The organism is Pseudoalteromonas sp. Z9A6 (genome assembly GCF_011378805.1).
Taxonomy (GTDB): Bacteria; Pseudomonadota; Gammaproteobacteria; order Enterobacterales; family Alteromonadaceae; genus Pseudoalteromonas; species Pseudoalteromonas distincta.
Map to the genome: position 1 here is coordinate 57,672 of NZ_WTKZ01000006.1, position 57,671 is coordinate 115,342.

The window sequence follows — 57,671 nt, forward strand, 5'->3', positions numbered from 1 at the left end:
CTACTTAAACTAGCGGACCCACAAACCGGTGATATTATTGTTTTTGACTCACAAGCTGCCGATAACCGTTTAATTAAACGTGTAATTGGTGTGCCAGGAGACACCGTTGCGCTTGAAAATAATGAACTCATTATTAATGGTAAAAAACTTAATTATGCAGATCAGCAAAGCAACATAGACTCGCTTGATAAAATCGAAGATTTAAACGGGTTAGCGCATTCGATAAGAGTGGCAAATATTCCTTCACGTTTATCGGGCTTTGATGCAATTACAATTCCTGATGATTATTATTTAGCAATGGGCGATAACCGCGACAATAGCGCTGACTCGCGTGTAATAGGTTTAATTCCGCGTAATGAGTTATTAGGAAAAGCAGAGCGCGTTATAGTCTCACTTGATTACGATAACTATTACCTACCAAGAAAAGACCGCGTATTGAAAAAGCTCAATTAAATAAGATAATTGATTTTAGAGTTAAAATATAACTGCCTATTTAGGCAGTTTACTTATATATTTTTTTACAAGCTTGGTAAGAACACTACGCTCGTGTTCGGTATTTAATATACGACTAAACATTACTTTAGCCCATAAAAAACCGCTGACATATCAGCGGTTTTTTTATTGTATGAGTAATATTACATTACGCGCATACCAGGCTCTGAGCCGTCATCTGGGTTAAGAATATAAATTTCTTTTCCGCCAGGGCCTGCTGCTAATACCATGCCTTCAGACATACCAAAGCGCATTTTACGAGGCTTAAGGTTAGCAACCATAACGGTTAGCTTGCCTTCGATATCCTCAGGTGCGTAAGCTGATTTAATACCCGCAAACACTTGGCGAGTTTCGCCGCCTAAATCAAGTGTTAGCTTAAGTAGTTTATCTGCGCCTTCTACGTGCTCTGCTTTAGCAATCTTAGCTACTCGTAAGTCTACTTTTGCAAAATCATCGAACTCAATTTCGTCGCTAATCGGCTCTTTTGCAAGTGGGCTGTTAGGGTCAATTGTTACTTTTGATGCTAAGCTTTCTTTAGATTCTTCAACCATTTTGTTTACTTTATCCATTTCAACACGTTGCATTAACGGTTTAAATTTATTGATAGGGTGGCTTACGAGTGCATTTTGAACGCGGTCCCATGCAAGGTCGTCATTTAAAAACGCTTGTACGTTGTCTGCCATTCCTGGTAGCACGGGTTTTAAGTAAGTAATTAAAACGCGGAACAAGTTAAGACCAAGAGAACAGACCTCGTGTGCTTCTTTTTGCTTAGTTTCGTCTTTAATTAATACCCAAGGTGCTGCGCCATCAATAAATTGGTTTGCTTTGTCGGCAAGCGCCATTATTTCGCGAATTGCGCGGCTGTAATCGCGGTTCTCATAGTGTGTTGTAATGCTCGGTGCAGCCGCTTGAAACTCTGCTAACAGCTCTGGTTGCATAATAGTACTGCTTAGCTTGCCATCAAACTTTTTACTAATAAAGCCAGCACAACGGCTCGCTATGTTGACTACTTTACCTACTAGGTCTGAATTTACGCGCTGTGCAAAGTCTTCTAGGTTTAAATCCAGATCAACAATACCGCTGCTTAATTTTGCTGCGTAGTAGTAACGTAAGTATTCTGGGTTTAAGTTATCTAAATAAGTACGCGCTTTAATAAACGTACCCTTTGATTTAGACATTTTTTCGCCATTCACAGTTACAAAACCATGAGCGAATACGTTAGTTGGCTTTCTAAAATTAGCGCCTTCTAGCATTGCTGGCCAAAATAAGCTGTGGAAGTAGATAATGTCTTTACCAATAAAGTGATAAAGCTCTGCGTCTGAACCTTCAGCCCAAAACGCATCAAAGTCGAGGCCTTTTTCGTCACATAGGTTTTTAAAACTCGCCATGTAACCAATAGGTGCATCTAACCAAACGTAAAAATATTTGCCTGGTGCATTTGGGATTTCAAAACCAAAATAAGGTGCGTCACGGCTAATATCCCACTGTTGCAAGCCATCGGTAAACCATTCGTCTAGCTTGTTAGCCATTTCTTGTTGAATAGTTCCCGAGTGTAACCATTCCTTTAGCATGCCTTCAAATGCTGGCAGGTCAAAAAAGTAATGCTCAGAATCTTTAAGTACAGGCTCAGCACCTGACATTACAGAACGCGGATTAATAAGTTCGGTAGGGCTGTATGTAGCACCACACGAATCACAGCTATCGCCGTTTTGGTTTTCAGACTTACACGTTGGGCAAGTACCTGTTACAAAGCGGTCTGGTAAGAAAATACCTTTTTCAGGGTCGAATAATTGTGAAATAGTGTGCTTTTTAATATGACCGGCATCGTTTAGGCGGTTATAAATAAGTTCGCTTAATTCTTTGTTTTCTTGGCTGTGCGTGCTGTGGTAGTTATCAAATTTGATATTAAAGTCAGCAAAGTCGCGTTGGCGCTCTATGCTCACTTGTTTTACCATTTCTTCAGGCGTGATCCCTTGCTTTTGCGCATTAAGCATAATTGGCGTGCCGTGGGCATCGTCTGCGCAAACATAATAAGCTTCGTGGCCTTGTAGTTTTTGAAAACGTGACCAAATATCAGTTTGAATATATTCCAATAAATGACCTAGGTGAGTAGGGCCATTTGCATAAGGTAATGCGCTGGTAATCAGGATCTTTCGCTGCGTCATAATCATTCCGAATTGAGGATAAAACGCCGTTTTTATTATACAAACGGCAATTATCATTAATTTATCTACAAGCTATCTGCTTAGAGTGCGCACAGCTTATGGATTTTTATTAATTGACTGGTGTTAATGCCCTGAATGTTACATAATTCCGTGGCACTTTTCATCAAAGAAACGCTATTTAATTGCTATGTTTGGACTGTCGAAACTATTCTCTTCTAAATCGGTGCAAAAACAACCGATTATAACTGCCTTAGCGGCATATCGTAGTGCGGCTTTTGCCGTCGGTATTGACGAAAGCTTCATTGATACTATTACTCAAAATGACGATAAATCACTACACATTAAATTAACTCTGCCATTTGCTGGGCAATCAGAAATGCCTTTAGTTGAGCAACACGTAAGTGAAAGCTTAAATGTGCCTGTAACAATTAGCGCCAAGGTTATCATTAAAGAGGCGGCTAAGTTTAAAGCGATTAAACATATTGTACTTATTGCCTCAGGCAAAGGTGGGGTAGGTAAGTCGACTACTGCTGTTAACTTGGCAGGCGCGCTTAAAAATGAAGGCGCAAAGGTGGGTATTTTAGATGCTGACATTTATGGCCCATCTATCCCAATGCTTTTAGGATTAGTGGGCGCGGAGCCCGTCACTAAAGATAACAAACAGCTACAGCCTTTTGATGCCAATGGCATTAAAGCGCAATCAATTGGCTTTTTAGTTCCAAGCGATGATGCCACGGTATGGCGTGGGCCAATGGCGTCAGGCGCGCTGAGCCAGTTACTTAACGAAACCGATTGGGGCGAGCTTGACTACTTAATTGTTGATATGCCACCGGGCACCGGTGATATTCAGCTTACAATGAGCCAAAAAGTACCCGCTAGCGGCACTGTTATTGTCACTACACCGCAAGATTTAGCGCTAGCCGATGCGCAAAAAGGCATTGCTATGTTTAATAAAGTAAACGTACCGGTGCTTGGCTTAATAGAAAATATGAGCCACTACATTTGCACTCACTGTGGTGAAGCTAACCACGTTTTTGGTAAAGACGGTGCACAAAAACTGGCGCATAAGCACGGCGTGCCTGTACTTAGCCATATTCCACTTGCAATAGATATACGCGAGTATTCTGAGCAAGGTAAACTTATTGCAAGCGATAACGATGCCACAATAAGCAAAACATACAGCGCAGCAGCAAGGTTAATAGCCAGCACGCTTTATTATCAACAGCATCACAATGCAATTGAAATTGTGATTACGGAAGATTAATAAATAATGAGACTTTCAGACACACATATTAAAGAATACCTAAGCGATGGCCGCATTGTTATTGAGCCTGCGCCAACGAGCGAAATGATTTCAGGCGTGACTGCCGATTTACGCTTGGGAAATAAATTTAGAACGTTTAATGCGCATAACGCGGCATACGTCGATTTAAGTGGTCCAAAAGATCAGTTAAATAAGGCCATGGAATCGATCATGAGTGAAGAAATAGTGCTTGATGAAGGTGAAGCATTCTTTTTACACCCAGGTGAACTTGCACTAGCTATTACCCATGAAAAAGTAACTCTACCAGCAGATATAGTAGGTTGGTTAGATGGACGCTCATCGCTTGCGCGTTTGGGTTTAATGGTGCATGTAACCGCGCATCGAATAGACCCAGGCTGGAGCGGCAATATTGTTTTAGAGTTTTACAACTCAGGTAAATTACCACTGGCACTACGCCCACTGATGAAAATTGGTGCTATGAGCTTTGAAATGTTATCGGGCCCGTGTGAAAACCCATACAATATTCGTAAAGATGCAAAATATAAAGATCAAAGCAGCGCAGTAGCAAGTCGTATTAGTGACGATAAATAATCACCAAATATAGACATCACTCGTCTATTTTATGAAGCGCATAGCCCAGTAGTTCAAAATAGTGGTTAAGTGCTTCATTTGCTTTATTAATATGCTCACTATTTGGGTAGATTAAATTACTACTTTTTAAGCCTCCCACTAAAAAGCTATTTTTTATATATGTGTGGCCTTCAATACAGGCTTCAAAACACCGCGCTGCAAGCTCTTCTGGCATGCTCATATAATTCATATTGTGGGCTTTATCGTGTTCTATACACGTTTGTACAAAGTTATTTGCATCAATACCATCTTGATCTAAAAATACATGTTTATAAAAACTGTTCAAAGCATTATTAAGTGGATGCGATAAATTTGGCGTGTTTGAAAGCCATAATTTTGATGCAAAACCAAATTGTGGTTTTGCTGCAAATAAGTGCTCGCTTATATGATGGTCAAACGCATGGAACCATTCGTGAGCAAGTGCACCACCGCCTGCATTTTTTGCAAGAGCAAGTGTTTGAGAGGCTGCATTATAATGCGCTTGCACGCCTTTTTGACCACCATGGCCAAATGCAAAGTTAAGCTTGCCGCGCAGGCCAATTGCTTTAGGTGGTAAATGCAGTATTTGTGCAAGGTCGGCCAGTGCATCGTAAATTAAATTGGCGCTAATGTAGCGCTCTTCTTTAGTTACCCATTTACCAACGACCATTGACCTAAAGCCGAAGGTATCTCTTATATCGCTAAAGTCGACTTGGTCGTCAAAGCGATAGTCGGGTCCTTGGCGAGTAAAGCCACGTTTTAGTCTGTTAGGGTAGTTACGCATTGCAAGTTTCATATAGTAACGAATTTAATCTAAGTAACGTGCTTTTACGTGCTCAGGCATGTGTTGGGTTTGTTTTTGTATTAATTCATTTAGTGCATTATAAAGTGGTGCGGGATTTAGCTGCTCTATTAAAAACAAACTATGCGCTACAGCTTCAAGTGTGGATAGGCTGTCGGCCCGAGGGGCTTTACGAATAGCATAACGATTTTTAGGTAGCTGTTTAAAACTGACCGTTTTAAATTGATTTAGTAATGTGGTGAGCTGCAAAATTTTGTAGGCTTTTTTCCATGTACCATCAACCACGATTAAATGGGTGATGTTTTTTACATTTGGCTGCTCAGTGTTATCGTCTAAATTTACAGCGTGTTCGTTAGGGTAGAGTAAAACAGTTGAACTTACTGGCAGTGTTTTTAGTATGGAAAAGTCATCATTATTTTCGCCTTTGATTATTTGGCAATCAGTTAGGCATAAATTGAGTAGTTTAGCGGTATTTTTTGCTATTTTTTCTTCACTCGGGTGCTGTAGAATAATAACCGTAACTTTGTTGTTTATTTTTGTAATTGCGTTGCAAATACAGGTGTTTAGTGAAAAGTTACAATGATTACAAAGTGTGCGTGCCATTTAATAAACTTTTTGTTGCCAGTATGATCCTCGCAATTATACATTTATAAGGTAATTAAGTTGGTTTTTTTTACGCATCAATATAAAGTAGTACTATTAAACTGTAACTTACATGGATTGTTTTAAGGGCTTAAAATATGACAGAAATAAATATTGATACATCAGCATTAGAGAGTATGGAATCGTTATTGGGTGAGCAGTTTGCTGATACACTTGATTTTTGCTGCTCAGAGTTTGAACGTTTAGGCTCAGAAGTGTTAGCAACAATTGGTAAAGATAAAGAAGCAGCTATTCGCCACTCCCATAGCTTAAAATCGAATGCGGCACAGTTTGGAGCTTCAAGCCTTGCTGAAGTATCGCGTGTTATTGAACAAAATTTAAACCTAGATAACTTAGCTGAAGCTATCGACGCATCTAATAGCTTAATGGCTCAAGTAACAGGCTCTCAAGCTAAGCTAAATGAATGGTTAGCATCTCGTTAATTATTGAAGCTAAAACGTGAATTTATTTCAGTATTAAGCACCTAAATTGACTGGCATTTTACGCCTTTACTAGGTTAGTCTAAAGGCTCACTAGTCGAGGTAAAAATGTCTGATATTAAAAAGAGTCACAAATTAGAAGGTGTATGTTATGACATTCGTGGGCCAGTTTTAGCACAAGCTAAAAAAATGGAAGACGAAGGTCAAAAAGTATTAAAATTGAATATAGGTAATCCAGCTGCTTTTGGTTTTGATATGCCAGAAGATATGCACCGCGATATTATCCGCAACTTATATTCAGCCCAAGGTTACTGTGACTCTAAAGGCCTCTATTCAGCCCGCGTGGCTATTTATCAGCACTACCAACAACGTGGATTACATAATTTAGATGTAGATAGCATATATATTGGTAATGGCGTAAGCGAACTTATTCAGATGATCACCCAAGCGCTATTAAATAATGGCGATGAAGTGCTTATTCCAGCTCCAGATTATCCACTTTGGACTGCTTCTGTCACATTATCGGGTGGTAATCCGGTGCATTATTTATGTGATGAAGAGCAAGATTGGTTTCCGGATATTGCAGATATAAAAAGCAAAATAACGTCTAAAACTAAAGCTTTGGTATTAATTAATCCTAATAATCCGACAGGTGCGGTTTACAGTGACGATTTGTTAATGCAATTAATTGATATAGCGCGTGAACATAAACTGCTGTTATTGAGCGATGAGATTTACGAAAAGATTTTATACGATGGTATAACGCATACTTCAATCGGCTCACTGTGTGATGATGTACCAATCATTACTTTTAATGGTTTAGCAAAAACCTACCGTGCAGCGGGGCTAAGAATGGGGTGGATGGTTCTAAGCGGTCGTACCTCGGTAATGGATGATTTACGCAAAGGCCTTGAAATACTTTCATCTATGCGTTTGTGCGCCAATGTACCTGCGCAATATGCAATTCAACAAGCGTTGGGCGGCGTGCAATCAATTGATAATTTAATTAACCCAGGCGGGCGCTTATACGAGCAGCGCGATATAGCATGGCGCGGGTTAAACGCTATTGAAGGTATTAGTTGTAAAAAACCTAAAGGCGCGCTCTATGCGTTTGCCAAAGTAGATACAGCACTTTTTAAAGTTAAAGATGATGAAAAGATGATGTACGATTTGCTAAAAGCCGAAAAAATATTACTTGTACATGGCAGGGCGTTTAATTGGCCCGAGCCGGATCATTTTAGATTGGTATTTTTACCAAGCAAAGATGATTTATCTGATGCGATGTTAAAAATGAAGCGCTTTTTTAAAGACTATCGCCAAGTATAGTTATTAAAAAATAAAAAACGAGCCAAATTTGGCTCGTTTTTTACATTAGTCATGAATATATTGGCTAATACGCTTTATCTACACGCACCGTGTTGTCGTTCAAGTACACTAATCTTACGTTATCGCCTTTGCTAAAACGCATTGATTGGTCTTGATCTTGAACAACCATAAACTGGTCGCCGTTTTCAATTTGTATTAATAACTCTACAAAATGATTTTGCTGATAATGACTTTGCTGCTGCCTGTTATGCGCAACACTGCCGCCAATTACCGAGCCTAATATTGTTGCTACTGTGCGGCCGCTACCGCCACCAAACTGGTTGCCTACAACACCACCGAGTAATGCACCGCCGAAGGTTTCCCAGCCGTTGTTTTTGTCTTGAATGATTTCTTGTTCGGTAATATTGCGTACCGATTTTACGTCACCAAATAAAACTTGCTGCACAGGGACTGCTTTATTGCGCTCGTATTTAGCAAACGTAGGCGCACTTATTGTAAGTAAAGCGCACATAATTACAGTAATTGCTTTCATAATAATCTCCTATTGGTAGCCTTTATGGGCTTATTAGCCCGTAAAGGCTTAGTAACTACCAGCCAAAGGTTGATTTTTCTTTAGTTTTACGAATTTCAGTTTCGTCTGCCCATTCAACAAGGCCGCTTTCCATATCCATTAAACGCATCGTAAATTTATAGTATACGTCTGATTTATCGGCATTTGATTTAACTATGCTCGATAAATTTCCGTATAACATATATTGCGCGCCAATTTGTTTACCAAATGCAACGGCTGTTGCAGGGTTAACAAGGACATCTTCGTTTTGAAACGTTAATTGCTCACGTACTGACTCAACACGCGTCATATCTACAAAACGGAACTTACCACTGCGTAGCATTTGCGTTGAGATTGAATCGGTGATTGATTCAGTATCAATGTGCTCACTAGTTTTATTCTTAATACGCTCAACAAATACTACAGGGCGTTTATTAGCGGTCATTGTGCCAACAACGGGTGAGCTGAGTAATGAATCGGTCATTTGGCTCGCTACTTTTTGTAAGTCGGTAGAGCCAAAATTAATATCGGTTGTTTCTACTGCTTGTGCATCGCCATAACTTACCACGGCTTTATTAGCACAGCCACTTAATACTAAAGCGCTGAGGCCAACTAAAGCGTAAGTTGATACTGTTTTAAATTTGTTACTGATGATCATGGTTGTTTCCTTTAATCTTTAAATTCTTGTGATTCGGTAGACACTTCTCTTACTGCTAAAGAAAAGGTAACCGCATCAGAGCTCGGTGCTAAGCCCGGTAATTGTGTTTTTGCAAAACCAAATAAGGTGAGTGCTTGCCAAGGTGAATGGTTGCCTTTAATTACAAAGCCGTCTTTATCAAACCAATTAAACTGATACTGCAAATATTGTGATTTTTTATATTGGCTCGAAAGTGTCACTACTACATCGGTTAACTGGTTGGTTTGACGTGTTTTCACATCAGTAATGGCCAGCTTTTTACCAAGCTCTGGGTTATCTACACGTAATTGCTCATTAAACTGGTTTTTATTTTGTTCAACAGAAATACCCGATGTAACCGGTTGGCTGGAACATGCACTGAGCATTAAGGCTGCTAATAATGGCGCTATGTATTTCATGATGGCTCCTAAAGTTGAACTACGTGGTAATTAAAGTAGTTATTAATAGAGGTTAAGTAAATTAACGTTAACCCTTGCTTACTAATGGTAAAATTTATAGGTGCTTGTGTGCCTATATGCACAGAATGCTCACCTGTATTTAGGCTTTGCCTTGCGACACTTATTTGATTTGGAAGTGTAAGCCAGCTGCGTGTATCAGCTTGCTCAGACGCCAAATTATAAATATTAGCAAGTATGTTACCTACATCACCGGCACTGCGAGCAAGTTCTGCCCGCACTTTCTCTTTAGCTACTAATCTAAGTACTTGGCGAGCGACTTTTGCAGGTATTTGATCTTCTAGAGTTTTAGCTGCAAGTGCCTCAATGTGTACCAGTGGGCTAAGCGCCAAGCTTTGTGCATCTATATTTATATTGTTAAGGCGGCGCACATAGGCATTATCTTTATATACCGGCATCGCCAAGCTGTAAAAGCGTGCATCGCCACGTGATGAATAAATTGGCAAGCGCAGTTTAAATTCATCTTGTTTTGGTACTAATCCTTGTTCAAATAAAACAATTACTTCGCCTTGTGATGAAGAAATAGTGGGCGTATCGCCAAAGCGTTTTTTAAATTCATTTAGATCTTGGTCAAACCCTTGTTTTTTAGCAAGGCGCATTACATCTTGCTGTAAATAAATATTGTTAGGTTGTATAGCCAATGCTTTTTTATAATCGATATAGGCGTCGTCGTATTGTTTAGCACTTTGGTAAAGCAAAGCAGATAAGTAAAATGTGTAGGCATTTTGAAAGCCATTTTTTATGTTTCTGGTTACATTGCTCATGCTTGGGTAGTGTTGCTGAGCTTCTTTAACGGTTGAGTCTACTTCTGCTTCATTCTCGCTAAGCGCATCAACTTGTACTTTATTTGCTCGGCGAATTTCGACCAATGCGCCTTCAACATCATTTTTATACACGTAGTTAAGTGCTTTATAACTATGAAGCATGCTCATTTCGTAAGCGGGTGGCACATAAGTTATTGCTGAGTCGTTGGTAAATAAAGCGTTACTTTGTTCAAGGCCCGAACTAACTTGTATTTTGGCGGCTTCACGCTTTTTTTGCATTTGCGTATACACGTTCTCAAATTTACTTTGTGCATCATCTGGTGTATTTGCTAAGTCGTTTAAACGAGCTTGTTCAAGTTGGTTGAGTAAGTAGCTGTTGTGCAGGGTGCTATTATTAGCAATAAGGGATTGCGCTTCTTCGATGTTGTTTTTCTCGATCGCATTTCTTATTGGTGTCATTTGCGTGGCATAGTCATTAAATAGGTCATTAAAACCCATTGTGCTACACCCACTTAAAATAAAACAAAAGCTTAAAATTATACTGCGGCGCACTGAGCACTCCTCTTAATTTACCTGTATACATTAACATACTATTTTTAGCTAAATGTGTGAAATATTGTAAAAAATCGTAGAGTAAACTGCCTGCTAATAAAGAAATATAAAGTGACATTAGTGAACAAAGTGTGAATTTTTTTTGGTTTATTATCAACTCCACTGAAATAGTATTTTCGCTTTAGCGGTCTTGCTAAGAGTTATATCACTTAGAGGAATTAAAAAATGAAAAAGTTTACAGGTGCAGCAATGGCTGTAATGGTAGCAGGTTTAGTTGGTTGTAATGCAACAGAGGCAGAAACGGCAACATCAAGTGCAGTTGCTAATAATGGCGCAACAACTGATTTAGTTCATTGTTATGATGTGAATGTATGTGGTGGCCATAACGATTGTAAAACAGCTGAGAATGCATGTGCAGGTCAAGCGTCATGTAAAGGGACTGGTTTTGTAGCAATGCCTGCAAAATCATGTGCTAACGTTGGCGGTACAGTAAAAGATAAATGGGTTGGCAGTGTAGCTAAAGCAGATTTAGTACATTGTAACGATGTAAATGTGTGTGGCGGTCATAACGATTGTAAGACTGCTAATAATGCTTGTGCTGGACATGCATCATGTAAAGGCACCGGTTTTGTATCAATGCCTGCAAAAGCATGTGGTGATATTGGTGGTTCTGTAGGTAGCTAATACCAATTTATCGAACGCATAAAATAAGCTTGAACGATGTGTTTATTATTCAGGCTTATCAAGGAAGTTTATGATAAATCGTTTTTTAGGTTTTGGTTTAGGACTAAGAGCCCCGCATTTTGAGCAAATTATTGCAGAGAAACCAGCTGTAGATTGGTTTGAAATTATTTCAGAAAACTATTTTGTAGCCGGTGGAAAACCTTGGCATTATTTAAATAAAATAAGAGCAGATTATCCGATTGTTATGCATGGGGTATCAATGTCGATTGGTAGTATTGACCCTATTAATAAGGACTACTTAAATCAGTTAAAAAACACAATTGCGAGGGTTGAGCCGCAGTGGGTGTCTGATCATTTATGTTTTACCCAAGTGGGCGGTATTAATAGCCACGATTTACTACCAATGCCTTACACCTCAGAGGCTCTTGATCATTTAGCAAATAAAATTTCGCAAGTTCAGGACTACCTAGGGCGCGAAATGATTTTTGAAAATGTATCGAGCTATTTAACCTATAACGATTCACAAATGAGTGAATGGGAATTCTTAGCGCAATTACATAAGCAAACAGGCTGTAAGTTTTTAATGGATGTAAATAATGTTTATGTAAGTGCACGAAATCACGACTTTAATGCAATGGATTATTTATCAGCTATTCCGAGTACAGCTATTGCACAAATACACTTAGCAGGACATCAAGACTTTGGTACGCATATTATAGATACTCACGATGAAGATGTTCCCGATGCGGTATGGGACTTATATACTCAGTATGCAAAAACATTAAATCCGGTAAGTACCATGATTGAACGCGATGATAATATTGGCTCCCTTGATGATTTATTTACTGAGCTTGAGCATGCTAAAACGCTAGTGAAACCGTTTTGGGATATAAGATCATGAGTGATTTAGCAAAGCTGCAACAACAGTTTATGAATTTACTGCAAGGTGAAAGTTCGGATATTAGCGAGCAAATTGCGCAGCAAGGGCAGTTAAATACACAACAGCGACTTTCTATTTATCAAAGCGCTTATAAAATTCGCTTAAGAGCCGTGATTGAGCAAGATCACGAACAGTTGGGCATTTACTTAGGTGATGATTTATTTGAGATGATGGTTGATGGTTATTTAGCTTTATATCCTTCAACTCATACGTCACTACGAATTTTTGCAGAGAAACTACCAGATTATTTAGCCGCTAATACTCCTTTTAGTGATTACCTCATACTTGCAGATATAGCCAAATTTGAACGACTATTACTAAGTACTTTTGATGCAAGCGATAAAACATTACTTAATGTATCAGAGCTTGAAAGTATTGAACCTCAGCAATGGCCAACTTTACTATTAAAATTACATCCAAGTGTACAGTTAGTTGTGTTTAATACTATGGCGGTTGAAAGTTGGCAGGCAATAAAACAAAAGCAAACACCGCCAGAGCCAAGAGTCTCAGAACCTCGCTTTTGGGTTGTAGCACGTGATGCTCAAAGGCGTACACAATATTTAAGCGTTGATGCACAAGAATACCGCTTACTGAGTTTATTAAAACAAAACACACCCTTTGCACAGTTATGTCAATCCTGTTTAAATGAACTCCCGGGTGAGAAAATCGCTGGGTTTTTAATTACTAAAATTAATCAATGGCTTGAACGTGGTTGGTTAATTAGCGAGTGAGTTTAAACAATATAGTTATTTTTCGTTGCGAAGGAATTTTTTTGAAAGCCACCATATACACATTAATTGCTTTAATTGCGTTTGCCGCAAATTCTCTATTTTGCAGAATGGCCTTAGCAGAAGGTTATATAGATGCTTGGAACTTTACTGTTATTCGCTTACTTAGCGGGGCTGCATGTTTGGGCATTATAATGGCTATTTATACCCATAATTTAAAACGTAAAGGCACATTCAATCCCGCTATTTTAAGTGACAGAGGAAGCTGGCGAAGCAGTATTAGCCTGCTTGTTTACGCGCTTTGTTTTTCGATTGCCTACGTAGAGCTAGATACCGGTACCGGTGCACTAATTTTATTTTCTGCTGTGCAACTTACTATGATTGGCTGGGGTATTTATCAAAAAGAGCAATTAAGCGTACTCCAGTGGTGTGCATTTATAGTGGCGTTATCTGGTTTTGTATATTTAATGCTGCCATCTGCAGCGGTGCCTTCATTATTAGGTGCATCACTTATGGCACTCAGTGGTGTGGCATGGGGTATTTACAGTATTCGCGGTAAAGTGTGCGTATCGCCACTGCGTACTACTGGGTTTAACTTTATAAGGAGCTTAGTTGCTATCCCGGTTTTATTACTTGTGGGTATGAGTTATTTAAAAAATATGAGTATTGAAGGGGTGTTACTTGCGTGTGCCTCGGGGGCAATAGCGTCTGGAGTTGGTTATAGTGTTTGGTATGTAGCAATGCCACTGCTTAAAAGTACCCAAGCTGCGGTTGTGCAACTTTGTGTGCCGGTACTTGCTGCCATTGCTGGTGTTTTGTTTTTATCAGAGCAGGTAACAATGGAGTTTTTAGTAGCAAGTTCCTTAATATTAGGGGCCGTGCTGGTGTTTATTTTAAATAAAAAGAAGGCTTAATATAACCTAACCTTCTTTTAGGTGTGGGCTTACGTTTGTTACAAAGCGTTTATAAATAGCAGGTAAGTTATCAAGTATTGCCTGCTTACCCTGTAGTTCACTGTTTTTTATGCACTCAAAAAGTACTTGCTCGCTAAGTTTATTCACTAATAATTGTGATTGCTTAATATGGCTTATATGCCAAAGCTCAGGTGCTACGCCACCTAAATCATGCTGGTAAGGGCGATAAAAACCAAATTTAACTAAGTTAGTATCAAGCCAATTACTTAAAGGTGCAAACGGCCCACCTTGCAAGTATTCATCAGGTGTTAGCTGTAGCTTATAATCATCACTGACCGCAGCTTTATCAAACACATCTAAGTCAGTCCCTAAATGGTGCCTGCTTGCGCCAGGTAGTGCAGAGTAGAGCATTATTGCTATGCATTTATCTACATCATTTAATTTAGTTAAATCTACAACCTTTTGCTGTTTATTATAAACAGGTCGAATACCTAAAAACTTATTATTCCAAATAATTGACTGGCGTTCAAAGTCGCGAAAACTTGAGGCAATAGTAAGATCAAATCCTGCTTTTTGAGCTGCACTTTGCAGCGCTAAAAAGTCGCTAATAATAGCGCTGTGCAAGCGATGATTTTGTATGTCAGTTAAATGTGTATCACTTTGCCCTGTGATACACATTATCGATGTTAGTTTAGTTACATCCATTATGCTAAAAGTTGCTCTAGTATTTGCTCGTAAATGTCGGTAAGGGCTATTAAATCATCGGTACTTACGCATTCATCTACTTTATGAATAGTTTCGTTACGTGGGCCAAGTTCAATTACTTTAGCACCTGTTTGTGCAATAAAGCGACCATCAGATGTGCCGCCAGTAGTTTCTAGATTCGTAGTTAAACCGGTTATTGATTTAATCGCTTTTACTGTGGCATCAACAAGTGGGCCGTGCTCGGTAATAAAAGGCAAGCCATTTACTATCCAGCTTAATTCATAATTTAAGTTATGCTTTTGCAGTATGTTATTTACACGTTGTTGTAATTGCTCATGTGTTACTTGCGTGCTAAATCTAAAGTTAAACTGTACTTCAAGCTCACCCGGGATCACATTACCGGCACCTGTGCCGCCATTAATATTTGAAATCTGAAAGCTGGTAGCAGGGAAGTATTCATTTCCGTTATCCCACACCGTTTGGCTAAGCTCAGTAAGGGCAGAGGTTGCTAGGTGAATTGGGTTTTGTGCTAAATGCGGGTAGGCCACATGACCTTGTATACCCTTAACAGTTAAAAAAGCGGTAAGTGAACCTCTTCGGCCATTTTTAACCACATCACCGAGTACATCGCGTGATGATGGCTCGCCTACAAGGCACATATCAATTTTTTCACCGCGCGCCTCTAGCGTATCAATTACACGAGTAGTCCCATTTATAAACGGACCTTCTTCGTCGGAGGTAATTAAAAATGAAATCGAGCCTTTATGATCTGGATGTTTAGTAACAAAACGCTCGGTTGCAACAAGCATTGCAGCTAACGAGCCTTTCATATCGGCAGCGCCGCGCCCATGTAATAAACCGTCTTTTATTAATCCTGAAAACGGCGGGTGTTGCCAATTTTTCTCTGGGCCTGTTGGCACAACATCAGTGTGGCCTGCAAAACAAAAGTGCGGTGATTGTGTGCCTTTTCGAGCCCATGTATTTAATGTGTCGGTAAAAAATAATGACTCTATATTAAAACCAACCGCAGCAAGGCGATCGTTCATCATCTGTTGGCAGCCAGCATCCTCGGGCGTTACTGACTCACGTTGTATTAGTGCTTGGGCAAGTGCAATTACATCATCTTTCATGATTTAAATATCTCATCGTATTGAGCTGCTTTAAAACCTAAATGGTAACTGCCATTGTTAATAAGTACTGGGCGTTTGATCATGGCAGGTTGGTCAACTAACAATGGGATAGCACTTTCTTTAGTCAAACTCTGTTTTTGCTCATCAGTTAGTGCGCGATAAGTTGTGCCACGTTTATTAACAAGCTGTTCCCAATCGAGTTTATCTGCAAAATCACTTACCATTTGCTCATCTACGCCATCTTTGCGGTAATCATGAAACGTAAATTCGATGTTGTTGTCGGCTAAGTATTTTTTTGCTTTTTTTATCGTATCGCAATTGCTAATACCGTATAGAGTGATCATAAATTTAGTTCTTCTTAATAATAGTTAATAAGGTATCAACATCCGCATTTACATGCGAATGTGAGTAATGAAATGTGCCGAGATTATGGCCGTTAAGTAAGATTAAACTGGCCAGCATAGGCGTTTCTAGTTCACGTAAATCAAAATAAGCGAGGCGTTGGCCTTTACTTATTTCACTACCATTTAATTGTGCAATATGGGTATGTGTAATTGATTGTGAACCGGTAATAGTTAAGTTGATTAAAACTTTTAAACCATTTTTAGCCTGTAAAATAAACTCAGTACCTGCGTTTTTTACTTGTAATAACGTGCCATCAAACGGCGCTAAAATTTTGTGGCTACTGAGCTTTACAGTAATACCAGGTCCGAGAATACCAAACCTAAAAATAGGTTCGGGGTGTTCTTGAAGCGGTATTACTTTACCTGTAAATGGGCTTGTAATAAGGATGGCACTACGAGGCGTTTTATTGAGTGCTAGATATTCAATTGTTTGTGCTTTCATATGCTATTGCGCCACCACGTTGTAACCATCTTTTTTTAAGGCGTTAAGTGCTAGTGAGGCCGTTTGCTTTTTTACTAAAATATAATCGGTATCGTAGGTTGAGATTGAAAAAATAGAAATTTTAGCGCGTGCTAATACACTCGATATATTAGCCATTATTCCGGTTAGCGAAAAACCAAGTGGGCCAACCACCTCAAGTGCTTGCCAATCAGATTCGGTATCTAAACTCTCTATTTCAAAGCTACTAGGGCAAACAATAGATAGTTCATCCTGGGTTTTAGATATAAAAAATAAAGGAAGCTTGAGTAGCGCCGCAGGTATATCGGCGTCAACATCTAAACTGTGAATAGATAAAACCGTGCTGTGTAATTGTAATGTTTGTTTTGACATTAAACGCCTGCGATACAGCATTATTGATAGCTTTATAGTATAGATTATTGCCTTCAAGTTAAAGGTGTAAGCGTGACTAAAATGAGCATTTGGAAGAGGGTTTTAATAGAGATTAAAAACTTACCCACAATTTCTGTGGATAAGTATGGGGGTTGCAGGGTATAAATAGCCTAACTAGTTAATTATTAAATAAATAATAGCTAGGCTATAAAAAGCACACGTTGTGTTTAATGTGCTATTAGCGCTTCTGCTTGGGCTGCCTGAATTGCAGTTAAGGCGATTGTATACACAATATCATCGACCAATGCACCACGGCTCAAGTCGTTTACGGGTTTGCGCATACCTTGAAGCATAGGGCCGATACTTATTAAGTCGGCACTGCGTTGTACTGCTTTATATGTTGTATTACCTGTATTTAAATCTGGGAATATAAATACAGTCGCTTTACCAGCTACAGGGCTGTTAGGTGCTTTTTTAAGTGCTACATTTTCCATTATAGCGGCATCGTATTGTAGTGGGCCGTCGATAATTAAATCAGGACGTTTTTGTTTTGCTATTTTTGTGGCTTCACGTACCTTTTCAACATCGGCACCCGTACCTGATGTACCCGTGCTATAGCTTATCATTGCTACACGTGGCTCTATGCCAAATGCAGCTGCAGAGTCGGCAGATTGAATCGCTATATCAGCAAGTTGTTCAGCATTAGGGTCGGGGTTTATAGCACAGTCACCGTAAACTAACACTTGATCAGGTAGCAGCATAAAAAATACGGATGATACTAGTGATGATCCTGGCGCTGTTTTAATTAACTGCAGGGGCGGGCGAATTGTATTGGCAGTGGTATTAACCGCGCCCGATACTAAACCATCTACTTTACCTTGCTCAAGCATCATTGTGCCAAGTACGACGTTATCTTGTAGTTGCTCTTGTGCTACAACGGCAGTTAGGCCTTTGCTTTTACGAATTTCGACCATAGGCGCAATATAATCATTTATAATACTTTTTGGCTCGATGATACTTACATGTTCGTTTAGCTCAATACCTTGCTGCTGTGCAATACGCATTATTTCTTCGCGATCGCCAAGCAATATAGTTTTAGCAATGCCACGTTGACCACAAATAGCAGCCGCTTTAATTGTACGAGGTTCATTCCCTTCTGGTAATACTACGGTTTTATCTGCTTTACGTGCTTTATCGGTTAATAAATAACGAAATGCAGGTGGTGATAACTTACGCGTTTTGCCTACACTTTGAGCTAGAGTATCGAGCCAGCTTGAATTGATATGTTCTGCATTGTGATCTTTTACTTTTTCAATGCGTTGGTCATCATCATTTGGTACTTCCATATTAAAGTTATGCAGTAATAGTGATGTGCGCCATGTGTCGGCATCGGTTGCGAGTATTGGTAAACCGGTTTGCATGGCTTGTTCACACAAAGCCATAATGCGTGGCTCTGGCTCAAAGCCACCGGTGAGTAATATAGCGCCAAGTTTAGTGCCGTTCATAGCAGATAAACACGCAGCAACAAGTATGTCTGAGCGATCGCCTGGTGTTACTAATAAAGCACCTGGCGTAAAATAATTTAAAATATTTGAAACCGTACGAGCACAAAAAGTAATACGGCGCAGACGACGATGAAGCATATCTCCTTCGTTAATAATCGTGGCTTTTAAGTATGCGCTTAAGTCTTTTACGCGCGGGGCTACTAAGTCAAAATCCCACGGGATTGCACCAAGTAACATAAACGGATTTTTTTTAAAAATAGGTAAAGACGCTAAACGATTAAACTCGTTTTCAAGCTCTTCGGGTTTGTAAGCGTCGACTAAATCGGCGCGTGCACGGCCTTCTTCATCAAGTGGCGCATTTACTTTATTAAAAATACAGCCCAGTACGCGAGAATGATCAATGCCGCCATGGTTACCTGCTGCAATTTCAAGGCGGTCTTCTATTTGTGTAATGGTGTAATTACCAGGGGTAAGTACAAATACAATTTCAGCGCCGAGCGTTTGTGCAATTTCGCGGTTTACACGTCCAGCATAAGGTTGGCGACGAGTGGTTACCATACCTTCAATAATAGCGATTTCATCGTCGTTTATTTTACTTTCAAAGCGTTCAACAATTTCCTCTAGTAGATCATCACCTTTACCGTCGCCAATCATTTGCTCAGCATAATCAAGAGCAAAAGGGGTGGGTGGGTTAATAGGTGAACCTTGAGTGACTATTTGTGTTGATTTTTCAGGACCAGTTTCGCCTGAACGAGGCTGAGCGATGGGTTTGAAAAAGTTAACTTTAACTGTTTTTTGTTCAAGTGCACGCACTAAACCAACCGATACAGACGTTAAACCCACACCGGTAGATACAGGAATCAACATAATACGACGTGCCATAATTAAAGCTCCTTTACTATGCTTGCGGCATCGTTTGCTATTACCCACTCTTCGTTTGTAGGTATAACGATAACTTTAATTTTTGTTTTTTTAGTGCTAATAATCCCTTGTTGTCCAAATCGGGCTTTAAGGTTAGCTTCCTCATCGCAATCAATGTTTAAAAAGGCAAGTTGAGAGATTACTTTTTTACGAATAAGATCTGAATTTTCGCCAATACCGCCAGTAAAAATTACAGCGTCTAGGCGCTGTAATGGCACCATGTAGGCTGCAATTTGTTTGGCAAGCCGATAGCAAAACATATCGATTGCTAGAGTTGCTCTTTGATTCCCAGAAAGCGAAGCCTCTTCAATTGTACGGCAATCGTTAGAAAGCCCACTTATGCCCAGTAAACCGCTTTCTTGATTTAGTAAATCGTCAATTTGCTGAGCGCTATAATTTAGTTGTGTAGTTAAAAAGTTAAATAAACCGGGATCGATATCACCACTGCGCATACCCATAATTAAGCCTGCAAGGGGAGTTAAGCCCATACTTGTATCAACACTTTTACCGCTTTTTATTGCACATACAGAGCAGCCATTACCTAAATGAGCACTAATAAAATTACTTTCTTCAAGGGATTGATTTAATAGCTGAGCGGCTTGATCTGCAACATAGCAGTGGCTTGTACCATGAAAACCATAACGCCTTACGCCAAACTCGGTATATAACTTATAAGGAAGGGCATATAGATAAGCGACTTCATCCATAGTTTGATGAAACGCGGTGTCAAATACCGCGACTTGGGGTAATCCTTTAAAAGATTCTTTTGCAGATGAAATGCCTAATAAATTAGCATGCCCGTGCAGTGGAGCAAGTGTAGCAGCTTGTGTAATTCCCAAAATAACATCTTCGTCGATAAGTATTGATTGTATAAAATGTTCACCACCGTGAACAACACGGTGACCTACTGCTATTAAATGCTCATCTAATTTATGTGATTTAATTAATGCCACTAGGGTATTGATTGCTTCAGCGTGAGCTTCGTTAGCTTTCAAATTAATAGCGGTCTTAGTCCCATTATATTTATATTTTATTGAAGGGGCTTCGCTTCCTAAGCGCTCAGCCAAACCAGAGATAACCTCGTGACCATTATTTGGATCTATAATGGCGAACTTTAAGCTAGAGCTGCCGCTATTTAGCACTAAAACGTGTTGTGACTTAGGAGAGCTTGTAGGCATAAATTCAATTTCCATAAACAAGTTTAGTAAGTGAATACGTAATAGTTACACTTACGGTATTAAATAAGGCTAAAACAATTAAATGTTCAACTGCAAAGTGGTTAACTCAATGTTAAATATTTTACCTTATTTATGATGTTTAAGTTAGGATTGTTCGCCATTAAAAGGTAAATTTAAGCTGTTTTACTGAGAAAGTGTAACTCTTTCATTTTGTGTTACACTTTGAGTATAGCTCGTTTTTCCATTGTATTTAAAAGCAGTATCTGTGAGGAGTCATGATGCAAAAAAGTGTGATGTCACAACTACAAACAGGCCGTTTGTATGGTAAAAAATGGCCAATGCGTAAAGAGCTTGCGCCTTTGTTTTTAGAGTTTAGAGTGATTAGAGCGACTGAGCTTGCCATTACAGTAATGCCAATCTTGGCTATGCTAACGTTGTTTTTTCAGCTTAACTACTTAGGTCCTGATTTTTTACCGCAAGCCATTGCAAGTGTATTATTTTTTATATCGTTACCTTTACAAGGTTTATTTTGGTTAGGTAAACGAGCGCAAACGCCTTTAGATCCTGCGATGCAAAAATGGTACAACGAGCTGTACACTAAAATGGCAGCTAATGGATATCAAACGCAGTTAAGTGAAAACAAGCCCCGTTATATGGAGCTTGCCAATTTACTTAAAGATATGTTTGAAAAAATGGATAGAGCATTTACTAAAGAGCAGTTTTAGAGAGTTACATCATTATCTATTTTGGTAAACTGAGTAATATAAAATGATAAGGTGACATTGTGTTCACCTTTTTGTTCGAGTGCTGTCCAGTGCTCGGGTCTAAATTTCCATGCAAATGGCGTCATCATTATTAAGTTTTTAATATCAGTAAAGCTAAGCGCTACATGCTCTGTTAAAAGAGCCTGTTCTGATTTTTGAAATCCTTTTGGAGTGGCTATTTCAGTATGTTCGTTTACTTCTGAATATATATACGATTTTAGCTCTTTTAAATGACAAGGTCCTGGGCTTGCAACCACTAATGTTGTGTTTTGATTTGCTAGGCGTTCAAGCTCTTGCTCAAACAAAGGTGCAAATACACTTACAAGTACATCAGCAAATTGGCTTTTAAAGGGCGCTTGGCTGATTGATGCCACACTAAATTGGCAATTAGGGTAGCGCTTAGCTGCATATTTAACCGCTGATTTTGAAATGTCGACACCGTATACAACAGCATTTGTTTTATTTGCGATTGCTTGGGTATAAAACCCTTCACCGCATCCTAAATCAATAATAGTATTCGCACTTATATTACTAATTATATCGCTAAGATTTCGTTGTAAGAAGCCATAATAACCAAGCTCTAAAAATGCGCGTCTGGCTTGTACCATTTCAAGTGAATCACCCGGTTGTTTTGAATTTTTTTGCTGCACAGGCAGTAAATTAACATAGCCTTCTTTAGCAAAATCAAAGCTGTGGTTGTTAGCACAACGAAGTGTTGAATCAGTTTTCAAAAGTGCGAGATTACATAGCGGGCATTGATATTGTAGACTCATGAGTCTAGGTAGTCCTTATCGTAAAAAGTTTTTACCCAATGCGGGCGATAGGTGATCATAATTGTTATAGCCATGCCGTTGAGCATTGCTTCAGGAAACCAAATTATGGCACTTAAATAAACGTAGTTATCTGCAAGTTCTTGCCAATTGTATTGCCCTATAGCTAAGTAAAATAAAGCACCTAGGCTTATTTTTATACAGGCTATAAATCCTGCGGTTATAAACGCACAAACAAATATATAAACAAAAAAATGACGAGGTAAATATTGGTAACTAATTATAAAGCCAAGATAGCTCAATAAAATAGGAATAAACGCACCAATAAGCAGTTGTACTGGTAATAGCTCAAGTTCAATTTGACCAAAGGCAGCGAGTAGGGCTGTGGCAAGTAGGCTACTTAAAATAGTCAATCGCCAGCCTAAAATTAATGTAGCAGCCGTAACACCTAGTATGTGTAAATCAAGGCCAGTTAAAATGCCAGCCTTTATTCGCCAAAGCACTGCAAACACTAACGCACACGCAAGTACGCCAGTTTGACGGACTGGCGTATTAAGCAATGTTTTATATGTTTTTTTATCAAAGCTTAATAGAGCAATAATAATCACAAGAGCCCAAAGTAGCCCCTGCATTGTTAGGCTGAGCATAATAATTACTTAAATGTTGACCATATAGGGGCATGATCTGAAGGTTTTTCAATACCGCGAAGTTCGTAATCAATACCTGTATCTATGCAGCGTGCTGCAAGCTCATTGGTTGCAAGCACTACATCTATACGAAGTCCTCGATTATCTACAAACCCTTTAGAGCGATAGTCAAACCACGAGTATTGATCGTCTGTTTCGGGGTTTTGCTCTCTAAAGGTGTCTTTAAAACCCCAATTAAGTAATGTTGCAAGCCATTCACGCTCTACCGGTTGGAAAGAACATTTACCCGTTTTTAACCAACGTTTAGCATTTACTTCGCCAATACCAATATCTAAATCGGTAGGTGATATGTTGATATCACCCATAACGATGACGTCTTGATCGGGTGTGTGATTGGTTTCAAGGTGTGTCATTAAATCTTTATAAAATTGGCGTTTATAAGGGAATTTAGTTTCGTGATTAATATTATCACCTTGTGGGAAATAGCCATTCATGACAGTAAGGTCGCGACCGTTATCTTGTTCAACAGTGACGCTTATCATGCGTTTTTGCGATTCCTCTGTATCGGTAGCAAAGCCTTTTAAGACCGATTTAGGCTCTTTTTTGCATAACATAGCTACGCCATAATGGGCTTTTTGGCCATGAAAGTAGACGTGATATCCCATTTTTTGTACATCTTCTAGTGGGAATGCTTCGTCGTGAACTTTAATCTCTTGCAAGCCAATAACGTCTGGTTGATGTTTGTCGATAATTGCTTGTAATTGGTGAAGACGAGCACGCAGACCATTGATATTGAAAGAAATCACTTTCATAAAATTTACCTTAAAATTGGATCTATTTAATAGATTAAATTGTATCAGTAAATACGCGTACATAACATGACTGAATTGAGATAATAGCTGCGCAAATGTTGATCAAATGATGGGTAAAGTTTAAACATTGTGAATACAATATTAATTATTTAAATAAATAAAAAATTCAATTGAACTTAACTTTATTGAATATATAATGCGCAAAATTCACTTGTTTAGCTCGTTCAAATAGGATCTCTCATGAAAACTCAACTACTTTTAGCTACTGCTTTATTAGCATCTGCAACTGCTTCAGCACAAAGCAATACTTACTTCAGTCAAGATAATAAAATTGAGTCTAAGTTATGTGTACTAAGTGCAAACGAAGGCTTTAGCGTTGCTCGTAAAGAAGCTGCCCAGCACGGCGTTTACTTATCTCGTTTTTCTAAAAGTATTTTATGTAATGGTGAAGATATTCGCGATATAGCTAAAAAAACGACGCTAAGCACAGTATCTGCTGAAAAAATAGAAGTGTTTGCAAAAGACGCTCAACAAGAAACTCAATTATGTATGACGGCCCTAAAACAAGGTTTAGCACCTGTTCGTCAAAAAATAGGTAACTTAAACTCTCTTAAATGTAATGGTCAAAACGTTACTGAGTTTGTTAAACGCTACCAAAACGCAGCAATCTAATTATTAGCTTAACGATATAACTGAACTTGAGATACCTGGTCATTACCGGGTATTTTTTTGCAAAAATTACAAGGTTGTTTGCAAAGCTTGCAAGCTTAACTTACTGAAACTGTTTAATAAATATACAGGATGAGATTAAGTTGTTGATTATTATAAGTTAACTATTATTGGCATTGGATTTGTATTAGTTAAAGTGACATTTAATTAATTACGAAGGATACGTCTTATGAAAAAGTTAACATTAGCAGCCACTATTTTAGCATCATTAAGCCTAGCGGCTTGTTCATCTAATCAAGGTCTTGAAAGAATAGACAGTGACTTTGCAAGTTTAGATAATGACAGCGATGGCTACATCTCAAAAGTTGAAGCTGATGACGATAGCATTTGGGGCCATTTTTCAAATATTGATACCAATATGGATAACGAAATTAGCCGCAAAGAATTCAACACTTACATGAAGTTAAACAATGGTAAAGTAGCCACTGATTCTGAAGTAAGTGAGTCGGCATTTAAAGCTGAAATTGCTAAATTCGATAAAATTGAAAGCAGCTTTGCAAGTCTAGATAACGACAGCAATGGCTATATCTCGGTAGTTGAAGGTAACGATGATGATATTTCAAATCATTTTGGTTACATGGATAAAAACCAAGATAAGCGCATCAGTAAAAGCGAGTTTATGGGTTACATTAAAAAATATGGTAACGCAGTAGCTGAAGATGATGCATTAGAAGCTTTTAAAAGTAACTAATAGTTACCATTTTAGTAAGTAAGATTAAAGCCAGTGCTAGTCACTGGCTTTTTTGTGTTTTAAATTTAGTTATTTGATAGATATATTTTCCTAGTTTGGTGTTGTTCTGTCATAATAGATGGCTGTGTGTTTTTATTTGTTAAGAGTGTGTATGGCGGGTCGGCGAATTAGTGATGAACAACTAGTTGAGATCATTGAAGCAGCTATTTTTGTTGCAGATAAGCCTGTGAGTAAACGCCACCTTAAAGACACTGTATTAATAGATTTAGCTATTTCTATGGCGCGAATAAACGACGCAATAGATACAATACAAGAACATTTTCAAACTCGTGGTATTCGCTTAGTTGAAGTTGGTAGTGGGTATCGGTTTCAGGCATGCAGTAGTTTAAGCCCTTGGTTAAATAACTTGTGGCAAGAGCGCGCGCCTAAGTATTCACGTGCTTTACTGGAAACATTATCACTTATTGCATACAGGCAGCCCATTACACGCGGCGAAATTGAGCAAGTAAGAGGTGTTACTACGGGTTCGAATATTATTAAAACCTTACTCGAAAGAGAGTGGGTTAAAGTGGTAGGGCATAAAGAGGTTCCGGGAAAGCCGGCTTTATATGCAACTACTAAGCAATTTTTAGATTATTTTTCGTTAACTGGGCTTGAAAATTTACCTGCGTTGCCAACTGAGCAGCAAAGTAAAATTAACCAGTTATTGAGCGATCCTTCTGTGAGAGAACCATCCGAATGAGTATTATACAAGGTGAAAAGTTACAAAAAGTCTTAGCCCGTGCAGGCGTAGGCTCACGCCGTGAAATGGAAAAATACATTGACGCAAACCGCGTTAGCGTAAACGGTAAAGTGGCAAAGTTAGGTGACCGTGTTGAAGAAACCGATTTGATTCGTGTTGACGGACACACTGTAAAGATTGAAGAAAAAGCAGATAGAATCTGTCGTGTAATTATGTATAACAAACCAGAAGGTGAGTTAAGCACACGTAAAGATCCAGAAGGGCGTCGTACAGTATTTGATCGACTTCCTCGCATTGATGGTGAACGTTGGATTGCAGTGGGTCGTTTAGACGTTAATACATCGGGTTTGATGCTCTTTACTAATGATGGTGAATTAGCTAACCGTTTAATGCATCCAAGCTATGAAGTAGAGCGTGAATACTCTGCGCGTGTATTTGGTGAAGTAACCAATGAAACGGTTAAAAACTTACTACGTGGTGTTGAGCTTGAAGATGGTCCAGCCAAATTCACGACTGTAACCCCTATGGGTGGCGAAGGCGTTAACCGCTGGTTTAACGTAACGTTAAATGAAGGGCGTAACCGTGAAGTACGTCGTTTATGGCAGTCTCAAGATGCGGAAGTATCTCGTCTTATTCGTATTCGTTACGGTAAACTAGAGCTTGATAAGCGCGTGCCACAAGGTGGTTGGATGGAGTATGATTTAGAAACAGTAAACTACTTACGCAAAACCGTTAAATTAGGGCGCGAGACACAAACTAAGCTTTCTGTTATGCCTGAAAAACGCAAAGATAAACGCGCTAAAATCAACCAGATCCGCAAAGCAGTTAAAAAACACAATCAACGTGTTAAGCCTACTAAACGTAAATAATAAATTAGTTATTTATTGAACACAAAAAAGCCGCTAATTGCGGCTTTTTTAATGTGTGTTGTATAAATTTTTTAAACACTAAATTACTTTTTTACTTGTGCATCTAACGATTCGCCATTCACTTTACTAGAATCATCGCTCATCAAGTATAAGTAGGTTGGCATTAAATCTTCTGGTGTAGCAAGCGCGTCTCTATCTTCTCCTGGGTATGCAGCAGCACGCATAGAAGTGCGAGTAGCGCCTGGATTAATACAGTTTATACGAATATTCGTTTTGCCTACTTCACATGCCCATGTTTGCATCATGCCTTCTACAGCAAATTTTGAGATGGCGTATGGCCCCCAAAATTCACGGCCTTTTCGACCAACGCTTGATGATGTAAATACCACTGATGCATTGTCAGATTTACGAAGAACAGGAAAAAGCGCTTTAGTGATCATCGCTTGCGCGGTCACGTTTACTTTCATTATGTTTTCGAACGTAGATGAGCAAAAATGTTCAAGTGGACCAAGTGACCCTAAAATACCTGCATTATTAAGCAAGCCATCAAGGCGGCCAAATTGATATTCAATTGTTGCAGCAAGGTCACGATAGTTTTGTTTAGTTGCGCCTTTTAAATCCATGGGCACAATTGCAGGTTTAGGGTAACCCGCATTAACAATTTCATCGTAAACACATTCAAGTTTATTAGTTGTTTTTCCTAATAAGATAACTGTAGCGCCGTATTTTGCATACGTAATTGCTGCTACTCGGCCAATACCATCACCGGCGCCTGTTATTAAAATAATTTTATCTTTAAGTGCGTTTTCAGCCGCTTGATATGTGTGCATAAAAGTACCCATTCATCTATTTTTTTTTGATTTTAACATAGCGAAACGTGAAGTAATCGAATTTATTGTAAAATTAGGTGGCGAAAATAGAAACTTTACGTTAAGTTTAACTGGTCTAATGTCTCATTAATAACCTGATTACATTGTTTTAACTTAATACACTGATTAAACACACTATAAAAATAAAATATGTGCGGAGCCAACAATATGAAAAAAATGCTACTTTCACTCTCGGTTACAGCTGCTTTAGCAGGCTGTGGCGGTGGAGAAACGTTAACAGATGTCAAAAATGACACAGCACCCGTTATTCCAACAGCAACAGTTACATTTGACCCTGCTGCAGGTATCTTATCGGTACCTAATGATTTATTAATGAGTGGGACTCAAGACGGTACACTTAATATCCCTGGCGAATTAGATGACGATAATGCATCTATTTCTCGTGCAGCTTATGCAGACCCTCAGCTTGCTCTAGGTGCACTTGATGGTTGGTCTTCGCAGGTTCCTTATAAAATTGATTTAACATTCCCACCAAATGTAAGTTTAGATGAAGCGTCTGCGGGAAGCCCTGGAACGGTAAGGATTTTTGAAGTTGTAATGGGTGCAAGCTTAACTGACGCAGAATGTTCTGTTGTAGCGGCAGGCACTGCTTGTAAATTAGTGGGTGAACTTACTTTTGGCGTTGACTTTGTAACTCAAGCTTCAGGTGATGCCGTTGCCATTATTCCTTTAAAACCATTTACAGCCGGTAGCTCATACATCAATGTATTAACTACAGGGCTTAAAGATTCATTAGGGCGTTCTATTGAACCTTCTTCTACTTATGCCTCTGTGAGTGAAGAAGCGCCGTTAATTACAGAAGCCCAACTTGGTTTGCAAGGTGCTGTAAATAGCTACGAAAATGTAGTGGTAAGTTCAGGCGACATTTCAAAAGGCGATATTATTTTTTCTAGTGCAATGACTATTCAATCAGCAGGGCCAGTGCTTGGTACTATTAAACAATTGTTAGCTGGTAGTTTGATAAACCCTGCAACTATACCAAAAATAACTGTTACAGAGTCTGATGAGGTTGAAACGGTTAAAGATTTTTTAAAATTTCCTGATATAGCTACTTTTGCTCCATTTGATGCTGTTGAATATATTAAAGGCGAGATTACTTTACCAATGTATCTAGGCACACCAACAGGTAAAGATATAAGCGCTTTGAATGACACATACTGGAAAGCAATGTGTTCAAGCCCTGTTGCAGTATTAAATCAGTTAGCTGCGGATCAAAAGTTACGAGATGAGGGTAAAGAAGAAGATATTGATGCAACTATGTTTGATGAAGGTCCTTATGAAGACGTTTGCCAGCAAATAAATGCTCGTCTACATGACTATCCAAAAATAGATATTACTCGGCATTTAACTAAATATAACCCAGTTCCACTAGCTCAAAGCAGTGAGACTATACCTGTACAAATCACAAAGCCAATTTTAGCAGATATAAATGTTTATCGTTCAGCTTATGGTTTACCTGAGCTTGAAAGTATCCCAGAAGGTGGCTGGCCAGTTGTTATTATGCAACACGGTATTACAACACAAAAAGAAAGTATGCTTGCTTTAACGGCGCAGCTTTCTATTCAAGGCTTTGCAACGGTTGCTATTGATCATCCTCGCCACGGTGAGCGTGGTATAGATGTTGGTGATGATGGGACAGACGATTTTAATGCTACAACGGGCTCTGTCCTTAGCTACATGAACTTAAGTTCGTTACTAGTTGCACGTGATAGTCTACGTCAATCGGCTGCTGATTTATTAGGTTTGCGTTTAGGCTTAAACTTTATTAATGATGCAACTATTAACAGTAAAGATGTAACTTACGTTGGACACTCTTTGGGTTCAATTGTTGCTCCAGCATTTATTGCTCAAGCTAATACGCCAATGGCAGAAACGCTTGATCCGCTATTTAATGTAAATACGGTAGCGCTTGCAAGTGGCGGTGGCGGTATAGCAAGCTTCTTACTTGAATCCGCTGCGTTTGGTCCATTTATTCAAGGTTCAGTACTTTCACAAGCGGGTACAACAGAAGCTGATGAACTTAACGTTTACTTACAGGGCGCTGCGCTTTCTAACTGTGGTTCATTTGCATCGGAGGATATGGAAGCTTATTTAACATGTGGTTACAGAGAATATATTACATCACTTACTACTGCGGGTGAAACGACTAAACTTACTAACATTCAAGGTGTATTTACACAGTTTGCTTTTGCGGCTCAAACAGCATTAGATAGTGGCGACCCTACGAACTACGCAGCCACTGTGAAAGCATTAGGTACTCCTGTTTATACTAATGTTGTTGTGGGTGATGGTGTTGATAACAAGCCTGACCAAGTGATACCACCAATGGCAGCTAATAATCCTATTTCTGGCACAATTCCATTAGCTAACTTGATGGGTCTTGAAACAGTAAGTACTTCGCAAGCATTGAGTGAAATACCAGCAAGCTACTTAGTTAAATTTACTAAAGGGCATCATGGTTCTATATTAACGCCAGCTCAAGATGATGCACAAGCTGCAACTGTTGAAGGTAGTGCGGCCGCTAATACAGAAATGCAGTTGCAAGTAGCTACTTACTTAGCTGCTCGTGGTCGAATGTTATTAGTTTCCAACCCTGAGGTTGTGACTGATTAATAGCCAATAAAATAATTAACCTTTAAAAGCCACTGAAAAGTGGCTTTTTTTTGCTTTAAAGCATGCTAAATTAGCTGAAATTTATAAATGGAGAAACCAGTTGGAATTTTTATACGAATACGGTTTGTTTTTTGCTAAAACAATTACTTTTGTTATTGCTATAGCAGTTATTCTAATGCTAATAGTTGGCGCTGCAGTTAAGCCTAAAGCCAAAAAAGGCGAAATACAAATTGACGACATATCAGAGCAATTAGTTGAGCTTAAAGAAAGCTTTTTACAAAATACGCTGGGTAAAAAAGAGCTTAAAGCGCACCAAAAACAGCTTAAATCGCAAAGTAAAAAAGCAGATAAAGATGAGCCTAAACCTCGTTTATATGTAATTGACTTTGTAGGCAGTATGGACGCTCACGAAGTAGAAAGCTTACGAGAAGAAATAACGGCCATTATCTCTATTGCCAATCCAAGTAAAGACAAAGTACTTATTCGTTTAGAAAGTGGTGGTGGTGTTGTGCATGGCTACGGACTTGCTGCATCTCAGTTACAGCGTATTAAAAGTGCAGGTATTCCTCTGAGTGTTGCAATTGATAAAGTAGCAGCGAGCGGTGGTTACATGATGGCGTGTGTAGCCGATGAGATACTTGCAGCCCCTTTTGCCATAGTTGGATCTATTGGTGTGATAGCTCAAATACCAAACTTTAATAAAATATTAAAGAAAAATGATGTGGAATTTGAGCAAATAACTGCAGGTGAGTTTAAACGTACGCTTACTTTATTTGGTGAAAACACAGATAAGGCCCGTGAAAAATTTCGTGAAGAAATTGAACAAACACATGATTTATTTAAAACGTTTGTAAGCACTCAACGTCCAAGCTTAGATATAAACTTAGTTGCGACAGGCGAGCATTGGTTTGCAACTCAAGCGATTGATAAAGGTTTGGTAGATGTCATAAAGACAAGTGATGATGCATTGCTGGAGCAGCAACATGAGCGCCAAATTTATAAGATTAAATACAAAATTAAAAAGGGATTAAGCGATAAGCTAGCTCTTGGCCTGAGTAGTGGTGTAAATAAAGTGGGAATAAACTTACTCTCTAAATTTAAATCCCTAAATCCTTAGATTAGAATTTTTTTTACGATTCAGTTTAATTCTTTCTACTCAAAAAAAACCTTGATGTATTGCATCAAGGTTTTTTATAGCTGTATAAATGTAGCTTAAGAGTCAATAGACTTATGATAATCTTCTAAGTCTTTAGCTGCATTAGGGTCGTTAAAGATGCTCTCATCAAGTTCCCCTTCAGATTTAGCAACAACACAGGTAACCATACAATCGCCGGTTACATTAACTGCTGTACGTGTCATATCAAGTAATCTATCTACACCGATAATAATTGCAATCCCTTCTACAGGTAAGCCAACTTGGTTAAGTACCATGGCCAGCATTATTAAACCAACACCAGGTACGCCTGCTGTACCTACAGAGGCAAGTGTTGCTGTTAATATAACCATTAAATAATCAGATATTGTCAAATCGACACTAAACACTTGTGCAATGAACACGGTAGCCACACCTTGCATGATGGCAGTGCCATCCATGTTAATGGTAGCACCCAGTGGGATAGTAAATGAGGCAACCGAGTTATTAGCACCTAGTTTTTTAGTAGCAGTTTCAAGTGTAATAGGCATAGTTGCGCTTGAGCTCGAGGTACTAAATGCAAATAAGCATGTGTGCTTCATTTTTGCTAAGAAAATAAGCGGGTTTAAGCCCGTTAATACTTTTAAAAGCAATGTGTAGTTTACAAAAGCATGTAATAACAGTGCAAGCACTACAACGCCAAAGTATTTGGCTAGGCTAACAATTAAGTTAAGCTCAATTGTTGTAAACAGTTTTGCCATTAAAAAGAACACGCCATAAGGGGCAATATTCATTAACAGCGTAACTAGTTTTAAAATCACAGTGTTTAAATCTTCAAATACGGTAGCAACACGCTTTCCTGCTTTACCACTTAATGCCATTGCTACACCAAATAATAGTGCAAACACAATAACTTGAAGCATATTACCTTTGGCCATCGCTTCAAAAGGGTTTGTAGGAAACATATCTATAATTACACGCGCTAGGGTAGGCGCTTCTTTCGCGTCGTAAGCTGCATTAGATGGCAAGCTTATACCTTCACCAGGGCTAAATAATAAGGCAAGTGTAATAGCCACCGTTATAGCAATAGCCGTAGTTAATAAGTATAAAACAATAGATTTACCACCTAGGCGGCCTAGTTTTTTAGGGTCACTTAAGCTACAGGTACCACAAACGAGCGATACAAAAACAAGAGGCACAACTAACATTTTTAAGCTGGCAATAAATATTTGGCCACCAACATGGAAAATACCATCAACAAAAAAGGCTTTAATTGGCAAAGAGAATAACCCAAGTGGTATTAGATAATCGTCTTCACCAGCTAATATAGCCTGAAATATAAAACCTACTGCAACCCCAAGCGCCATACCAATCATGATGCGAGTGGTTAAACTCATTGAACGGATTTTTGACATATTTCCTGATCTACATTTTATAAATTTGCCATAGACTACCAGCAAGGAAATATTTACTACAGAAAAAGTTAGTATTTATTTAAAAATATTTTGCACAAAAAAGTAATAAAAAACTGTGATTTTAGACTAAGTTATAGGTTAATATTAAGTGTAAATTAATTTTGATTATAATAACAACGCTAGGGAGAGGTTCATGCCTTTAATGCGACTGCTCGGCATTTCATTGCTAAGTTTTTTACTCACAGCCTGTGGTGGCGGTGGGTCACTTGAAAAAGACGGTTCTATAAGTGATGGTGATTCCACTACAGAGGCTGCTACATATTCGGTTTCATTAAAGGGATACTCTCAAACAGACGAAACAGAGTCAAATGCTGTTACGGCAGATTCTCCCTTAAACTTAAGAGCAATACTCACTGATAACGACGGTGATGTTGTTGATAGTCAGCGAATTACGTTTACTTTAACCGATACCGTAGGGGCTTTAAGCCAGACATCTGCACTAACAAATACAGATGGGGAAGCCGAAGTTGAACTAATGGCTGGTACTGTCGAAGGTGCTGGAGAAGTAACTGCCACATATACAGTTGATGGCACGACCTATACAGATAGTTTTTCGTTTAGCTCAACAGGTGATGCTGGACTAAATCCAAATAATGAATACGTGATCCAATTACAAGGCTTCTCTCAAGGGGATGGATCTGAAACCAATTCAGTTTCAGGGGATACTCCAATCGATTTAATCGCCACTCTTACTAATAACGGTAATCAAGTATCTGGTGAGGTAATAACATTTTCTCTATCGGGTAATGTGGGTTCTTTAAATGCAAGTTCAGCACTTACACAAACTAATGGACAAGCGAAAGTAGAATTAACATCAGGAACAATTGAAGGCGCTGGTCAAGTTGTAGCAAGTTTCAACATTGATAGTGTTACTTACACCTCAAGTTTCTCGTTTCAATCCGACGGTAAAGAAGGTAACCAACCTGCTTATAGTTTAACTTTGCAAGGGTATTCAAATGGAACGGATCTTCAATCAAATACAGTTACTTCATTAGCGCCACTTGAACTAAGAGCAACGTTACTTAATGACGGTACTCCAGTTAGCTCACAAAGTGTTAATTTTTCGTTAGCTAGTAATATCGGTGTTTTAAACCCTAGTTCTGGAAGTGTTTTAACCAATAGCAATGGTATAGCTGCTATTGAGCTCCTAGCTGGAAATATTGAAGGTGCTTCAGAATTATCTGTAACTTACATAAATAATGGTGTTACGTACTCATCGGAAGCCTTTGACTTTGAATCTATCATTGTTGAAAAAGCGGAAATTACAGTTAGCTTATTAGCAAGTGATGATTCGACAACTCGCAATGTGGATTTTTTAAACCCTGCTGTTGCCCAGGCGCAACTCTTATTAAACGGTGAACCAGGTGCGTTTAAGTTAGTCGCATTTAATTTATCAGGCTTAGGGACTATTAATCCTTCTAATGGTACTGCACTGACCAATGAGAAGGGGATTGCGAAGGTTGATTTATTAGCAGGGACAGAAGCTGGGGCTGGCTCAATAACGGCCGAATATATTGATAGCGATAACACGAGTTACACAGCTGAAGCTTTTACATATACAACTGCCGGGGACTCTCCAGCCCAAGGTGATGCAGATAATTTCACAATTGATCTGAGCTTAAGGTCGTCAACAACACGAAACCAAATAAGCGAAATTAGTGCCAACGATAATGGCCTAGTAGAAGCTCTAGTCCTAGATTCAAATGGTGCCCCAGTAATTGGAAAAGTGGTTTCTTTTAGCTCTACTTTAGGTAACCTATTACCTAGTTCAGGTACTGCGCTAACAAATATTAACGGTATTGCTACTCTAAATCTAACACCAGGTACAATTGAAGGAGCCGGTAATGTTACAGCACAGTACGAAGCTATTACAGAAACGGTAGGGTTTTATACTCGTGGTGATGCTATCGACCCTAATCAAAGCACTGCGGATATCAATTTTAAAATTTTGCAAAACTGTCCGGTTGGTTTTAAAACAACTAGAGATGCAAGTTTATGTGAAGAGATAACAAGTATCTCAGGTGATTCTTCAGCTATTTTATTTATTGAAGTGACTAATGAAAATTCAACAACACCACTTACTCAAACTTTAGTAACCGCTACTACCACTATTGGTGCAATTTCACCTACTACAGGTACTGCAATTACAGATTCTAATGGTATTGCACTACTCGATATTGTTCCTGGACTGGATGTAGGGGCAGGTGAAATCACCGTGTCTGTACTTGATAGTAACTTGACTAAGGCGTTTCAGATTGCTGCGGTAGATATTGAAATTTCTATTTCGAGTTCTATTGCTGATGATGAGCTATTAGCGGCAGGGGCTACGGCTCTAGTTTCTATTGAAATTACTAAAGATGGTGAGTTATATACAACGCCATTAACGGTTGAATTTACATCGGGCTGTGTAAGTTCGGAGCAGGCATCAATTGATGAAACTGTGACAAGTATTGGTGGATTTGCACGTTCAACTTATCGCCCTTTAACTTGTGTGGGTGGTGATATTATTACTGCAACGGTTATTACTGGTGGAGATACGGTTTCTGCAAATACTACAATTAATGTATCACCTGCAAATATTGGTTTTTTACAGTTTATAGATGTTACAGAGCCTGTAATTGCATTAAAAGGTACAGGTGGTGCTGACCGTACTGAAATTTCAGAAGTGACTTTCAAACTTGTGGATTCAAACGGGAACGATTTAGCGTCAAGAACGGTTAACTTTGAACTTTCAACTGCTGTAGGTGGCATTACATTAGGCACAGCAAGCGCTATTACTAATGCCCGTGGCGAAGTGAAAACATCAGTACTATCTGGTTCGATTGCAACACCTGTACGTGTTATTGCATCAAGTGAGGAAGAGGTTGGAGGCAATACAGTCATTGTTACGGCTCCCTCAGATATTCTTGTTGTTAGTACGGGTATTGCCGATCAAAATAGTTTTTCGCTATCGCGTTCTATTTTCAATCCCCATGCATTAAATGTTGATGGTAATACAGTAGCGGTTAACGCACGTTTAGCCGATCACTTTAATAATCCTGTTCCAGATGGTACGGCCGTTACTTTTATTACAGAAGGTGGAGTTATTGAGCCAAGTTGTACTACAACGAATGGAGCATGTAGCGTTACTTGGACAAGTAGCAACCCGCGTCCTTTTACTGATTCAATGTACGAAAATACAATTGCTCAAAAATGTGATGGTGGATTACCGTGCCCATTAGGTATTTTAAATAATGATCTTACAATAGATTTACCACTTGGTGGACGAGCAACCGTTCATGCATATGCTATTGGTGAAGAGACTTTTTCAGACTTAAATGGTAATGGTTACTTTGATAGCGAAGACTTCTTTGATGATTTATTTGATATCCCAGAAGCTTTTATTGATAACAATGAAGATGGTACTTTTGGCGGCAAAGATTGTAGTGATGGAACAGACCCATGTTCTCGTGACAATTCAACAGGTGATGAGTTTGAAGAGTTCGTAGATTTTGATGGTAATGGCTCTTGGACTACCCAAAACGGTTTATACAATGGTTTACTATGTCGTGAAGAAGACGAAACCGCAGGGCTATGTAGCCGTCAATTGGTTAATGTATTTCAAAACCAAGAGATTGTTATGTCGGGTGATGCGGCATTCTTTAGATTAGTAACCTATGCTGATGATTGCTCGGCTATTGCAGGCGTAACAGCATCTGAGGTGCATATAAACAGTGATCCAGCGAGCCCATTAGTACGTCGCTCACAAGCTGATCCAACAAGCCAACAGATGTGTCAAGTCAGTGAAATAGATTTAACCCAGAGTCCAACAGGGACTAGTAGTGTCAGTCTGATTATGTATATTGCAGATATGTATAATAATCCTATGCCTGCAGGTACTGAGGTAACTATTAGTACTGATAACGGTGAAATTACTGGCGAAACTAGTTATGTATTTCCTAATACTACGAGCTTTGTTCCAGTAGGTGTTTCTTTTGGTATTAAACGGGAACCTTTGACAGGTGGTAACGATAGTCCATCGGGTAGCTTAAACATTTCAGTTGAAGCTCCTTCAGGTTTAGTTTCGCCATTTTCAGTTTCAGTAATCGACGATTTATAATCGTTTAAAATAAAAAATGCCAACCTTTAGGTTGGCATTTTTGTTTCTGTTCTATATATTCCACATCAATTAATCTAAAAACACCTGTTTGTTTAATTTAACGACAAAAATTGTTCGTTTATTCAGTAAATACTGAAAAGTTTGTATTAAAAGCTTGTAACAACTAGTGTTTGTAGATATACCTATAAATATTCGCGCCGCTTATGTCGGCAAAACACATTTTTAATATTTGGTTAGAAATAGGCAACTATGGGCAAATCGCTAGTAATTGTAGAGTCACCTGCTAAGGCTAAAACAATTAATAAATATTTAGGTAATGACTTCATCGTAAAGTCCAGTATTGGGCATGTACGTGATTTACCTACTTCAGGTTCGAGCAAAGCTAAAGTGCCGGCAACTAAAACGCCAGCAGAAGTTCGCAAAATGGAACCTGAAGAGAAAGCAGCGTATAAAAAGCAACGAGATTATACTAACCTGGTCGCGCGTATGGGTATTGATCCTGAGCAAGGTTGGGAGCCGCATTATGAAATCCTGCCAGGTAAAGAGAAGGTTGTTCAAGAATTACAAAAGCTGGCTGAAAATGCAGATCAAATATACCTCGCAACGGATTTGGATAGAGAAGGGGAAGCAATTGCTTGGCACCTTCAAGAAATCATTGGCGGCGAACCTGAAAAGTATAAGCGCGTAGTTTTTAACGAGATTACCAAAAACGCAATACAGCAAGCTTTCGAAACACCTGGCGAGCTTAATACTGACATGGTTTACGCTCAGCAAACACGACGCTTTTTAGACCGTGTTGTAGGCTTTATGGTTTCTCCTTTGTTGTGGGCAAAAGTTGCACGTGGTCTATCTGCAGGACGAGTTCAGTCTGTTGCGGTACGCTTATTAGTTGAGCGTGAACGTGAAATTAAGGCATTTATCCCTGAAGAGTTTTGGGATATTCACGCTGATGTTAAGAATACTGAGTCTGAGTTACGCTTAGAAGTAACCAAACAAGCAGGAAAGGCATTTAAGCCTGTAAATGAAGCTCAGGCTAGCGCAGCTGTTAAAAGCCTTGAGAGTGCAGAATACAAAGTAATTAGCGTTGAAGAAAAACCAAGTAAAAGTCGCCCAAGTGCGCCATTAATTACTTCAACCATGCAACAAGCGGCAAGTACACGCCTAGGTTATGGCGTTAAAAAGACTATGATGCTCGCTCAGCGTTTGTATGAAGGCGGTTATATTACTTATATGCGTACCGATTCAACCAATCTTTCAAAAGATGCGGTTGAAATGTGTCGTGAGTATGTAACGAACGAGTTTGGTGCTAAATATTTACCAAAAGATCCAATTAACTATAGCTCTAAAGGCAATGCACAAGAAGCGCATGAGGCAATTCGTCCTTCAAGCGTTACTGTGTTGTCTGGTCATATCGAAGGCGTAGATGCCGATGCTAAAAAGCTGTATGAGCTAATTTGGCGTCAGTTTGTAGCGTGTCAAATGGTACCTGCTGAATACGACTTAACAACACTGACTGTTGCAGCTAACGATTTCCAGCTCAAAGCAAAAGGCCGCGTGCTTCGCTTTGATGGTTGGACAAAAGTACAACCTGCGGTGCGTAAAAAGAACGAAGAAGATCAATCACTGCCAGCTGTTAAAGAAGGTGAAATACTTACTTTAATAGAACTTGATCCTAAGCAGCATTTTACTAAGCCGCCAGCTCGCTTTAGTGAAGCTAGTTTAGTAAAAGAGCTTGAAAAGCGTGGTATTGGTCGTCCATCTACTTATGCGTCGATTATATCAACAATTCAAGATCGTGGTTATGTACGTGTAGAAAATCGCCGTTTCTTTGCTGAAAAAATGGGTGAAATTGTTACTGACCGCTTAGTTGAAAACTTCACTGATTTAATGAACTTTGATTTTACAGCTAAAATGGAAGGTCGTTTAGATGACATTGCTGAAGGCAAGCGTGTATGGACTCAAGTTTTAGATAAGTTTTATGCTGATTTTTCAACGCAACTAACTGTCGCTAAAGACGAGCCAGAGAATGGCGGCATGCGTCTTAATGAGATGGTTGAAACCGATATAGAATGTCCTACATGTAGCCGCAAAATGGGCATACGTACGGCTTCAACCGGTGTTTTCTTAGGGTGTACTGGTTACAGCCTTCCACCAAAAGAGCGTTGTACTACAACAATGAACTTAGTGTCGGGCGATGAAGCGGTTGCTGCTGATGTCGAAGACGTAGAAACCGAAAAATTAATGCAGATGAAGCGTTGTCCTATTTGTGAAACTGCAATGGACTCATACCTAATTGACGAAACCCGTAAACTACATGTGTGTGGTAATAACCCAGCATGTAAAGGGCATATAGTTGAAGAAGGTACCTTTAAAATTAAAGGCTACGACGGACCAATTATCGAATGTGATAAGTGCGGTTCTGACATGGAGCTTAAATCGGGTCGCTTTGGTAAGTACTTTGGTTGTAATAACGACGAGTGTAAGAACACACGTAAGTTACTTAAAAATGGCGAGGCTGCTCCACCAAAAGAAGATCCTGTTCACATTACTGAATTAGAGTGTGAAAAGTCAGATGCTTATTTTGTTTTACGTGATGGCGCTGCGGGTATATTTTTAGCCGCAAATACTTTTCCTAAGTCACGTGAAACACGTGCACCTAAGGTTGAAGAACTAAAACGCTTTAGAGACCGCATTTCGCCTAAGTTTTATTATTTAGCAGATGCACCAGCTAAAGATCCTGATGGTAATCTTGCTGTTGTACGCTATAGCCGTAAAAATAAATCTCAGTATGTTATGACTGAAGTTGACGGTAAAGCTACCGGCTGGACTGCTCATTATGAGGCAGGTAAATGGACAGAAGAAGCGAAGAAAAAAGCAGCGCCTAAAAAGAAAGCAGCTGCAAAAAAGGCACCAGCTAAAGCTAAGCCTAAAGCTAAGCCTAAAGCGAAAGCTAAAAAAGAAGATGAATAAGCTCGTTATTGCTTATTCATAGCTTTTGTAGATTTAAAAAGTCATAAAAAAACCGGAATGCACAGCTTGTGTCTATTCCGGTTTTTTTGTGCCTAGTTGAGTGCTTTCGCAACGGCTTTATTAGCAGTACATTCACCTAAGCGTGTTACCAATTTGATTAAAAACATGGTCATTTTAGCGTATTAAATAACTCAGTTACTGCGTTAAAAACTATTCATATATGACTGCATAGATGCAGACAGTAGGCATTGCAGGGAGCAGCTGCCGAGAACAAATATATGTCATGCTTTTTCGCTTAGCTATTGAGCTTTATTCTTAGCGCTATAATTGATCACTAATTAAATGTAATTGGTATAATTAAATCTTAACAGAAGATACTTTTTTATAGCCTTCAGATTCAAGCTCATCATTTACGCATTTTAATACGTAGGCATTTAGCTCTTCATTGCTTACGTCATCATCTTTAGCCCAGTTAACACACATTTCTGTGTATTCTTTTATCATTTCGGCTGAAGCTGTTGGCGCATCGTCTGCAACCGCGTAAGTCGCAGATACTGCAAATAGTGGTGCTACGATTAATGCTAGCAATGCTTTTTTCATTCGTTTATTCCTAAAAAAATGGTGTGATGACTGATTTATCCAGTTTAAAGTTAGGTATAAATCAGTAGTGCCCAATCCAGAACAACTCTGTTGGTATGTTGATTTTTAATCGAAATTGAAATAAAAGATAACGAAATTTTTTTATCGTGAGGATGAGTAATTTACTTGTCGGTTTTTAAACTTTAGTAAGTACAGCATTATCAGCTGGAGTAATATATTTAGTAGCTAAGAAAACTTGATTCTGCGCTTTATATTAATAACCTTTAGATTGTTTTAGGAAAAGTGATTTTTTAGGTTCAAAAATGAAATGGATAAGCGCCATTGTATATTTCTGCTATGAGGATATTTTAAATTTGTAATATCAGCCGTATTATTTGCTTTAACTGAATGTCTAAATGTTGAAACTAAAAGTCACTAGAATGCGTTAAATACAAAAAAGCCCAAGTGAATAGCTTGGGCTTTTTCGTGTGTAACGCGCTTACGTATACACTAAACGTAACTTTTGAGTCATTAACACTGAGCGTAAAAACATGCGTAAGGCTCAAGTATTGTGGTGCCTCGGTCTAACTTTGCGCTGTGGTGGCTAAGCTCGGTGTATTCTTTAACGATTGATGTTGGCATATCAATACTTGTTTGCTTAGCGCTGAGATTGAACATACAAAGCATTTTTTGCGTTCCAAGCGTTCTATAAAAAGCAAGCACAGGCTCAGGCGTTTCAATAAACTCAATATCACCCTCAAGTAAAACAGTTTGCTTTTTTCGCCACGCCATAAATTCACGGTAGGCGTTTAAAATTGAGTTGTTATCATCTGTTTGTATAGCTACTGATTGCTGCTTATGTGCATTATCAACGGGTAGCCAAGGTTTTACTTCACTAAAACCTGCATGAGATGAATCAGCTAGATCCCAAGGCATTGGTGTTCTACAGCCATCACGCCCTTTAAAATTAGGCCAAAATGTAATGCCGTATGGGTCTTGTAAATCTTCAAATGCCACACTTGCTTCACCCAGACCTAGCTCTTCACCTTGATACATACACACGCTGCCGCGAAGAGAAGCTAATAGGGCGGTTAGCATTTTACATTGTTGAGGGTTTACTTCGCCATTTTCGCTCCAGCGGCTCGCTACGCGCTCTACATCATGATTACTAAATGCCCAGCATGGCCAGCCTTCAGTCATACGTTGTTCTAGAGTTTGAACCGTAGTTCTAATATATTCACTTGAGTAATCATTTGTTAATAGCTCAAAGCTATAACCCATGTGCAGTTTGTCGCCACCTTGGGTGTACTGCGCCATTGTAGCTAATGAATCTTCTGATGAGATTTCGCCAAGCGATACAGTACCTGGGTATTTATTAAGTAATGTGCGAATATCTTGCATAAACTCAATATTTTCAGGCTGAGTATTATTGTAGTAATGGTACTGAAATGCATACGGATTATCTTCACTAAAACCACGACCCTGGCGCTTATCTTTTGGTTTAGCCGGATTATCACGTAATTGCGCGTCGTGATAGCAAAAATTAATTGCATCAAGCCTAAACCCATCAACGCCTTTTTTAAGCCAAAACTCAACATTATTAAGCACAGCTTTTCGAACATCTGGGTTATGAAAGTTAAGATCCGGTTGTTCGGTTAAAAAATTATGTAGGTAGTATTGCCCGCGACGAGGCTCCCACTGCCAAGCACCACCACCAAAAATAGACAGCCAATTATTAGGTGCTGTGCCGTCATCTTTGGCTTCAGCCCAAACATACCAATCCGCTTTATCGTTATTTTGATTTTCGCGGCTATCTGTAAACCATTGGTGTTGATCTGATGTATGGCTTAGTACTTGGTCAATTATAATTTTAATATTGCGATCATGGGCTTGGCTAATAAGTTCATCAAAATCGTTTAAATCACCAAAAAGCGGGTCAATGTCACGGTAGTCACTAATATCGTAGCCAAAGTCTTTCATTGGCGATTTGAAAAAAGGTGAAATCCAAATTGCATCAACGCCTAAGCTTTTAATGTAATCAATACGATTAATAATCCCTTTTAAATCACCAATACCATCGTTGTTGCTATCTTGAAAGCTACGCGGATAAACTTGATAAATCACCGCACCTTTATACCACTGCTTTTGGGTCATGCTTTTCTCCGTCATTCTACACAGTATTTAGACTATTCTTTATTGTGATTACGATTAATCACGTTATTTGCAAAAAGCATACGTGAAGCCTTTAATCCTGTAAAAAGTCTGCATACGTATGCACTAAAAATAATGCAATAAATTTATTAAAAATAAGTGGTTAGAGTGGCTTTAGTAGCGTTCATTTTGCGTATCTATTGTTTACCAATTACGTCAGTCATTGATTTATTAGTTAAATTGAATCTAACAGATTGTACTGTAAGGGAAATATATCCCAGGATCTATATTAAATGGTCTGACCAATTTAACGCTTGGTAAATGTGGAATAATTTAAACGTTATTTGACAGTGATAATTAACTTCACCTTGTTTACATTTAAGTAAAAGTGCCATTAAGTTTCAATAGAATTGATTTGACTATTGATGTTTGTCTTGTGTTTTTTATCTACTTTATTACTAATAAAATCAATTGGTTAAAAATAAACGTGTGTAATATGTGTTAATGTTAGGCTACATTGAAATTGTTGAATACGTATGCATAAAGTTGTTAATAAAATAAATCTGGCGTTAATATTCATCCTGACAACAAAATTAGCTCGCCTTGTTTAACTATCACTTAAACATTGAACGCGGGTATCACAATATGGGTAACGGGAAAACATTATGTCTATGTTCAAACCAAGTATATTAACTTTGGCATTAACAGCTGCAGGCTTATCGAGCTTTGCTACACAGGCTGCTCAAGAAGATACAATAAAAAAAGATGATGTAGAAGTTATCGAAGTTAAAGGCTTTCGTGGCAGTGTGGTTGAGTCTATTAACACAAAACGCTTCTCTACACAGGTTGTAGAATCTATATCGGCTGAAGATATTGGCAAATTGCCAGATTCTTCAATTGCTGAATCGATTGCGCGTTTACCCGGTTTAACAGCTCAGCGCTTAGACGGCCGAGCAAGTCGTGTCTCTATTCGTGGTTTTGGCGAGAATGAAAGTGGCACAACGTTTAATGGTCGTGAACAAGTATCGATTGGTGATAACCGTGGTGTAGAGTTTGACCTTTACCCATCAGAAATAATGAGCGGTGTAACTGTTTATAAAACGCCAAATGCAAGTATTGATGCTGAGGGTATTGCTGGTGTTATTAATATGCAAACAGTTCGTCCACTAAGTAAAGGCGAACGTGTTGTGCAAGTAAATGGGCAGTATGAGCAAACCAGCTTTGGTAAATTAAACCCTGACGGCAACGACGACGGTTACCGAGGCACTATTTCATACATTGACCAATTTGCAGACGATACCATTGGTGTTGCATTTGCACTAAACACCATGAGTTCACCAAACCAAGAAAAACGTTGGAACTCGTGGGGTTACCCAGAAAGAGAAGTAGATGGCCAAACATATTCAATTTTAGGTGGTGCTAAACCATTTGTACGTTCATCTACACTTGAACGTGACTCAGCAATGCTTGTTTTAGAAGCGGCGCCCACAGATAAACTAAATATGACGTTTGATGCATTGTATGTAGATTTTACAGATGAAAAAATCTTACGTGGTATTGAAGTTCCATTTGCATGGGGCCAAGGCTCAATTGACCCTGCAAGCGTAGTTGTAGATGGCGCAAGCGGCTTTGTTACCAGTGCGGTAACAAATGGCCAGCGCGTAATTGTGCGTAACGATTACGAAGAACGTGAAGCAGAATTAACCGCATTTGGTTTTAATACTAAATACGATATTGACGATTCATGGTCAGTTGAGTTTGATGCAAGTTACTCGCAAGTAGACCGTAAAATTTGGAGCCTTGAAAGTTATTCGGGCACAGGTCGCGGTGATACGCGTGGTGTTGCAGATAACCTAGGTTATACTTTTGATGGTGGTAATACTGGTGCTACGTTTACTCACGATTTAGATTACAGTGATTACAGCTTAATTCAGTTAGGTGGACCTCTTTCTTGGGGCTCAAACAAGGCGTTGAATAATAAGTATGGCTTAATTGATGCAGATGGAAATGATATTTCTGGTTATAAAGATCAGGCACAAGATGGTTTCATTAATGCACCAACCATTGAAGATGAACTATCTACATTAAAGCTGGCGGCATCTAAAGTATTAGAAAACGAATACTTCAGCTCAATTGAATTTGGTATGTCTTATAAAGAGCGCGAAAAAACAAAAGATTCGCAAGGCTTTTATATGACATTATCAGGATTTTCGCTTGCTAACCCAGGCATGCTAACTGTTCCAGAGCAATACCGGATGGGAAGTGTTGACCTAGGCTTTATTGGAATGGGTGACATGATTGCCTACGATGTTAATGGGTTAGTGAATGATGGTTATTATGCTTTAGTAGACCAAAGTTTAGCTGATACAAGTCACTTAACTAAATCGTGGACAGTAAAAGAAGAAATTACCTCAGCGTTTGTGCAAGCTAATATTAATGCAGAAATAAATGGCTTAGCATTAACAGGTAATGTGGGGGTACGTTACGTTAATACCGATCAGTCTTCACAAAGTAACGCTTTTAATATGGATGACGATGGTAATATATTTGTAACTCCTACAGATATTAGTCACGATTATTCACATGTACTACCAAGCTTAAACTTATCACTTGCGATTGATGAGCAACAAACGATACGTTTTGGTGCTGCTAAAACAATTTCTCGTGCACGCTTAGATGAAATGAATTCATCAGTTAATGCATCATATAATCAAACACCAGATGAAAATGGAAACTATTGGTCTGTATCGGGTGGTAATCCTAGTCTAGAGCCTAAAGAAGCAACAGGCTACGATTTTACTTACGAGAATTACTTTAGTGATGAGGGTTACTTCTCTGCAGCGTTTTTCTATAAAGATTTAACTCAGTGGATTTTTGACGGCACGTATGCAATTGATATGTCAGGTGTAGCTGACCCTTCAACAGGTGAAGTTCCTGCAACATCATCAGGTACAGGCAGCGGTAAAATAAATGGCGGCGGTGGCGATTTATATGGTTACGAGCTTTCACTAGCGTTACCATTTAAAATATTCCATCCATCTCTTGAAGGTTTTGGTTTAATTGCCAGCCATACTGGTATTGAGTCTGATATTGAAGATCAAAACGGTAACGATTACGAGCTACCAGGTCTTTCGGATAAAATTCAAAGCTTAACAGTTTACTACGAAATGCATGGTATGCAATTACGTACCAGTATGCGCAAACGCAGTGCCTTTAAAGGTGATGTATATGGTTTAGGTTTTAACACTGAACAAGTTGATATTTTAGGTGAAACTATTTGGGATGTTCAAGCAGGTTATGACTTCTCTGAGGCCGGCATTGAAAGCCTTGAAGGTTTATCTGTTCAGTTTCAAGTACAAAACTTAACTGAAGAACCGTTTACGTCACTTTCTGGCGATAATGCTCTACAAGTACGTGACTACCAAGATTACGGTCGTACTTACTTGTTAGGCTTTAGTTACAAGCTATAATAAAAGTTGTGTGTAGAAGCCCTTGTGATTTGTTTTACAAGGGCTTTTTTATAGCTAGTTTATCAAACACTGATTAATACCAATTCGCTTAATTAAGTTTATTGAGCGCTGTATTAAAGCGTGGGCAATAATATGAAACCAATAAAACATGTCGTAATTGCAGGCGGTGGTACCGCAGGGTGGATAACAGCAGCACTGCTTAATAAAGTGTTAGGTAAAGTAATTAATATCACACTAATAGAATCATCAGCTATTGGTACGGTAGGAGTGGGTGAAGCAACGATACCGCCCATTATTCAACTTAATAACGCGCTGGGTATAAACGAGCAAGATTTTATTAATGCCACTAATGCTTCAATAAAATTAGGTATAGAGTTCGAAAACTGGAAAACGCCAGGGCATAGCTACATGCATGCGTTTGGCTCGTTAGGTAAAGATTTTCCCTTTTATAATTTTTGGTTAAAAGGCCAAGTTACGGGCTGCGAAGACGAACTATGGGATTTTTCACTCAATTACCAAGTGGCTAAACAGCATAAATTTGCACCCCTCAATACAATTCCTAATACCCAACTACCTGGGCTGAGTTACGCATATCATTTTGATGCGACGCTTTACGCTGAATACTTAAAAAAGTTGGCTATATCGCGCGGTGTTAAACACATAGATGCAAAAATAAGCCATGTTGAACAATGCGATACAGGCAATGTTAAAAGCCTAACACTTGATAACGACAGTCAAATTAGTGGGGATTTATTTATAGATTGCACCGGGCTGCGTGCACTATTAATTGAACAAACACTAAATACAGGTTTTATTGATTGGTCTCATTACTTACCATGCGATAGTGCAGTAGCCGTACAAACAAAAAGTACTCATGAGCTTAAGCCCTACACGCGATCTATTGCACATAGTGCTGGTTGGCAATGGCAAATACCACTGCAAAATCGTATTGGTAATGGCCTTGTTTATTGCAGTAGATACTTGTCAGATGATGATGCTAAGCAGTTACGGCTAAAAAGCTTACCCGCTGAGCCAATTACAGAGCCCCGTATTATAAAATTCAAAACAGGTCGGCGTTTAAAGCAATGGCATAAAAATGTGGTGTCGGTTGGCCTCTCAAGTGGTTTTTTAGAGCCGCTAGAGTCAACCAGTATTCATTTAATTCAAACTGCGGTTACGCGTTTAATTAAGCTATTTCCACACAACGGTATTAGTGATGCGTTAGTAACGGAGTTTAATAAACAAAGCGTTATTGAATTAGAGCACATACGTGATTTTATTATTTTGCATTATAAACTCACCGAGCGAGAAGACTCCCCGTTTTGGCGTCAATGCATGCAAATGGATATACCAAATTCCCTTACCCATAAACTGAATTTATTTAAACACACAGGCAAAGTAATACGTGAAGATGATGAACTATTCGCCGAAGTTGCTTGGCAGCAAGTCATGATAGGGCAAGGGCTTATCCCTGATGACTATAACAGTATTGTTGATTCACTAAGTGATGATCAACTGAGCGATTTATTCTCTACTTTAAAAACGTTGATCAGCTCAACTGTAACGCAATTACCAACTCACCAGAATTTTTTAGCCAGCATTAAAAAGGTATAATAATGCGATTTTTAAACACACTTTTACTAGTAAGCGCATGTAGCTTACCAAGCTTTAGTTATGCACTTAATGTAGAGCCTGCCAATTGGTGGGTAGGCATGAATAAAAATAACATTACAGTACTCGTGCATGAGCAAAATATAGCTAACGAAGAATTTAAATTAGATCAGTATAAAGGGGTTGAACTTAATAACGTAACACGCACTGACAACCCTAATTATGCTTTTCTACATTTAAATATTAGCGATAACGCTAAAGCGGGAACGCTTCAATTTAAGAGTAGCGATCCAGTACATAGCTTTGAATTTCCTTTACTTACCCGAGATAAACACAGCGCGCAACGTCAAGGTTTCACAAATGCAGATGCTTTATATTTAATTAACCCAGATCGCTTTGTAAATGGTGATGAAAAAAACGATACAGTTAGAGGTATGCTAGAGAGTGAAAATACAAGCTTTAAAGGCGGGCGACATGGCGGTGATATTCAAGGTGTAATTAATGCACTGCCGTATTTAAATAAACTAGGCGTGACACAGCTTTGGCTAACACCTGTGCTTGAAAACAACATGCCAGATTACTCTTATCATGGTTACGCGATTACAGACTTTTACAACGTTGATCCGCGAATGGGATCAAATAATTTATACAAAACGTTATCAATAAAGGCTAAAGAGCAGGGCATTGGACTTGTTATGGATATGGTGCTTAATCACTTTGGTGCTGAGCACCCGTGGATGAAGGATAAACCAACTCAAGATTGGATTAACTTTAATGGGCAGTTTGAAAATGGCAAAAATGCCACAAGCCATGCGCGCCAAACAATTCAAGATCCACACGCAAGTAACTACGATAAACGCCAATTTAGCGATGGTTGGTTTGTCGCTAGCATGCCCGATTTAAACCAGCGCCAACCATTATTAAATGAGTATTTAATTCAAAATGCAATTTGGTGGATTGAATACGCAGATTTAAGCGGTATTCGTGTAGATACCTATTCTTATTCAGATAAAGCGTTTTTAAGTGATTGGACCAAGGCCATTATGGATGAATACCCACACTTTAATATTGTTGGCGAAGAGTGGACTTCAAACCCTGCAATAGCGTCGTATTGGCAGCGCGGTAAAGTAAATCAAGATGGGTATGTGTCAAGCTTACCCAGTGTGATGGACTTTTCGTTGCAAGAGGCGGTAATTCGAGCTTTAAATGAAGATGAAAGTTGGAGCACAGGCTGGGTTAAAGTATATCAGTCATTAGCTAACGATTTTTTATACCCAGACACCAATAACATTATGGTGTTTGCTGATAACCACGATATGAGCCGTTTATATACGGAATTTGGGCAAGACTTAGCTAAAACTAAAATGGCGATGACTTTGTTTTTAACAACGCGCGGCATTGCTCAAATATATTATGGAACCGAAATATTATTGGATAATACGCCGAGTAAAGATCATGGTGATATACGCATTGATTTTCCAGGTGGGTTCAAAAATCAAAACGCTAATGCGTTTACTGGAGTCGGGTTAAGTAAAAATCAGCGCGATATGCACAAGACTATAAGCACGCTACTTAACTTTAGAAAGCAAAGCCCGGCACTTACAAAGGGTAAGCTCGTTCATTTCAGTCCGAACAATGGTGTTTATAGTTATGTTCGCGTTAGTGATACGCAAACAGTATTAGTTTTTATGAATAAAAACAAAGTAACACAAAAGCATAATCTTGATTACATGCAAGAAGTTATACCAAAAAATGCCAATGTGCAGGCATTATTCACACAACACACTTTTAAACTAACTAACAGTATTAACTTAGAGCCAATGACTGCTACGGTATTAGTGATTAATACGCCGTGAATGTTTAAGTGAATACGTATGCAGCAACTGTATGGTTGCTGCAGATATCTTTAGTATAAAGCTATAACACTACTGACAAAAAGACACACAATGAAAAAATCAGTTTATGTACCCGCATTACTGTGTAGCGCACTTATAACAAGTGCGTGCTCAGACAATAATGAAACCGAACAACAGCAAGCGCCTAAACAGACGCAAAATGAGTTAACAAAGCCTGTTGTATACCAAGTATTTACACGCTTATTTGGTAACACACAGACCGCGAATGTGCCCTGGGGTACAAAAGAGCAAAATGGCGTAGGTAAATTTACCGACTTTAACGATGCTGCACTTAAAGGTATTAAAGAATTGGGTACGACCCATGTTTGGTATACCGGTGTTTTACATCATGCGCTAGTGGGCGATTATACCGAGTATGGGATTACGCAAGACGACCCTGATGTAGTTAAAGGCCGTGCAGGTTCACCTTATGCAATAAAAGATTACTACGACGTAAACCCAGATTTAGCCATAAATGTGACTAATAGAATGGGTGAGTTTAGTGATCTGATTGAGCGCACTCATGAGCATGGCATGAAAGTGGTTATAGATATTGTACCTAACCATGTGGCTCGTAATTATAAATCAGTAGCAAAACCCAAAGGAATAAAAGACTTTGGTGAGCAAGACGACACCAGCAAAGAGTACGATAAAAATAATAACTTTTATTATGTACCAGGTCAGTCTTTTCAGGTTCCAACATCACAAAGCTATACAGTTTTAGGGGGTAATACTCACCCTTTAGCTGACGGTTTTTTTGATGAAACGCCAGCGAAATGGACGGGGAATGGCGCGCGTGCACCCAAGCCAGATATTAACGATTGGTACGAAACCGTAAGAGTGAATTATGGCGTTAAGCCTGATGGCAGCTATGACTTTCCTGTATTACCTAAAGAGTTAGAAAACCAAGATTATCGCGCTCATTATGCGTTTTGGCAAAATAAGGAACTGCCTAATAGCTGGTATAAATTTAGAGATATCACTCTTTACTGGCTTGATAAAGGCGTTGATGGTTTTAGGTACGATATGGCCGAAATGGTGCCGGTTGAATTTTGGAGCTTTTTAAATTCATCAATAAAAATGCAAAAGCCCGATGCGTTTTTATTGGCTGAAGTTTACAACCCACAAATGTACAGAGCGTATATTCAGCAAGGAAAAATGGATTACTTGTATGACAAAGTCGGCTTTTACGACACATTAAAAGCCATTATGCAGGGTAAGCAAGCGGCTAATACTATTTTTGCAGCCCAAAGCCAAGTGGCTGATATTGAAGCGCACATGCTGCACTTTTTAGAAAATCACGACGAACAACGCATTGCTAGTCCTGATTTTGCAGGTGATGCACGCTGGGGGAAACCAGCAATGGTCGTTTCTAGCTTAATGAGTCGCGCACCTACTTTATTATATTTTGCCCAAGATGTGGGGGAGGACGGATCTGAAAACGCAGGTTTTGGCACATCTACTCGCACCAGTATTTTTGACTATATTGGTGTACCAGCGCATCAAGCATGGATGAACAACGGCAAATTCGACGGCGCTAACTTATCGAGCGAGCAAGCATCACTTCGTGATTATTATAAATCAATAATGGCTCTTAATAGTTTACCCGCTGTTGTAGGTGGAACCATGTCAGAGCTTTCACTTAGCAATAGCGAACGCGTTGTTGGTTTTGTACGCTCGCTGGGACAGCAATCTATTTATGTTTTTAGTAATTTTAGTGAGGAGCCACAAACGGTATTAATTAATTTAACACCAGAGCAAGCAAATACCTTTGAGCGAAATAAACCGCTACACGACTTACTTGAACAAAATACGGTAAAGATCATCACTGACAAAGAAGTTACAAAGCTTATGCTTTCGCTAGATGCATTTAGTAGCGCAGTTTTAACTAATAAGGCTAATCATGAATAATCAAAATAATAATTATGACAGCAACAAACCAAATCTAAGTTTTTGGCAAATATGGAATATGTGCTTTGGCTTTTTAGGTATTCAATTTGGTTTTGCACTACAAAACGGCAATGTGAGCCGTATTTTTCAAACCCTAGGCGCACAAGTGGATGATATTCCTATTTTATGGGTTGCAGCACCGCTAACGGGCTTAATAGTGCAACCAATAATTGGTTATTGGAGTGATAAAACATGGGGGCGTTTTGGTCGTCGTCGTCCATTCTTTTTCATAGGGGCGGTACTTACTACTATCTCACTCTTTATCATGCCGCATTCACCAACTCTTTGGATTGCTGCAGGTATGTTATGGATTATGGATGCCTCAATCAATGTCACTATGGAACCTTTTAGAGCACTTGTAGGCGATAACCTGCCAGAAAAACAACGTGCTACGGGCTATGGCTTGCAAAGCTTTTTTATTGGTATTGGTGCGGTATTAGCCTCAGCGCTACCATGGATGATGACCAATTGGTTTGACGTAAGTAATACCGCTGCGCCAGGGCAAATCCCTGAATCTGTTAAATATTCATTTTATTGGGGTGGGGTCGTATTGCTAGTCGCAGTTCTTTGGACAGTTATGCGAACCAAAGAATATAGCCCTGAGCAATTAGCTGCTTTTGAAAACCACACTGCCAAGCCGACTAACACCGCATTAGTAGATATCAACTTCAATAAAGGTGCCATTATTTTTGTGGTGCTAGGTTTAGCAACCCTTGCATTAGTAATGGGTTTATCGCTTGAAAAAGAGTTATACCTACTTGCTGGTGGCTTACTAGCGTTTGGTATTGTGCAGTGGATAGCAAGCGCATTAAAGGCTGCTAACAAAATACAAGGCGGTTTTTACCAAGTAGTACAAGATGTATTTACCATGCCAGAGGCAATGAAGCAGCTTGCTTGGGTGCAGTTTTTTAGCTGGTTTACGTTGTTTGCTATGTGGATATACACCACAGCCGCAGTAACAAGCTTTCATTACGGCAGCAGTGATGCAACAAGTAAAGCCTTTAACGATGGGGCTGATTGGGTCGGTATTTTATTTGCAGCTTACAATGGCTTTGCGGCTATTGCCGCTATGTGTATTCCATTCTTAGTTAAAAAGATGGGCTTAAAAGGCGCGCATTGCTTTAACTTATTACTAGGCGCATTGGGCCTTGGCAGCTTTATGTTTATTCAAGACCCTAAGATGTTACTTATACCTATGATTGGGGTGGGGTTTGCGTGGGCGTCTATTTTATCGCTTCCTTATGCAATGTTAAGTAATGCACTACCGAGTAACAAAATGGGCGTGTATATGGGTATTTTTAACTTCTTTATTGTTATACCGCAATTGCTTGCCGCTAGTATTTTAGGGCTTATTTTACGCCACGTATTTTCTAATCAGCCTATTTACGCATTATTAATTGGTGCTGCATCATTCGTTGTTGCTGCAATTGCTGTAATGCGCGTTAAAAATTCAAACTAAGGGTCACACAATGAAAAAATATAACCTTATTACCACCGCTCTTTTAACTTTGGGTTTAACAGCCTGTGGTGCACAAAATACGAATAACAAAAATATTGGCGCTGCAGTTTCAGCAGCTCCTGGCGCACCAGGTGCTGAAGCATATTGGGCTTACGCGGGTAAAACCGGAATTGGTACTTCTTTTGAGCAATACCAAAACGGCCAATATAATAACAACGCTGCGACAGGTGAAGTATCAAAAGTATGGTTTTCAATTGCTAAAGGTATGATCACCGAAACTATGTTTGGACTCATTCACCAAGCTCAAATTAAAGATATGCAGTTTGTAGTAACCGGTAAAGATTTTACAGTCACTGAAGCTGACGACTTAGACGTTACAATTGATTACTTACATAAAGACGATAAAGGCAGACCACTATCGCTTGCTTACAAAGTAACAAGTACAGATAAGAAAGGGCGTTTTACCCTCGAAAAACACATATTCACCGACCCTGACGGACAAACATTGTTTGTACGCAGTATTTTTAATACATCACTTAAAGGCGTGAAAGCGTATGTTGCTGTTAACCCTTATATAAACAACAACGGCTTAGGTGATTTTGCAAAAACCTCTGAGCAAGGCTTAGTAGCATGGGAAGATGATAATTTTTTAACGTTGCAATCATCTACGCCATTCAAAATGCAAAGTGTAGGCTTTACAGGTGTGAGCGATGGCATCACCTCACTTAAAAAACAACACACACTAAGCAAAAAATATTCAAACACAGGCGATAAGGCCGGTAACGTCACTCTGCTGGCAGAGCTTGGTAATATCGATAGTAATACCACATTTGATTTAGCACTAAGCTTTGGTAAAACGCAGCAACAAAGCCAGCAACAAGGTGCACAGAGCTTATATAAAGGTTATCAAAATGTGCTTGACGCCTACAACGGTAAAGGTGAATCGCTAGGCTGGGAAGATTATTTACAAAGCCTTGAGCCATTAAATACAATGGTTAAGCAAACAGCCGATGAAGGTAAACTACTTTATACCAGTGCAATGGTACTAAAAGCGCAAGAAGACAAAACTAATGCAGGTGCGCTCATTGCCTCACTTTCTAATCCTTGGGGTGAAACTGTTTCAGCCAAAGAGGGTTCTACTGGTTACAAAGCGGTATGGGTTCGTGACTTTTATCAAGTAGCGATGGCATTTATGGCCTTAGGCGATACAGCGACTGCAAAAACGGCCTTCGAATACCTTGAAAAAGTACAAGTTACTAACAAAACTCCCGGTAACAATGGTGATACTGGATGGTTTTTACAAAAAACACATGTTGATGGTGAACTTGAATGGGTAGGGGTACAGCTAGATCAAACGGCTATGCCGATTATGCTTGCGTGGAAGTTACATCAAGCAAACGTACTAAGTGATAACGAACTTAAAGATTGGTACGCACGCATGCTAAAACCGGCAGCTGACTTTTTAGTTGATGGCGGAAGAGCTAAAATTTTATGGAACGACATGCAAATCACTCCACCCGCAACACAGCAAGAGCGCTGGGAAGAGCAAAGTGGTTATTCTCCCTCTACAACGGCTGCCGTTGTTGCTGGCCTTATAACAGCCAATGACATAGCAACACTCAGTGGTGATACTCAAAATGCAGATCGTTATTTAGCAACGGCTAAAAAGTACAACAGTGATATAGAATCGCAAATGTTTACCACCGAAGGTAATTTAAAAGGTGATAGCACCGATGGCGAGTATTTTATTCGTATAGGTCAAGACACCGACGCTAACTCTAATACTAAAATTAACGCCAACAATGGCCGTGAAGGTTTTAACAAAAAGCAGATTTTAGACGGTGGTTTTTTAGAATTAGTCCGCTATGGAGTAAGAAGTGCCAACGATTCAAGTATAGTTAAAACCCTGCCTGAGTATGACGACGAAACGCTTGAAGATAACTTACAAGTTAAATACAGCTTTAACTTTACCGATGGTAGCGGCACATTTGTAGGCTATCGCCGTTATGGCAACGACGGTTACGGCGAAGATGTAACCACAGGTACTAATTACGCCGAAAGCGGGAGCAACACGCCAGGCCAACGTGGTCGTGTATGGCCATTTTTTACAGGCGAACGCGGACACTATGAAATAGCGGCCGCAAACGCAAATAATACGCTAGATGATGCAAAACAAGCGGACATTAAAAATAGTTACGTAAAAGGGCTAGAGCAATTTGCTAATAGCGGAATGATGCTACCTGAGCAAGTATGGGATGGCGTGGGTGTAAATAAAGCAGGTTATGCGTTAGGCGAGGGTACAAACTCAGCAACACCTCTAGCTTGGACACATGCAGAATACATTAAGCTTGTACGCTCACTCAGTGATAAACAAGTTTGGGATTATTACCCTGTAGTTGCCGAGTCTCTTAATTAGGTTTTATAAAATTACGAAATATGAAAAAAGCTTCTATTTGAAGCTTTTTTTTAATTAAAATTAATTTTTTTTTGCAATAATGTGGGCTGAGATAAATCTGCTTTGAATATTTATGCTAACTAATCTCTATTATATGTTCTAGAAAGTCATAACTTATTTGTGTGATTTCTGTTTCTTCTTTAGATTTAGAGTCCTTTTTTGCTGATCCTAGTCTGTGTTTTTTGATGCTGTTTATTAGTCACGTAGATAAGTATGCATATTGGGGTTTGTGAATAATATGTTTACTATTCTATTTTTGGGTTTTATCTTTGTTTTTCTGTTAATTTATTGTTTTTGTTGACGGTTTTTCTGTTAATTTCAGTCGCATTTTGTTTGCAAGTTTGTTTTTGTTGTGTTATAAATTTGTTTCCCCTTATAGATTAAGGGGGATTAAATACTTTAAATAAGTAACCGTTATATAAAGTATTTGATGAAATACATAAAAAATAAAAATCTAATTATCTAGGGATAAATCAAAAATGAACCATAATTTTTCTAAGACATTTAAACGCTCATTCACTGCTGCAGCAGTTGCAATGACGTTAAGTGCGGCAATGCCAGCAATGGCGGATAACGTTAATGGCGCTATCAAAGGTAGCTTAACTGCTCAGTCAGGTGTTTCATTAGCGGGTGCATCAATAACAATAACAGATGACACGAAAGGCTATTCAAAAACGCTTATTGCAGATTCGAACGGCGAGTTCGATCTAAAACAGGTACCAGTTGGTAAATATAATATTGTCGTTTCTCAAGCTGGTTTTGACCAAGCTCAAGTTAAAGATGTTGTTATAGGAGTTGGTAAAACAGCTCTTATTGAAATTCCACTAACTACAGGTAATATCGAAAGAATTGCTGTTGTAGGTGGTTCTATTCGCGCAATAGATGTTTCTGCATCAGAATCTTCATTAAATATTAGCTCTGAAGAACTAGCGCTACTACCAATATCTCGCTCAGTAACTTCAGTAGCATTGCTTGCGCCTGGCGCAACTGAAGGGGACAGTCGTTTTGGCGACCAAGCTTCATTTGGTGGTGCTTCTGTAGCTGAAAATGCTTATTACGTGAATGGTCTAAATATGACTAATTTCCGTAATGGTCTTGGCGGTGCAACAATCCCATTCACAGCGTACGATAGCTTCCAAGTTAAAACAGGTGGTTATTCTGCAGAATTCGGGCGTACCACTGGTGGATTAATCTCATCAGTTACTAAGTCTGGTTCTAATGATTTTCACTTTGGTGTTGAAACGATTTATTCGTCTGACTCATTAAGTGAGCAAGCTCCTAATTCACTTTATAAACAAAATGATCGTTGTGAAGACGCTGATGGGCATTGTATTGGTGATTTATATGTTAATAACCAAGACGACTATGACAACTCATTTGAAACAAGTATTTATGCTTCAGGTGCGATAATTGAAGATACATTATTTTTCTATGGTATTTACACTGCAAGAGATAATGACTACGAATATGGTAATGCATCTCAAACAGATTTAACAGTTGAAAAAGATGATGACCCATATTACCTAGCACGCTTTGACTGGAATATTAACGAAGATCATCAACTAATGCTTTGGGGCTTTAGTGACAAACGCACTTATTCAGAAAAAACAATTTCAGATCCTCAAGGAAATGGTAATTATACTGTAGATGGTGGCACAGCTTATCATAAGCGAGGCGGAGAAAGTTTTGCAGTTCGCTATACTGGTAACCTTACAGATGATCTAAGTATGTCAGCAATGTTTGGCCAAGTTAAGTTTTCAGAAACTGATTACTCAGACTTCGATGATTGTCCTACAGGTTATGATGCCGATTTAGGTGAGGATACTACATGTTATGTAAACTTTACCGTTGGTGAAAATGAAGATAAACGCGAGCAATTGCGAGTTGACTTTGATTACTACCTAAACGATGAGCATACGTTAAGATTTGGCTATGATTCTGAAACTAATACAGCTGATTCAACAACACAAAACTCTGGTGGCGTTTACTACTATTATCGTACATATGAAGAAGGCGCAAGGCTGGCTAATGGTTATGTCTTACCTGAAGAAATGAAGACAACACGTGTACGCGATTATAAAAATGGCGGTTCGTTTGAAGTAGAAAACTGGGCTATTTATATTGAAGATCAATGGTCAGTTACTGAAGATTTAACATTAACATTAGGCCTCCGTAATGATAGCTTTACTAACTACAATG

Annotated in this window: 46 protein-coding genes (2 of these 46 cut by a window edge); 25 read left to right on the forward strand and 21 right to left on the reverse strand. The window is 39.0% G+C overall.

Translation table 11 applies throughout. From position 1 onward, the window contains the following. Positions 1-453, forward strand: partial view of a signal peptidase I gene (lepB, locus tag GQR53_RS03845; RefSeq protein ID WP_024597614.1) — the 3' portion only. 198 nt of this gene lie to the left of the window's left edge; the window shows 453 of its 651 coding nt (coding positions 199-651); its start codon lies off the left edge, out of view; its stop codon occupies positions 451-453. Positions 454-635: 182 nt separating this feature from the next. Here lepB and metG read toward each other — a convergent pair whose 3' ends face one another. Further along, on the reverse strand, positions 636-2,657 hold the full coding sequence (gene metG, locus GQR53_RS03850; RefSeq protein WP_165742920.1) for a methionine--tRNA ligase: 2,022 nt from the start codon (positions 2,655-2,657) through the stop codon (positions 636-638). A gap of 187 nt (positions 2,658-2,844) precedes the next feature. Between metG and apbC the strand changes: the two genes are divergently transcribed. Further along, complete coding sequence (gene apbC, locus GQR53_RS03855; protein ID WP_165742921.1) at positions 2,845-3,921, forward strand: iron-sulfur cluster carrier protein ApbC; 1,077 nt, start codon at positions 2,845-2,847, stop codon at positions 3,919-3,921. Positions 3,922-3,927: 6 nt separating this feature from the next. Next, entirely contained in the window at positions 3,928-4,512 is a 585-nt protein-coding gene (gene dcd, locus GQR53_RS03860; RefSeq protein ID WP_002959670.1) for a dCTP deaminase, read from the forward strand. A 16-nt stretch (positions 4,513-4,528) separates the two neighbouring features. Here the strand turns inward: dcd and GQR53_RS03865 are convergent, their stop codons facing one another. Next, positions 4,529-5,314, reverse strand: coding sequence for a CLCA_X family protein (locus GQR53_RS03865; RefSeq protein WP_165742968.1), 786 nt, complete (start codon positions 5,312-5,314; stop codon positions 4,529-4,531). Between the two features lie 24 nt (positions 5,315-5,338). Next, positions 5,339-5,935 (reverse strand): tRNA-uridine aminocarboxypropyltransferase, encoded by a 597-nt coding sequence (locus tag GQR53_RS03870; protein WP_165742922.1) that lies wholly within the window; start codon positions 5,933-5,935, stop codon positions 5,339-5,341. 137 nt (positions 5,936-6,072) lie between these two features. On the opposite strand from GQR53_RS03870, the gene GQR53_RS03875 reads away from it, so the two are divergent. Both GQR53_RS03875 and GQR53_RS03880 read left to right on the forward strand, forming a co-directional pair. After that, entirely contained in the window at positions 6,073-6,417 is a 345-nt protein-coding gene (locus GQR53_RS03875) for an Hpt domain-containing protein (protein WP_002959674.1), read from the forward strand. 105 nt (positions 6,418-6,522) lie between these two features. Next, entirely contained in the window at positions 6,523-7,740 is a 1,218-nt protein-coding gene (locus GQR53_RS03880) for a pyridoxal phosphate-dependent aminotransferase (RefSeq protein WP_165742923.1), read from the forward strand. 64 nt (positions 7,741-7,804) lie between these two features. Here the strand turns inward: GQR53_RS03880 and GQR53_RS03885 are convergent, their stop codons facing one another. From GQR53_RS03885 to GQR53_RS03900, 4 genes are read right to left on the reverse strand one after another with little or no spacing between them, the layout of a single operon-like run. Then, on the reverse strand, positions 7,805-8,272 hold the full coding sequence (locus GQR53_RS03885) for a glycine zipper 2TM domain-containing protein (RefSeq protein ID WP_165742924.1): 468 nt from the start codon (positions 8,270-8,272) through the stop codon (positions 7,805-7,807). A 55-nt stretch (positions 8,273-8,327) separates the two neighbouring features. After that, positions 8,328-8,948: a penicillin-binding protein activator LpoB gene (gene lpoB / locus GQR53_RS03890; protein WP_165742925.1), complete on the reverse strand. Its 621-nt coding sequence runs from the start codon at positions 8,946-8,948 to the stop codon at positions 8,328-8,330. An 11-nt stretch (positions 8,949-8,959) separates the two neighbouring features. Then, positions 8,960-9,385 carry a YcfL family protein gene (locus GQR53_RS03895; protein ID WP_002959678.1) on the reverse strand — a complete coding sequence of 142 codons (426 nt, stop codon included), beginning with the start codon at positions 9,383-9,385 and terminating at the stop codon, positions 8,960-8,962. A gap of 8 nt (positions 9,386-9,393) precedes the next feature. Continuing rightward, on the reverse strand, positions 9,394-10,758 hold the full coding sequence (locus tag GQR53_RS03900) for an adenine DNA methylase (protein WP_165742926.1): 1,365 nt from the start codon (positions 10,756-10,758) through the stop codon (positions 9,394-9,396). A gap of 225 nt (positions 10,759-10,983) precedes the next feature. Between GQR53_RS03900 and GQR53_RS03905 the strand changes: the two genes are divergently transcribed. From GQR53_RS03905 to GQR53_RS03920, 4 genes are all read left to right on the forward strand, one after another. Continuing rightward, a complete protein-coding gene (locus GQR53_RS03905) occupies positions 10,984-11,442 on the forward strand; it encodes a hypothetical protein (protein WP_165742927.1) in 459 nt (152 codons plus the stop codon). A gap of 70 nt (positions 11,443-11,512) precedes the next feature. Then, positions 11,513-12,343, forward strand: coding sequence for a DUF692 domain-containing protein (locus GQR53_RS03910; protein ID WP_165742928.1), 831 nt, complete (start codon positions 11,513-11,515; stop codon positions 12,341-12,343). After that, the gene (locus GQR53_RS03915) at positions 12,340-13,113 is read left to right on the forward strand and encodes a DNA-binding domain-containing protein (RefSeq protein ID WP_165742929.1); all 774 of its coding nucleotides are present in this window, start codon (positions 12,340-12,342) and stop codon (positions 13,111-13,113) included. The genes GQR53_RS03910 and GQR53_RS03915 overlap by 4 nt, the downstream gene beginning before the upstream one ends. A 41-nt stretch (positions 13,114-13,154) precedes the next feature. After that, a complete protein-coding gene (locus tag GQR53_RS03920; protein WP_165742930.1) occupies positions 13,155-14,024 on the forward strand; it encodes a DMT family transporter in 870 nt (289 codons plus the stop codon). Between the two features lie 6 nt (positions 14,025-14,030). On the opposite strand, the gene GQR53_RS03925 is transcribed toward GQR53_RS03920, so the two are convergent. The 7 genes from GQR53_RS03925 to GQR53_RS03955 all read right to left on the reverse strand — a co-directional run bounded on the left by GQR53_RS03925 (position 14,031) and on the right by GQR53_RS03955 (position 20,699). Next, complete coding sequence (locus GQR53_RS03925; RefSeq protein ID WP_165742931.1) at positions 14,031-14,729, reverse strand: M15 family metallopeptidase; 699 nt, start codon at positions 14,727-14,729, stop codon at positions 14,031-14,033. Further along, on the reverse strand, positions 14,729-15,859 hold the full coding sequence (gene dapE, locus GQR53_RS03930) for a succinyl-diaminopimelate desuccinylase (RefSeq protein WP_165742932.1): 1,131 nt from the start codon (positions 15,857-15,859) through the stop codon (positions 14,729-14,731). Before dapE ends, GQR53_RS03925 begins: the two co-directional genes overlap by 1 nt. Next, the gene (locus GQR53_RS03935) at positions 15,856-16,203 is read right to left on the reverse strand and encodes an ArsC family reductase (RefSeq protein ID WP_165742933.1); all 348 of its coding nucleotides are present in this window, start codon (positions 16,201-16,203) and stop codon (positions 15,856-15,858) included. The genes dapE and GQR53_RS03935 overlap by 4 nt, the downstream gene beginning before the upstream one ends. Before the next feature lie 4 nt (positions 16,204-16,207). Then, positions 16,208-16,705: a PTS glucose transporter subunit IIA gene (locus GQR53_RS03940; RefSeq protein WP_002959694.1), complete on the reverse strand. Its 498-nt coding sequence runs from the start codon at positions 16,703-16,705 to the stop codon at positions 16,208-16,210. 3 nt (positions 16,706-16,708) lie between these two features. Beyond that, entirely contained in the window at positions 16,709-17,095 is a 387-nt protein-coding gene (locus GQR53_RS03945; RefSeq protein WP_165742934.1) for an ACT domain-containing protein, read from the reverse strand. 227 nt (positions 17,096-17,322) lie between these two features. Continuing rightward, positions 17,323-19,482, reverse strand: a complete 2,160-nt coding sequence (gene pta / locus GQR53_RS03950) for a phosphate acetyltransferase (protein WP_165742935.1) — start codon at positions 19,480-19,482, stop codon at positions 17,323-17,325. 2 nt (positions 19,483-19,484) lie between these two features. Then, complete coding sequence (locus GQR53_RS03955) at positions 19,485-20,699, reverse strand: acetate kinase (protein WP_165742936.1); 1,215 nt, start codon at positions 20,697-20,699, stop codon at positions 19,485-19,487. A 278-nt stretch (positions 20,700-20,977) separates the two neighbouring features. Between GQR53_RS03955 and yfbV the strand changes: the two genes are divergently transcribed. Then, a complete protein-coding gene (gene yfbV / locus GQR53_RS03960; RefSeq protein ID WP_165742969.1) occupies positions 20,978-21,424 on the forward strand; it encodes a terminus macrodomain insulation protein YfbV in 447 nt (148 codons plus the stop codon). On the opposite strand, the gene GQR53_RS03965 is transcribed toward yfbV, so the two are convergent. From GQR53_RS03965 to xthA, 3 genes are read right to left on the reverse strand one after another with little or no spacing between them, the layout of a single operon-like run. After that, complete coding sequence (locus GQR53_RS03965; RefSeq protein WP_165742937.1) at positions 21,421-22,236, reverse strand: putative RNA methyltransferase; 816 nt, start codon at positions 22,234-22,236, stop codon at positions 21,421-21,423. The genes yfbV and GQR53_RS03965 overlap by 4 nt on opposite strands. After that, complete coding sequence (locus GQR53_RS03970) at positions 22,233-22,880, reverse strand: energy-coupling factor ABC transporter permease (protein WP_165742938.1); 648 nt, start codon at positions 22,878-22,880, stop codon at positions 22,233-22,235. The genes GQR53_RS03965 and GQR53_RS03970 overlap by 4 nt, the downstream gene beginning before the upstream one ends. A gap of 5 nt (positions 22,881-22,885) precedes the next feature. After that, complete coding sequence (gene xthA / locus GQR53_RS03975) at positions 22,886-23,692, reverse strand: exodeoxyribonuclease III (protein ID WP_024596546.1); 807 nt, start codon at positions 23,690-23,692, stop codon at positions 22,886-22,888. 240 nt (positions 23,693-23,932) lie between these two features. Here xthA and GQR53_RS03980 point away from each other — a divergent pair, with 240 nt between their 5' ends. The 4 genes from GQR53_RS03980 to rluB all read left to right on the forward strand — a co-directional run bounded on the left by GQR53_RS03980 (position 23,933) and on the right by rluB (position 26,723). Beyond that, positions 23,933-24,364, forward strand: coding sequence for an exonuclease III (locus GQR53_RS03980; RefSeq protein ID WP_165742939.1), 432 nt, complete (start codon positions 23,933-23,935; stop codon positions 24,362-24,364). A 226-nt stretch (positions 24,365-24,590) separates the two neighbouring features. Continuing rightward, positions 24,591-25,112, forward strand: coding sequence for an EF-hand domain-containing protein (locus GQR53_RS03985; RefSeq protein WP_165721507.1), 522 nt, complete (start codon positions 24,591-24,593; stop codon positions 25,110-25,112). A 151-nt stretch (positions 25,113-25,263) separates the two neighbouring features. Next, positions 25,264-25,854: an SMC-Scp complex subunit ScpB gene (gene scpB, locus GQR53_RS03990; protein WP_002959713.1), complete on the forward strand. Its 591-nt coding sequence runs from the start codon at positions 25,264-25,266 to the stop codon at positions 25,852-25,854. Then, complete coding sequence (gene rluB, locus GQR53_RS03995; RefSeq protein WP_024595359.1) at positions 25,851-26,723, forward strand: 23S rRNA pseudouridine(2605) synthase RluB; 873 nt, start codon at positions 25,851-25,853, stop codon at positions 26,721-26,723. Before scpB ends, rluB begins: the two co-directional genes overlap by 4 nt. Positions 26,724-26,806: 83 nt before the next feature. On the opposite strand, the gene GQR53_RS04000 is transcribed toward rluB, so the two are convergent. Next, positions 26,807-27,553 carry a YciK family oxidoreductase gene (locus tag GQR53_RS04000; protein ID WP_165742940.1) on the reverse strand — a complete coding sequence of 249 codons (747 nt, stop codon included), beginning with the start codon at positions 27,551-27,553 and terminating at the stop codon, positions 26,807-26,809. Positions 27,554-27,760: 207 nt separating this feature from the next. Between GQR53_RS04000 and GQR53_RS04005 the strand changes: the two genes are divergently transcribed. Both GQR53_RS04005 and sohB read left to right on the forward strand, forming a co-directional pair. Continuing rightward, positions 27,761-30,226: a VolA/Pla-1 family phospholipase gene (locus GQR53_RS04005; RefSeq protein WP_165742941.1), complete on the forward strand. Its 2,466-nt coding sequence runs from the start codon at positions 27,761-27,763 to the stop codon at positions 30,224-30,226. 100 nt (positions 30,227-30,326) lie between these two features. Then, complete coding sequence (gene sohB, locus GQR53_RS04010; RefSeq protein WP_165742942.1) at positions 30,327-31,343, forward strand: protease SohB; 1,017 nt, start codon at positions 30,327-30,329, stop codon at positions 31,341-31,343. A 95-nt stretch (positions 31,344-31,438) separates the two neighbouring features. Here the strand turns inward: sohB and GQR53_RS04015 are convergent, their stop codons facing one another. Further along, positions 31,439-32,773, reverse strand: coding sequence for a dicarboxylate/amino acid:cation symporter (locus GQR53_RS04015; RefSeq protein ID WP_165742943.1), 1,335 nt, complete (start codon positions 32,771-32,773; stop codon positions 31,439-31,441). A 193-nt stretch (positions 32,774-32,966) separates the two neighbouring features. Between GQR53_RS04015 and GQR53_RS04020 the strand changes: the two genes are divergently transcribed. Together GQR53_RS04020 and topA are read left to right on the forward strand one after the other, a co-directional pair. Next, entirely contained in the window at positions 32,967-36,932 is a 3,966-nt protein-coding gene (locus tag GQR53_RS04020; protein WP_165742944.1) for an Ig-like domain-containing protein, read from the forward strand. Between the two features lie 249 nt (positions 36,933-37,181). Further along, on the forward strand, positions 37,182-39,902 hold the full coding sequence (gene topA / locus GQR53_RS04025) for a type I DNA topoisomerase (protein WP_165742945.1): 2,721 nt from the start codon (positions 37,182-37,184) through the stop codon (positions 39,900-39,902). A 357-nt stretch (positions 39,903-40,259) separates the two neighbouring features. On the opposite strand, the gene GQR53_RS04030 is transcribed toward topA, so the two are convergent. Both GQR53_RS04030 and GQR53_RS04035 read right to left on the reverse strand, forming a co-directional pair. Then, positions 40,260-40,502, reverse strand: coding sequence for a hypothetical protein (locus GQR53_RS04030; RefSeq protein ID WP_002959734.1), 243 nt, complete (start codon positions 40,500-40,502; stop codon positions 40,260-40,262). Positions 40,503-41,012: 510 nt separating this feature from the next. Then, positions 41,013-42,635: an alpha-glucosidase family protein gene (locus GQR53_RS04035; RefSeq protein ID WP_165742946.1), complete on the reverse strand. Its 1,623-nt coding sequence runs from the start codon at positions 42,633-42,635 to the stop codon at positions 41,013-41,015. A 662-nt stretch (positions 42,636-43,297) separates the two neighbouring features. Between GQR53_RS04035 and GQR53_RS04040 the strand changes: the two genes are divergently transcribed. The 7 genes from GQR53_RS04040 to GQR53_RS04070 form a co-directional block, all read left to right on the forward strand. Continuing rightward, the gene (locus GQR53_RS04040; protein ID WP_165742947.1) at positions 43,298-46,102 is read left to right on the forward strand and encodes a TonB-dependent receptor; all 2,805 of its coding nucleotides are present in this window, start codon (positions 43,298-43,300) and stop codon (positions 46,100-46,102) included. Positions 46,103-46,234: 132 nt separating this feature from the next. After that, positions 46,235-47,716, forward strand: a complete 1,482-nt coding sequence (locus tag GQR53_RS04045; protein WP_165742948.1) for a tryptophan halogenase family protein — start codon at positions 46,235-46,237, stop codon at positions 47,714-47,716. A gap of 2 nt (positions 47,717-47,718) precedes the next feature. Beyond that, positions 47,719-49,569 (forward strand): glycoside hydrolase family 13 protein, encoded by a 1,851-nt coding sequence (locus GQR53_RS04050; RefSeq protein WP_165742949.1) that lies wholly within the window; start codon positions 47,719-47,721, stop codon positions 49,567-49,569. A 90-nt stretch (positions 49,570-49,659) separates the two neighbouring features. Then, positions 49,660-51,519 (forward strand): alpha-amylase family glycosyl hydrolase, encoded by a 1,860-nt coding sequence (locus GQR53_RS04055; protein ID WP_165742950.1) that lies wholly within the window; start codon positions 49,660-49,662, stop codon positions 51,517-51,519. Then, positions 51,512-53,017, forward strand: coding sequence for an MFS transporter (locus tag GQR53_RS04060; RefSeq protein ID WP_165742951.1), 1,506 nt, complete (start codon positions 51,512-51,514; stop codon positions 53,015-53,017). Before GQR53_RS04055 ends, GQR53_RS04060 begins: the two co-directional genes overlap by 8 nt. Positions 53,018-53,027: 10 nt before the next feature. Beyond that, positions 53,028-55,433 carry a glucan 1,4-alpha-glucosidase gene (locus tag GQR53_RS04065; protein WP_165742952.1) on the forward strand — a complete coding sequence of 802 codons (2,406 nt, stop codon included), beginning with the start codon at positions 53,028-53,030 and terminating at the stop codon, positions 55,431-55,433. 518 nt (positions 55,434-55,951) lie between these two features. Continuing rightward, a protein-coding gene (locus tag GQR53_RS04070) for a TonB-dependent receptor (RefSeq protein WP_165742953.1) crosses the window boundary here: on the forward strand, positions 55,952-57,671 show its 5' portion. It continues 1,208 nt past the right edge of the window; only the first 1,720 of its 2,928 coding nucleotides appear in the window; the start codon lies at positions 55,952-55,954; the stop codon falls past the right edge of the window.

Coding starts and splice junctions, on each gene's coding strand:
- lpoB (WP_165742925.1), bottom strand. CDS start 8,948: ATGATCATCAGTAACAAATTTAAAACAGTATCAACTTACGCTTTAGTT.
- GQR53_RS03865 (WP_165742968.1), bottom strand. CDS start 5,314: ATGCGTAACTACCCTAACAGACTAAAACGTGGCTTTACTCGCCAAGGA.
- GQR53_RS04045 (WP_165742948.1), top strand. CDS start 46,235: ATGAAACCAATAAAACATGTCGTAATTGCAGGCGGTGGTACCGCAGGG.
- GQR53_RS04040 (WP_165742947.1), top strand. CDS start 43,298: ATGTCTATGTTCAAACCAAGTATATTAACTTTGGCATTAACAGCTGCA.
- GQR53_RS04015 (WP_165742943.1), bottom strand. CDS start 32,773: ATGTCAAAAATCCGTTCAATGAGTTTAACCACTCGCATCATGATTGGT.
- topA (WP_165742945.1), top strand. CDS start 37,182: ATGGGCAAATCGCTAGTAATTGTAGAGTCACCTGCTAAGGCTAAAACA.
- GQR53_RS03895 (WP_002959678.1), bottom strand. CDS start 9,385: ATGAAATACATAGCGCCATTATTAGCAGCCTTAATGCTCAGTGCATGT.
- GQR53_RS03945 (WP_165742934.1), bottom strand. CDS start 17,095: ATGTCAAAACAAACATTACAATTACACAGCACGGTTTTATCTATTCAC.
- GQR53_RS04030 (WP_002959734.1), bottom strand. CDS start 40,502: ATGAAAAAAGCATTGCTAGCATTAATCGTAGCACCACTATTTGCAGTA.
- GQR53_RS04005 (WP_165742941.1), top strand. CDS start 27,761: ATGAAAAAAATGCTACTTTCACTCTCGGTTACAGCTGCTTTAGCAGGC.
- dcd (WP_002959670.1), top strand. CDS start 3,928: ATGAGACTTTCAGACACACATATTAAAGAATACCTAAGCGATGGCCGC.
- rluB (WP_024595359.1), top strand. CDS start 25,851: ATGAGTATTATACAAGGTGAAAAGTTACAAAAAGTCTTAGCCCGTGCA.
- GQR53_RS03940 (WP_002959694.1), bottom strand. CDS start 16,705: ATGAAAGCACAAACAATTGAATATCTAGCACTCAATAAAACGCCTCGT.
- GQR53_RS03905 (WP_165742927.1), top strand. CDS start 10,984: ATGAAAAAGTTTACAGGTGCAGCAATGGCTGTAATGGTAGCAGGTTTA.
- GQR53_RS04035 (WP_165742946.1), bottom strand. CDS start 42,635: ATGACCCAAAAGCAGTGGTATAAAGGTGCGGTGATTTATCAAGTTTAT.
- GQR53_RS03880 (WP_165742923.1), top strand. CDS start 6,523: ATGTCTGATATTAAAAAGAGTCACAAATTAGAAGGTGTATGTTATGAC.
- GQR53_RS04065 (WP_165742952.1), top strand. CDS start 53,028: ATGAAAAAATATAACCTTATTACCACCGCTCTTTTAACTTTGGGTTTA.
- GQR53_RS04050 (WP_165742949.1), top strand. CDS start 47,719: ATGCGATTTTTAAACACACTTTTACTAGTAAGCGCATGTAGCTTACCA.
- GQR53_RS03970 (WP_165742938.1), bottom strand. CDS start 22,880: ATGCTCAGCCTAACAATGCAGGGGCTACTTTGGGCTCTTGTGATTATT.
- GQR53_RS03885 (WP_165742924.1), bottom strand. CDS start 8,272: ATGAAAGCAATTACTGTAATTATGTGCGCTTTACTTACAATAAGTGCG.
- GQR53_RS03910 (WP_165742928.1), top strand. CDS start 11,513: ATGATAAATCGTTTTTTAGGTTTTGGTTTAGGACTAAGAGCCCCGCAT.
- GQR53_RS03935 (WP_165742933.1), bottom strand. CDS start 16,203: ATGATCACTCTATACGGTATTAGCAATTGCGATACGATAAAAAAAGCA.
- GQR53_RS03875 (WP_002959674.1), top strand. CDS start 6,073: ATGACAGAAATAAATATTGATACATCAGCATTAGAGAGTATGGAATCG.
- GQR53_RS03985 (WP_165721507.1), top strand. CDS start 24,591: ATGAAAAAGTTAACATTAGCAGCCACTATTTTAGCATCATTAAGCCTA.
- GQR53_RS03925 (WP_165742931.1), bottom strand. CDS start 14,729: ATGGATGTAACTAAACTAACATCGATAATGTGTATCACAGGGCAAAGT.
- GQR53_RS03955 (WP_165742936.1), bottom strand. CDS start 20,699: ATGCCTACAAGCTCTCCTAAGTCACAACACGTTTTAGTGCTAAATAGC.
- yfbV (WP_165742969.1), top strand. CDS start 20,978: ATGCAAAAAAGTGTGATGTCACAACTACAAACAGGCCGTTTGTATGGT.
- GQR53_RS04055 (WP_165742950.1), top strand. CDS start 49,660: ATGAAAAAATCAGTTTATGTACCCGCATTACTGTGTAGCGCACTTATA.
- GQR53_RS03965 (WP_165742937.1), bottom strand. CDS start 22,236: ATGAGTCTACAATATCAATGCCCGCTATGTAATCTCGCACTTTTGAAA.
- xthA (WP_024596546.1), bottom strand. CDS start 23,692: ATGAAAGTGATTTCTTTCAATATCAATGGTCTGCGTGCTCGTCTTCAC.
- GQR53_RS03980 (WP_165742939.1), top strand. CDS start 23,933: ATGAAAACTCAACTACTTTTAGCTACTGCTTTATTAGCATCTGCAACT.
- metG (WP_165742920.1), bottom strand. CDS start 2,657: ATGACGCAGCGAAAGATCCTGATTACCAGCGCATTACCTTATGCAAAT.
- GQR53_RS03915 (WP_165742929.1), top strand. CDS start 12,340: ATGAGTGATTTAGCAAAGCTGCAACAACAGTTTATGAATTTACTGCAA.
- GQR53_RS04020 (WP_165742944.1), top strand. CDS start 32,967: ATGCCTTTAATGCGACTGCTCGGCATTTCATTGCTAAGTTTTTTACTC.
- GQR53_RS04060 (WP_165742951.1), top strand. CDS start 51,512: ATGAATAATCAAAATAATAATTATGACAGCAACAAACCAAATCTAAGT.
- dapE (WP_165742932.1), bottom strand. CDS start 15,859: ATGAAAGATGATGTAATTGCACTTGCCCAAGCACTAATACAACGTGAG.
- pta (WP_165742935.1), bottom strand. CDS start 19,482: ATGGCACGTCGTATTATGTTGATTCCTGTATCTACCGGTGTGGGTTTA.
- apbC (WP_165742921.1), top strand. CDS start 2,845: ATGTTTGGACTGTCGAAACTATTCTCTTCTAAATCGGTGCAAAAACAA.
- GQR53_RS03870 (WP_165742922.1), bottom strand. CDS start 5,935: ATGGCACGCACACTTTGTAATCATTGTAACTTTTCACTAAACACCTGT.
- GQR53_RS04000 (WP_165742940.1), bottom strand. CDS start 27,553: ATGCACACATATCAAGCGGCTGAAAACGCACTTAAAGATAAAATTATT.
- scpB (WP_002959713.1), top strand. CDS start 25,264: ATGGCGGGTCGGCGAATTAGTGATGAACAACTAGTTGAGATCATTGAA.